General features: G+C 68.1%; 55 protein-coding genes (2 of these 55 running past the window's edge). 17 read left to right on the plus strand and 38 right to left on the minus strand.

Translation table 11 applies throughout. The features are described 5' to 3' along the window. The 5 genes from ACFQQD_RS02725 to ACFQQD_RS02745 all read right to left on the minus strand — a co-directional run. Positions 1 to 462 carry the 5' portion of a Ppx/GppA family phosphatase gene (locus ACFQQD_RS02725; protein ID WP_378085934.1) on the minus strand. The gene continues 567 nt to the left of window position 1, outside the view, so the window shows 462 of its 1,029 coding nt (coding positions 1-462); it begins with the start codon at positions 460 to 462; the stop codon falls past the left edge of the window. Positions 463 to 492: 30 nt separating this feature from the next. Further along, the gene (topA, locus tag ACFQQD_RS02730) at positions 493 to 3,324 is read right to left on the minus strand and encodes a type I DNA topoisomerase (protein ID WP_378085936.1); all 2,832 of its coding nucleotides are present in this window, start codon (positions 3,322 to 3,324) and stop codon (positions 493 to 495) included. Between the two features lie 167 nt (positions 3,325 to 3,491). Continuing rightward, complete coding sequence (locus tag ACFQQD_RS02735; protein ID WP_378085938.1) at positions 3,492 to 4,217, minus strand: ArsR/SmtB family transcription factor; 726 nt, start codon at positions 4,215 to 4,217, stop codon at positions 3,492 to 3,494. Positions 4,218 to 4,297: 80 nt separating this feature from the next. Next, positions 4,298 to 6,004 carry a methyltransferase gene (locus ACFQQD_RS02740; RefSeq protein ID WP_378085940.1) on the minus strand — a complete coding sequence of 569 codons (1,707 nt, stop codon included), beginning with the start codon at positions 6,002 to 6,004 and terminating at the stop codon, positions 4,298 to 4,300. After that, positions 6,001 to 6,954, minus strand: coding sequence for a rhodanese-related sulfurtransferase (locus ACFQQD_RS02745; protein ID WP_378085941.1), 954 nt, complete (start codon positions 6,952 to 6,954; stop codon positions 6,001 to 6,003). Before ACFQQD_RS02745 ends, ACFQQD_RS02740 begins: the two co-directional genes overlap by 4 nt. Positions 6,955 to 7,136: 182 nt before the next feature. On the opposite strand from ACFQQD_RS02745, the gene ACFQQD_RS02750 reads away from it, so the two are divergent. Then, positions 7,137 to 7,850 carry a GNAT family N-acetyltransferase gene (locus tag ACFQQD_RS02750; protein ID WP_378085943.1) on the plus strand — a complete coding sequence of 238 codons (714 nt, stop codon included), beginning with the start codon at positions 7,137 to 7,139 and terminating at the stop codon, positions 7,848 to 7,850. Positions 7,851 to 7,955: 105 nt separating this feature from the next. Further along, positions 7,956 to 10,298, plus strand: coding sequence for a DEAD/DEAH box helicase (locus ACFQQD_RS02755; protein ID WP_378086103.1), 2,343 nt, complete (start codon positions 7,956 to 7,958; stop codon positions 10,296 to 10,298). Here the strand turns inward: ACFQQD_RS02755 and ACFQQD_RS02760 are convergent. From ACFQQD_RS02760 to ACFQQD_RS02805, 10 genes are all read right to left on the minus strand, one after another. Next, a complete protein-coding gene (locus ACFQQD_RS02760; protein ID WP_378085945.1) occupies positions 10,223 to 10,591 on the minus strand; it encodes an Rv3654c family TadE-like protein in 369 nt (122 codons plus the stop codon). The genes ACFQQD_RS02755 and ACFQQD_RS02760 overlap by 76 nt on opposite strands. Then, complete coding sequence (locus ACFQQD_RS02765; protein ID WP_378085947.1) at positions 10,588 to 10,971, minus strand: TadE family type IV pilus minor pilin; 384 nt, start codon at positions 10,969 to 10,971, stop codon at positions 10,588 to 10,590. Before ACFQQD_RS02765 ends, ACFQQD_RS02760 begins: the two co-directional genes overlap by 4 nt. Before the next feature lie 112 nt (positions 10,972 to 11,083). Continuing rightward, complete coding sequence (locus ACFQQD_RS02770; protein ID WP_378085949.1) at positions 11,084 to 11,329, minus strand: DUF4244 domain-containing protein; 246 nt, start codon at positions 11,327 to 11,329, stop codon at positions 11,084 to 11,086. 150 nt (positions 11,330 to 11,479) lie between these two features. Then, on the minus strand, positions 11,480 to 11,950 hold the full coding sequence (locus tag ACFQQD_RS02775) for a type II secretion system F family protein (RefSeq protein WP_378085951.1): 471 nt from the start codon (positions 11,948 to 11,950) through the stop codon (positions 11,480 to 11,482). Then, a complete protein-coding gene (locus ACFQQD_RS02780) occupies positions 11,947 to 12,588 on the minus strand; it encodes a hypothetical protein (protein ID WP_378085953.1) in 642 nt (213 codons plus the stop codon). Before ACFQQD_RS02780 ends, ACFQQD_RS02775 begins: the two co-directional genes overlap by 4 nt. Beyond that, positions 12,572 to 13,864 carry a TadA family conjugal transfer-associated ATPase gene (locus ACFQQD_RS02785; RefSeq protein ID WP_378085955.1) on the minus strand — a complete coding sequence of 431 codons (1,293 nt, stop codon included), beginning with the start codon at positions 13,862 to 13,864 and terminating at the stop codon, positions 12,572 to 12,574. Before ACFQQD_RS02785 ends, ACFQQD_RS02780 begins: the two co-directional genes overlap by 17 nt. Next, positions 13,861 to 15,096 (minus strand): hypothetical protein, encoded by a 1,236-nt coding sequence (locus tag ACFQQD_RS02790; RefSeq protein ID WP_378085957.1) that lies wholly within the window; start codon positions 15,094 to 15,096, stop codon positions 13,861 to 13,863. Before ACFQQD_RS02790 ends, ACFQQD_RS02785 begins: the two co-directional genes overlap by 4 nt. Positions 15,097 to 15,196: 100 nt before the next feature. Continuing rightward, on the minus strand, positions 15,197 to 15,991 hold the full coding sequence (locus ACFQQD_RS02795; RefSeq protein WP_378085959.1) for an NUDIX hydrolase: 795 nt from the start codon (positions 15,989 to 15,991) through the stop codon (positions 15,197 to 15,199). Next, entirely contained in the window at positions 15,988 to 16,827 is an 840-nt protein-coding gene (gene nth / locus ACFQQD_RS02800) for an endonuclease III (protein WP_378085961.1), read from the minus strand. The genes ACFQQD_RS02795 and nth overlap by 4 nt, the downstream gene beginning before the upstream one ends. Then, the gene (locus ACFQQD_RS02805; RefSeq protein WP_378085963.1) at positions 16,824 to 18,275 is read right to left on the minus strand and encodes a hypothetical protein; all 1,452 of its coding nucleotides are present in this window, start codon (positions 18,273 to 18,275) and stop codon (positions 16,824 to 16,826) included. Before ACFQQD_RS02805 ends, nth begins: the two co-directional genes overlap by 4 nt. 336 nt (positions 18,276 to 18,611) lie before the next feature. On the opposite strand from ACFQQD_RS02805, the gene ACFQQD_RS02810 reads away from it, so the two are divergent. Continuing rightward, complete coding sequence (locus ACFQQD_RS02810; RefSeq protein ID WP_378086105.1) at positions 18,612 to 20,609, plus strand: acetate--CoA ligase; 1,998 nt, start codon at positions 18,612 to 18,614, stop codon at positions 20,607 to 20,609. 97 nt (positions 20,610 to 20,706) lie between these two features. On the opposite strand, the gene ACFQQD_RS02815 is transcribed toward ACFQQD_RS02810, so the two are convergent. The 3 genes from ACFQQD_RS02815 to ACFQQD_RS02825 form a co-directional block, all read right to left on the minus strand. Continuing rightward, positions 20,707 to 20,868 (minus strand): methionine/alanine import family NSS transporter small subunit, encoded by a 162-nt coding sequence (locus tag ACFQQD_RS02815; RefSeq protein WP_378085965.1) that lies wholly within the window; start codon positions 20,866 to 20,868, stop codon positions 20,707 to 20,709. 1 nt (position 20,869) lies between these two features. Next, complete coding sequence (locus tag ACFQQD_RS02820) at positions 20,870 to 22,495, minus strand: sodium-dependent transporter (protein ID WP_378085967.1); 1,626 nt, start codon at positions 22,493 to 22,495, stop codon at positions 20,870 to 20,872. Between the two features lie 122 nt (positions 22,496 to 22,617). Then, positions 22,618 to 23,856 carry a MarP family serine protease gene (locus ACFQQD_RS02825; RefSeq protein ID WP_378085969.1) on the minus strand — a complete coding sequence of 413 codons (1,239 nt, stop codon included), beginning with the start codon at positions 23,854 to 23,856 and terminating at the stop codon, positions 22,618 to 22,620. A 102-nt stretch (positions 23,857 to 23,958) separates the two neighbouring features. Between ACFQQD_RS02825 and ACFQQD_RS02830 the strand changes: the two genes are divergently transcribed. After that, on the plus strand, positions 23,959 to 24,636 hold the full coding sequence (locus ACFQQD_RS02830) for a Crp/Fnr family transcriptional regulator (RefSeq protein WP_378085971.1): 678 nt from the start codon (positions 23,959 to 23,961) through the stop codon (positions 24,634 to 24,636). Between the two features lie 27 nt (positions 24,637 to 24,663). Here the strand turns inward: ACFQQD_RS02830 and ACFQQD_RS02835 are convergent, their stop codons facing one another. The 3 genes from ACFQQD_RS02835 to ACFQQD_RS02845 are packed head-to-tail and all read right to left on the minus strand — an operon-like array spanning position 24,664 to position 26,386. Further along, a complete protein-coding gene (locus ACFQQD_RS02835) occupies positions 24,664 to 25,692 on the minus strand; it encodes an NUDIX hydrolase (protein ID WP_378085973.1) in 1,029 nt (342 codons plus the stop codon). 44 nt (positions 25,693 to 25,736) lie between these two features. Then, positions 25,737 to 26,237 (minus strand): RidA family protein, encoded by a 501-nt coding sequence (locus ACFQQD_RS02840; RefSeq protein WP_378085975.1) that lies wholly within the window; start codon positions 26,235 to 26,237, stop codon positions 25,737 to 25,739. Beyond that, positions 26,234 to 26,386: a hypothetical protein gene (locus ACFQQD_RS02845; protein ID WP_378085977.1), complete on the minus strand. Its 153-nt coding sequence runs from the start codon at positions 26,384 to 26,386 to the stop codon at positions 26,234 to 26,236. The genes ACFQQD_RS02840 and ACFQQD_RS02845 overlap by 4 nt, the downstream gene beginning before the upstream one ends. Positions 26,387 to 26,470: 84 nt before the next feature. Here ACFQQD_RS02845 and ACFQQD_RS02850 point away from each other — a divergent pair, with 84 nt between their 5' ends. The 4 genes from ACFQQD_RS02850 (at position 26,471) to ACFQQD_RS02865 (ending at position 33,508) form a co-directional block, all read left to right on the plus strand. After that, positions 26,471 to 28,687, plus strand: coding sequence for a transglycosylase domain-containing protein (locus tag ACFQQD_RS02850; protein WP_378085979.1), 2,217 nt, complete (start codon positions 26,471 to 26,473; stop codon positions 28,685 to 28,687). A gap of 19 nt (positions 28,688 to 28,706) precedes the next feature. Continuing rightward, positions 28,707 to 29,651 (plus strand): metallophosphoesterase, encoded by a 945-nt coding sequence (locus ACFQQD_RS02855; protein ID WP_378085981.1) that lies wholly within the window; start codon positions 28,707 to 28,709, stop codon positions 29,649 to 29,651. A 132-nt stretch (positions 29,652 to 29,783) separates the two neighbouring features. Then, a complete protein-coding gene (locus ACFQQD_RS02860) occupies positions 29,784 to 31,652 on the plus strand; it encodes an ABC transporter ATP-binding protein (RefSeq protein ID WP_378086107.1) in 1,869 nt (622 codons plus the stop codon). Beyond that, a complete protein-coding gene (locus tag ACFQQD_RS02865; RefSeq protein WP_378085983.1) occupies positions 31,649 to 33,508 on the plus strand; it encodes an ABC transporter ATP-binding protein in 1,860 nt (619 codons plus the stop codon). The genes ACFQQD_RS02860 and ACFQQD_RS02865 overlap by 4 nt, the downstream gene beginning before the upstream one ends. A gap of 115 nt (positions 33,509 to 33,623) precedes the next feature. Here ACFQQD_RS02865 and ACFQQD_RS02870 read toward each other — a convergent pair whose 3' ends face one another. Next, on the minus strand, positions 33,624 to 34,586 hold the full coding sequence (locus ACFQQD_RS02870) for a phosphoribosylaminoimidazolesuccinocarboxamide synthase (protein ID WP_378085985.1): 963 nt from the start codon (positions 34,584 to 34,586) through the stop codon (positions 33,624 to 33,626). Continuing rightward, entirely contained in the window at positions 34,586 to 35,878 is a 1,293-nt protein-coding gene (gene purD / locus ACFQQD_RS02875) for a phosphoribosylamine--glycine ligase (protein WP_378085987.1), read from the minus strand. Before purD ends, ACFQQD_RS02870 begins: the two co-directional genes overlap by 1 nt. A gap of 61 nt (positions 35,879 to 35,939) precedes the next feature. Here purD and ACFQQD_RS02880 point away from each other — a divergent pair, with 61 nt between their 5' ends. The 6 genes from ACFQQD_RS02880 to purM are packed head-to-tail and all read left to right on the plus strand — an operon-like array spanning position 35,940 to position 41,067. After that, on the plus strand, positions 35,940 to 36,245 hold the full coding sequence (locus ACFQQD_RS02880) for a hypothetical protein (protein ID WP_378085989.1): 306 nt from the start codon (positions 35,940 to 35,942) through the stop codon (positions 36,243 to 36,245). 30 nt (positions 36,246 to 36,275) lie between these two features. Further along, positions 36,276 to 37,334: an asparaginase gene (locus ACFQQD_RS02885; protein WP_378085991.1), complete on the plus strand. Its 1,059-nt coding sequence runs from the start codon at positions 36,276 to 36,278 to the stop codon at positions 37,332 to 37,334. Positions 37,335 to 37,351: 17 nt separating this feature from the next. Next, positions 37,352 to 37,726: a sterol carrier family protein gene (locus tag ACFQQD_RS02890; RefSeq protein WP_378085993.1), complete on the plus strand. Its 375-nt coding sequence runs from the start codon at positions 37,352 to 37,354 to the stop codon at positions 37,724 to 37,726. 29 nt (positions 37,727 to 37,755) lie between these two features. Then, a complete protein-coding gene (locus ACFQQD_RS02895) occupies positions 37,756 to 38,202 on the plus strand; it encodes a hypothetical protein (protein ID WP_378085995.1) in 447 nt (148 codons plus the stop codon). Then, positions 38,192 to 39,829: an amidophosphoribosyltransferase gene (gene purF, locus ACFQQD_RS02900; protein WP_378086109.1), complete on the plus strand. Its 1,638-nt coding sequence runs from the start codon at positions 38,192 to 38,194 to the stop codon at positions 39,827 to 39,829. The genes ACFQQD_RS02895 and purF overlap by 11 nt, the downstream gene beginning before the upstream one ends. 44 nt (positions 39,830 to 39,873) lie before the next feature. After that, complete coding sequence (gene purM / locus ACFQQD_RS02905; RefSeq protein ID WP_378086111.1) at positions 39,874 to 41,067, plus strand: phosphoribosylformylglycinamidine cyclo-ligase; 1,194 nt, start codon at positions 39,874 to 39,876, stop codon at positions 41,065 to 41,067. A 1-nt stretch (position 41,068) separates the two neighbouring features. On the opposite strand, the gene ACFQQD_RS02910 is transcribed toward purM, so the two are convergent. Further along, complete coding sequence (locus ACFQQD_RS02910) at positions 41,069 to 42,034, minus strand: Sir2 family NAD-dependent protein deacetylase (protein ID WP_378085997.1); 966 nt, start codon at positions 42,032 to 42,034, stop codon at positions 41,069 to 41,071. Positions 42,035 to 42,040: 6 nt separating this feature from the next. After that, the gene (locus ACFQQD_RS02915; RefSeq protein WP_378086000.1) at positions 42,041 to 42,250 is read right to left on the minus strand and encodes a DUF3073 domain-containing protein; all 210 of its coding nucleotides are present in this window, start codon (positions 42,248 to 42,250) and stop codon (positions 42,041 to 42,043) included. 252 nt (positions 42,251 to 42,502) lie between these two features. Here ACFQQD_RS02915 and ACFQQD_RS02920 point away from each other — a divergent pair, with 252 nt between their 5' ends. Then, entirely contained in the window at positions 42,503 to 43,183 is a 681-nt protein-coding gene (locus tag ACFQQD_RS02920) for a hypothetical protein (protein WP_378086002.1), read from the plus strand. A gap of 91 nt (positions 43,184 to 43,274) precedes the next feature. On the opposite strand, the gene clpB is transcribed toward ACFQQD_RS02920, so the two are convergent. The 13 genes from clpB to ACFQQD_RS02985 form a co-directional block, all read right to left on the minus strand. After that, complete coding sequence (gene clpB / locus ACFQQD_RS02925; RefSeq protein ID WP_378086004.1) at positions 43,275 to 45,914, minus strand: ATP-dependent chaperone ClpB; 2,640 nt, start codon at positions 45,912 to 45,914, stop codon at positions 43,275 to 43,277. A 101-nt stretch (positions 45,915 to 46,015) separates the two neighbouring features. After that, positions 46,016 to 46,846, minus strand: coding sequence for a GvpL/GvpF family gas vesicle protein (locus ACFQQD_RS02930; RefSeq protein WP_378086006.1), 831 nt, complete (start codon positions 46,844 to 46,846; stop codon positions 46,016 to 46,018). Then, a complete protein-coding gene (locus ACFQQD_RS02935) occupies positions 46,843 to 47,166 on the minus strand; it encodes a gas vesicle protein K (protein ID WP_378086007.1) in 324 nt (107 codons plus the stop codon). Before ACFQQD_RS02935 ends, ACFQQD_RS02930 begins: the two co-directional genes overlap by 4 nt. Before the next feature lie 15 nt (positions 47,167 to 47,181). Continuing rightward, complete coding sequence (gene gvpJ, locus ACFQQD_RS02940; protein WP_378086009.1) at positions 47,182 to 48,156, minus strand: gas vesicle protein GvpJ; 975 nt, start codon at positions 48,154 to 48,156, stop codon at positions 47,182 to 47,184. Beyond that, positions 48,153 to 48,617: a gas vesicle protein GvpJ gene (gene gvpJ, locus ACFQQD_RS02945; RefSeq protein WP_378086011.1), complete on the minus strand. Its 465-nt coding sequence runs from the start codon at positions 48,615 to 48,617 to the stop codon at positions 48,153 to 48,155. The genes gvpJ (ACFQQD_RS02940) and gvpJ (ACFQQD_RS02945) overlap by 4 nt, the downstream gene beginning before the upstream one ends. An 85-nt stretch (positions 48,618 to 48,702) precedes the next feature. Then, positions 48,703 to 49,236, minus strand: a complete 534-nt coding sequence (gvpO, locus tag ACFQQD_RS02950; RefSeq protein ID WP_378086014.1) for a gas vesicle protein GvpO — start codon at positions 49,234 to 49,236, stop codon at positions 48,703 to 48,705. Continuing rightward, positions 49,233 to 49,487, minus strand: a complete 255-nt coding sequence (locus tag ACFQQD_RS02955) for a gas vesicle protein GvpG (RefSeq protein ID WP_378086016.1) — start codon at positions 49,485 to 49,487, stop codon at positions 49,233 to 49,235. Before ACFQQD_RS02955 ends, gvpO begins: the two co-directional genes overlap by 4 nt. A 10-nt stretch (positions 49,488 to 49,497) precedes the next feature. Further along, entirely contained in the window at positions 49,498 to 50,253 is a 756-nt protein-coding gene (locus ACFQQD_RS02960) for a GvpL/GvpF family gas vesicle protein (protein WP_378086018.1), read from the minus strand. Next, complete coding sequence (gene gvpJ / locus ACFQQD_RS02965) at positions 50,253 to 50,678, minus strand: gas vesicle protein GvpJ (protein WP_378086113.1); 426 nt, start codon at positions 50,676 to 50,678, stop codon at positions 50,253 to 50,255. The genes ACFQQD_RS02960 and gvpJ (ACFQQD_RS02965) overlap by 1 nt, the downstream gene beginning before the upstream one ends. Before the next feature lie 54 nt (positions 50,679 to 50,732). Beyond that, a complete protein-coding gene (locus ACFQQD_RS02970) occupies positions 50,733 to 51,923 on the minus strand; it encodes an SRPBCC family protein (protein ID WP_378086020.1) in 1,191 nt (396 codons plus the stop codon). Continuing rightward, positions 51,916 to 52,392 (minus strand): hypothetical protein, encoded by a 477-nt coding sequence (locus ACFQQD_RS02975; protein ID WP_378086022.1) that lies wholly within the window; start codon positions 52,390 to 52,392, stop codon positions 51,916 to 51,918. Before ACFQQD_RS02975 ends, ACFQQD_RS02970 begins: the two co-directional genes overlap by 8 nt. Positions 52,393 to 52,555: 163 nt before the next feature. Further along, positions 52,556 to 53,158, minus strand: a complete 603-nt coding sequence (locus ACFQQD_RS02980; RefSeq protein ID WP_378086024.1) for a DNA-binding response regulator — start codon at positions 53,156 to 53,158, stop codon at positions 52,556 to 52,558. Continuing rightward, positions 53,155 to 54,570, minus strand: a complete 1,416-nt coding sequence (locus tag ACFQQD_RS02985; RefSeq protein ID WP_378086026.1) for a sensor histidine kinase — start codon at positions 54,568 to 54,570, stop codon at positions 53,155 to 53,157. Before ACFQQD_RS02985 ends, ACFQQD_RS02980 begins: the two co-directional genes overlap by 4 nt. Positions 54,571 to 54,746: 176 nt before the next feature. Between ACFQQD_RS02985 and ACFQQD_RS02990 the strand changes: the two genes are divergently transcribed. Together ACFQQD_RS02990 and ACFQQD_RS02995 are read left to right on the plus strand one after the other, a co-directional pair. After that, positions 54,747 to 55,262, plus strand: a complete 516-nt coding sequence (locus tag ACFQQD_RS02990; protein ID WP_378086028.1) for a hypothetical protein — start codon at positions 54,747 to 54,749, stop codon at positions 55,260 to 55,262. Between the two features lie 77 nt (positions 55,263 to 55,339). Continuing rightward, positions 55,340 to 55,787 carry the 5' portion of an ABC transporter substrate-binding protein gene (locus tag ACFQQD_RS02995; protein WP_378086030.1) on the plus strand. It continues 386 nt past the right edge of the window, so only the first 448 of its 834 coding nucleotides appear in the window; its start codon is at positions 55,340 to 55,342; the stop codon falls past the right edge of the window.

The following is a 55,787-nucleotide window of genomic DNA, read 5'->3' on the forward strand; positions in this document are numbered from 1 at the left end:
CGCATAGCTCGGCAGCTCGTCCGTGCCGTAGGCGATCTCGAAGGAGCCCCCGCCGATGTCGAAGTTCAGGATCGTGCCCACGTGCCAGCCCTGCCAGCGCCGCACGGCGAAGTAGGTCATCGCGGCCTCTTGGTCCCCGGACAACTCGGTCAGGTGCACCGAGGTCTCCCGAGTCACCCGGTCCAGCACGGCGGCCCCGTTGGCGGACTCCCGGATGGCCGAGGTGCAGAAGGCGATGAGGTCTTCGGCTCCATTGGACACGGCGAAGAAGACGGCCTCCCGGATGAAGGTGATCAGCGCGTCCTGACCGGACTCCTTGATGCGACCCTGCTCATCCAGGTGCTCCAGCAGGGACAGCGAGCGCTTGTGGTCGGCGAACGCGGACGGGCGTGCGCCGGCACGGGCATCCACCAAGAGCAAGTGAACCGTGTTCGAACCGATGTCCAGCACGCCAAGGCGCATCGTGGTTGTCCTGCTTCCCGATCCTCGCCGCTACTTCTTCGCCGTGCCGGCCGCGGCCCTCGACCGGGAGGATGAGGAGCGCGCCGGCTTCTTGGCCGGCCCCTTGGCCCTCTTGTCCGCCAGCAGTGCGTAGGCCTCATCCGCGGTGAGCCCCTCCGGGTCCATGCTGCGCGGCACGGTGACGTTGGTCTCGCCGTCGGTGACGTAGGGGCCGAAGCGGCCGTCCTTGACCACCACCTTCTTGCCCGACGCCGGATCCTCACCGAATTCCGCCAGCGGCGGTTTCGCGGCCCCGCGGCCACGCTGTTTGGGCTGGGCGTAGATGGCCAGGGCCTCGTCCAGGGTGATCGTGAAGAGCTGCTCCTCGGACTCGAGCGACCGGGAGTCGGTGCCCTTCTTCAGGTACGGACCGAAGCGACCGTTCTGCGCCGTGATCTCCACGCCCTCAGCGTCCTGGCCGAGCACCCGCGGCAGGCTCATCAGCTTCAGCGCGTCCTCGAGGGTGACCGTCTCCAGGGACATCGACTTCAACAGGGAGGCCGTGCGGGGCTTCTCCTTGACCGGCTTCTTCTTCGGCTTGGGCTTGCCGTTCTTGTAGTACTCGGTCGGCTGAGCGTCCATCCAGGCCTGGATCTCGTCCTCGGACATCTCCGGGATGACCTCGGTGACGTAGGGGCCGAAGCGACCGTCCTTCGCCACGATGGTGCGCCCGGTGTCCGGGTCGGTGCCGAGTTCGCGTTCGGAGGGTCCCGCCGTCGCGAAGATCTCCTCGGCCTTCTCGGCTGTCAGCTCGTCCGGCGCGAGGTCCTCGGGAAGGTTGGCGCGTTCCGGCTCGGTGCCCTCGGGAGCATCGGCGGGCACGTCCTTCTCCAGGTACGGACCGAACTTGCCCACACGCAGGGTGATGCCCTCGGCCACCGGGATGGAGTTCACGGCGCGGGCGTCGATGTCGCCGAGGTTGTCCACCACGGCCTTGAGGCCCTCCTGGCTGGACTCGGCACCGAAGTAGAACGTCTGCAGCCAGGCCTCGCGCTGCACCTCACCGGCGGCGATGCGGTCCAGGTCGTCCTCCATGCGGGCGGTGAAGTCGTAGTCCACGTAGCGCCCGAAGTGTTCCTCGAGCAGACGGATGACGCTGAACGCCGTCCAGGACGGGACCAGGGCGTTGCCCCGCTTGGTGACGTATCCGCGGTCCATGATCGTGGAGATCGTCGGAGCGAAGGTGGACGGGCGTCCGATCTCCCGCTTCTCGAGTTCGGCGACGATCGAGGCCTCCGTGTACCGCGGCGGCGGGGACGTCTCGTGACCCGAGGCGGTGACGTTCTCGCCCGTCAGCGACTCGCCCGTGGCGACCTCGGGCAGGCGCTTGTTCTTGCCTTCTTTCGCCTCTCCGGAACCGGTCGCCTCGCCGGAACCGGAAGTCTCCTCGGCGCCGACGTCGCGCCCTTCCTCATAAGCGGCGAGGAAGCCCGGGAAGGTGATCACGGTGCCCGAGGCGGTGAAACCGGCGGACTGGCCCTTCGCGGGGCCGGAATCGGCGGTGCCGGAGAGCTTGACGGTGGCGGTGTAGCCCTTGGCGTCGGCCATCTGGGAGGCGATGGTCCGCTTCCAGATGAGCTCGTACAGCCGGAACTCGTCCCCGCGCAGCGATCCGGAGACCTGGCCGGGGGTGCGGAAGTGGTCGCCGGCGGGACGGATGGCCTCGTGAGCCTCTTGCGCCGAGTCGTTCTTGGCCTTGTAGACCCGCTTGGCCTGCGGAATCGACTCGGGGCCGTAGAGCTCGGTGGCCTGATTCCGGGCCGCGTTGATGGCCTCGTCCGAGAGGTTGACCGAGTCCGTACGCATATAGGTGATGTAGCCGTTCTCGTACAGGCGCTGGGCGACCTGCATGGTCACTCGCGAGGAGAACCGCAGTTTGCGTGAGGCCTCCTGCTGGAGCGTCGAGGTGGTGAACGGGGCCGCCGGCCGGCGGGTGTACGGCTTGTCCTCGACCGAGTCGACGCTGAACGTGGCGCCCTGCAGACCATCGGCCAGCGCGGTGGCCGTGTCCTCAGTCAGGGTGGCCACCTTGCCGGCGGCGGACTTCTTGAGCTGACCGCGGTCATCGAAGTCGCGCCCGCTGGCGATGCGCTGGCCGTCCACGGTGTTCAGCCGTGCGGTGAACGACTCACCGGCACCCTTGCCCTCGTCGGCCGTGAAGGTGCCCTCCAGATCCCAGTACGACGCCGGCACGAACGCCATGCGTTCGCGCTCGCGTTCCACCACCAGGCGGGTGGCGACGGACTGCACGCGGCCCGCGGACAGCCCCTGGCGGACCTTGCGCCACAGCACCGGGGAGATCTCGTAGCCGAACAGCCGGTCCAGGATGCGCCGGGTCTCCTGAGCGTCCACGAGATCCGCGTCGATCTCTCGGACGTTCTCCAGGCCGCGGGCGACGCCTTCCCGGGTGATCTCGTTGAAGGTCATCCGGTACACGGGGACCTTGGGCTTGAGCTCCTGCAGCAGGTGCCAGGCGATCGCCTCACCCTCGCGGTCGGCGTCCGTGGCCAGGTAGAGCGCGGAGGCGTCCTTGAGCTCCCGCTTGAGCTCGGTCACCCGCTTCTTCTTCTCGGGGTAGACCACGTAGTACGGGTCGAAGCCGTTGGTGGTGTCCACGGCGAACTTGCCGTAGGGACCCTTCTTCAGGTCCGCCGGCAGGTCGGACGGCTGCGGAAGGTCCCGGATATGGCCTGCCGACGCGTCGACCACCCAGCCCTCACCGAGGTATTTGGCGATGGACGCGACCTTGGTGGGGGACTCCACGATGACCAGCTTCGTTCCGTCTTCGGAGAATGCGGTCTTCTTGGACGTCTTCTTGGACACTCAGGCTCCTTCTGGTCGCCGGGCGGGGACGTTCACTGAGCCGGGACGGCCCGATGAGGGGCCGCTGTCGACTTCACAGCAGAGCGCCCGGTGCCCTACCAATGTAACGGCACCAGCGGACTACTCCTTGACCGGCGGCGCGACCTGGAGCGATGGCGTCCGCTCGATCAGGGGTGTTCGCCGGTTTCCGGTGCCGAGTCTGCCAGAACGGAGACGAGGTAATAAACACGCTCGGCGTCCACCGAACGCTCCGAGGCCGGATTCAGCTCCTCGAACTCATCGATCAACGCCTTGAGCCGCTGCTGGAACTCGGCGCGCTGCTCGGCGTTGACGAACACCATGCCGGTGGAGAGCACCGGCGGGCGTCGACTGCCGGGCTCCGACACGTCCACGTCCACGGTCTGTCCGTCCAGGGGGACGTTCGAGTCCTGCGCCTCCTGCACCGCCTGCTCCGCGGCCTTCCTGAGCCTCTGGTCCTCGGCCTCGCGGCGGGCCACTTCCTTCATGATCCGGTCACGGAAGGTGTTCAGCTGGACGTCGATGAAGGCCTGTTTGGACGCCGGGGTGTGATTCAGCGAATCGACGAGCAGCGACGAGCCCGCGGCCTTCCAGCGCCGCTCCCGACCGTCGCCCTCCGACGGCGACCGTTCGACGAAACCGTACTTCTCCAGGGCCCGCAAGTGGTAGCTCATGGCCGACGGCGTGAGCCCGCAACGAGAGGCCAGTTCGGTGGCCGTACGAGTGGACTGAGAGGCGTAGAGCTCCTCGAGTGCCTCCAGTCGAGCCTCGTGGGCCAGCGCCCGGATCGCCTGGGGGTCGGAGATGACGACCGGCCGACGGGGGGCGGCCACCGGGCCACTGTCGGGCCGCGGAGCGTCGTCTAGATCAGTCATGAACAGATATTCTAGACAGACCTTTCACATCCCGGGTGGCCCAGTTCACATTTCTGGCTCTGAGAAACGCCGGATCGCCCTCAGGACGCGACGAGGAACCCGTCCGCGAACAGGTCGGCGACGGCGGCCATCAGGGCCTGCTCCCCCGCTTCGTCCAGGTCCAGCAATCCCGCGACGGCCCCGGTGAGCTGACCGACGGAGAACTCCCCGTCCGCGGCGGCCATGAACCCGGCGGTGGCCGTGTCCAGACGGGCCGTGCGCCGGAACGACCCGCCCTGCCGGGCAAGGATGACCTCGGGGTGCTCCGCGCCGAACCGCTGATGCCGTTCCTCGGTCACATCGGCAGCCACCCGGAGACGCAGATCCCTCAGCTCCGCCGAACCGTCCACGGATCCCGCCGCGATCGTGTCCCACCGATCGACGGCATCAGCCCACGCCGGGCCCAAGGGCTGCTGCAGTTCGCCCTCGAGGACCTCGGTACGGATTCGGCCGGCGCGTGGCTCGGCCGGCCGGCGCAACCACAGGTAACCGAAGCCGACGGCGGCCACCTCCCGGGCCGCGAACCCGTCCAGATAGTCTCGGTAGCCGGCCGCGTACCGAGCGGGATCGAGCTGTTCGGACGAGTCCTGCAGCCACGTCTCGGCATAGCCGGCCGGATCCAGCAGATCTCGCTGAATGATCCAGGCGTCGAGGCCCTCGGGAATCCAGCGGCGTGGACGCTCGTCCCATCCGGCCTGTTGCGGGCTCGTGGCCCCCGGCACCGAGTCAGACGGCACGGAGTCGGACGGCGCCGAAGCGCCCGTCGGGATCTCCCAGTTGCCGAGCATCTGTGCGATGCCGCCGGGTTCGAGATGGTCGGGCAGGGAGGCGATCAGTTCGGCGAGCAGATAGTCGCCGGTGCGGCCGCCGTCGCGGTAGGTATTGATGCCGTCAACCGGCTCACCGGTGAGCCGACCCGGGTCCGACGCCGTCCGTGGGGAGATGACGAACGGCGGATTGGACACGATCAGGTCGAACCGCTGACCCGCCACGGGCTCCAGCAGGTCTCCCGCAAGGAGGGTGACGCGCCCGCCGGGGCCGAACAGCGCCGTCCGGGCATCCAGGCCGAGGGCCCTGGCATTGAGGACCAGGTTGAAGGCGGTGAAGCTCAGGGCCCGAGTGGACAGATCGGTGGCCGTGACGTGCTCGGCGTGCGCCAGCAGATGCACGGTCTGAATGCCGCAGCCCGTGCCCAGGTCCAGGGCCCGGCGAACCGGACGCCGGATCACGTTGCCGGCCAGCGTCAGCGAGGCCCGGCCGATGCCCACCACGTGCCAGCCGGGCAGCGTGCGCTCCGTCTGCAGGGCGGTCTGGTCGCTGGTGATCCACAGGTCGCCGTGATCGTCGGTGGCATACGGGGAGAGATCCACCACGGGATAGAGAATGTTCTCGCGCAGCAGACCGAGGTTCAGGTCTGCCGCGCCGTGGGCTCCCAGCCGAGGCAGCGCGGCATCGACCAGTTCGGCTCGAACCGGATCGCCCAGCATCCACAACGAGACGACGACGACGAGCGCGCGCTGGGAGTCGGCGGCGCCGTCGTCGTGCATGATCTGTTGGACCCGGCGGCGCGCCGGCTCCGCCTGCTCCCGGTCCAGCGCGGCCAGGGCCGTCTCTCCCAGCAGTTCGCCGAGGGCCTCCGTGGTGTACGGCAGCACCCGCAGGTCCTCGGCGAGGTGCTCGACGGCAGGGGCGTCCCAAGCCGGGGGCTCGGTCATCGGCTCATTGAACGGCCGGCGAAGTTCGGTCATGCCTCCATTGTGGGGGCCGTGGCGCCGGTGTCGCTGGCACCGGCATGGTGAGCGCCGGCATGGTGGGCACAGTCCTCGCAGATCCGGTCTGGGGTGGCCGCGGCGCAGTCGTCACAGACGGTGTCCAGGGTCTGGCAGGACGGATCGGAGCAATTGCGCAGCTCATGGGTCGGAGTCCCGCAAGCGGTGCAGCGCCCGAGGATGGCGGCGTGGTCGGAGAACTCCAGGTGCATCCGGCGATCGAAGACGGCGAGCGAACCCTCCCAGAGACCGCTGTCCCCGTAGGCGTCCCCGTAGGTCGCGATGCCCCCGTCGAGTTGGTAGACCTCGCCGAAACCCCGGTGGCGCATCAGTGCGGTCAGGACCTCGCAGCGGATGCCGCCGGTGCAGTACGTGACGATGGGTTGGTCCTTGAGGTCGTCGTACTTGCCCGACTCGAGCTCGTCGATGAAGTCCCGGGTGGTGGTGGTCTCGGGCACCACGGCGCCCTTGAAGCGGCCGATCTTGGCCTCGACGGCATTGCGCCCGTCGAGAAAGACGACCGGGGTTCCCTCGGCCTCCTTGGCCGCCACCAGCTGATGCAGCTCCTCCGGCGTGACATGGGTGCCGGTGTCCTCCACGCCGTCCTCGGTGACGGTGATCTCCTCCGGGGCGTCAAAGGTCACCAGCTCGGGACGGACCTTGACCGAGAGCCGGGGGAAGTCCTCGGCTGACCCGTCCGACCATTTGACCTCCAGGCCGGCGAACGGCCCGTAGGAGCGGGTGGTCTTCACGTATTGCTTGACCGCGTCGATGGGGCCGCCGACGGTGCCGTTGATGCCGTGCGGCGAGACGATGATCCGGCCGGTCAGTCCCCAGTGGGAGGCCAGGGCCTGCTGCCACAGGCGCACCGCCTCCGGATCGGACAGCGGAACGAATCGGTAGTACAGGGCAATCTTGGACACGCTCACCGGTCAAGGTTAGTCCGGTCCGCTCCCCACTGCAGATCCTCACTGCAGAAGTGCCTGGTTATTGTTCCCCTTGATGTTTCCGGTGAGTTTTCCTGGTTTGTTCCTCGTGAGCGCAGATGACGATTTGATGTGAATCACTCTGTGGAGTGCGGGCAGTGGCCCCGTCCGACTAGTCTCGTGCCATGACTTCTGCCCTGAACGACGCTCTGGTCGGCACATGGGTGACCGGCTGGTCCCGCTGCCGCAATTACGATGTGCAACACGGCGGCAAGGTCCATGCTGCGTTGCGCCAAGGCCGCCGCTCTGAAGAGGGACAGGACTGGGAGTATGTTCTGACCCGCCCGGACGAGGACGCTCTGAGGACCGTGGCTGCCGAGGTTCAGGGCCACCCCGGTCGTCTGCTGACGGTGGTGGGCCCGCCGCCCACCATTCCGGAGGACGTACCGCTCACGGTGGTTTCCGGTGGTGAGAAATTCATGGTCCTGGACATGGACGGTCAGGACGTGGAAGCCCCGATCGTGCCGGAGGAGTTCGAGGCAACCGTCGAACGCCACGATCCGGACTGGTTCCTGCTGACCATCACCACCTCGGACGAGCACCCTCAGGGCGACGGCGTTGTGGCCGCTCGGGGTCGCGTCACTGCCGTGGACGGCTATGCCGTGTTCGACAGGATCTGGACCAACCCGGAGTTCCGCCGCCGGGGACTGGGCACCCTGGTGATGCGCTATCTGGCGTCCTTGGCGCTCGAGCACGACGTCGAGGAGGGCCTACTCGTGGCCAGCTCCGACGGCCAGGCGCTGTACGGTCACCTCGGCTGGACCGAGCTGGCCGAGGTCACCGTCTACGGCTCTCCTGAGGACCACACCGGCAATCCGTCCCATTCGGACGCCGGCTGAGTGCACCCGCACGGGGAGCAACAGCAGGGCGGAACGGACGGACTGCCCCGTACCGATGACCCTCGCGACGCCGAGGCCCTGAGTCGCATCCTGGCTCGGCCTGCGGTGCCACCACAGTTGCTGCACGTCCGACATCTCCCCGAACGCCGTGCCGTCACCGAGCCCTGGCCGCAGGACACCCCGGAGGCGCTCGTCCAGGCCCTGGGCGGCTCCGGAGCCAGAGAACCCTGGCGACATCAGGTGGAGGCGGCGGCGTTGGCCGCCGCCGGCCGCCACGTGGTGTTGGCGACGGGGACGGCGTCGGGAAAATCCCTCGGCTATCAGCTGGCCGCCGGCACCGCACTGCATCAGGACCCGGCCGGCACCGTGTTGTATCTGGCGCCGACCAAAGCCCTGGCCGCGGATCAGCTCACGGCGTGGCGAGCTCTGGCCCGGGACGGCGCCACGTGGCTGCGCCCTGCCCCCTACGACGGTGACACGGACATCTCGGACCGAACGTGGGCCCGGGAGCACGCGAATGTGCTGCTGACCAACCCGGACATGCTGCACATCGGCATTCTGCCCCACCACGAACGGTGGGCCCGGTTCTTCCGCCGGCTGCGCTACGTCATCGTGGACGAGGCGCACATCTACCGTGGGGTGTTCGGTTCGCACGTCGCCGTGTTGTTGCGACGCCTGGCCAGAGTCTGTGCCCAATACCGCGCGGGCCGGGACGAACCGGGCCCGGTGTTCATCGGGGCCTCGGCCACCAGCGCCGATCCCGCCGGCTCGTTCTCACGACTGATCGGGGCCGAGGCGACGGCAGTCACCGAGGACGCCTCGCCCCACGGCGCGGTGACCGTGGGATTCTGGGAGCCGGAACTGACGGACCGCCGAGGCGAGAACGGCGCGCCACTGCGGCGGTCCGCAACGGCGGAGTCGGCCGGCATGATGGCGGATCTGGCCGTCACCGGCACGCGGACCATCGCTTTCATCCGTTCTCGTCGTGGAGCGGAGACCATGGCCTCGGCTGCCAAGCGGGAGTTGGCCGAGATCGATCCGTCATTGCCCTCGCGAGTGGCCGCCTACCGTGCCGGCTATCTGCCCGAGGAGCGCCGCGAGGTCGAAGTCGCGTTGCGCAGTGGCCGGTTGCTGGGGGTGGCCTCGACGCCGGCCTTGGAACTGGGCATCGATATCGCCGGGCTCGATGCGGTGCTGGTCGCCGGCTGGCCGGGCACCCGCGCGTCGTTCTTCCAGCAGGTGGGCCGGGCCGGCCGGGCCGGCCAGGAGTCCGTGGCGCTCTACGTCGCCGGCGACGATCCCCTGGACACCTATGTGGTGCACCATCCCGAAGCGGTGTTCGAGTTGGCCGTGGAGGACTCCGTCACCGATCCGCAGAACCCGCACATTCTGGCCCCACACCTGTGCGCCGCGGCCGCCGAGTTCCCCTTGGTCCCCGACGGTCTTCATGTCTTCGGAGACCCGGAGCGGGTGCGCTCGCTCGTCGACGAGCTGGTCGAACAGGGTTACCTGCGACGCCGGCCCGCCGGCTGGTTCTGGACCCACCCGGAACATGCGGCCTCGTTGGTCTCACTGCGCGACGACGGCGGCGGGCCCGCGGACATCATCGACACCGAGACGGGGGCCCTGCTGGGCACCATGGGTTCTCCGCAGACCCACTATCAGGCGCATCCCGGCGCGGTGTACGTGCATCAGGACCAGACCTATCTGGTGGAGGACCTCGATGAGGACGCCCACGCCGTTCTGGTCAAGCGCGCGTGGCCGGACTACTTCACCCAGGCTCGGGACATCACCGAGATCGAGATCCTGGACACGGTCGAACGCGTGGACGCCGGTGACCTGCAGTGGTGTTCCGGGCGGGTGAAGGTCACCACCCAGGTGGTCTCCTACCAACGCAAGGCCCTGGTCTCGGCAGAGGTCCTCGGTGAGGAACCCCTGGAGCTGCCGGCCCGAGACCTGTTCACCACGGCGGTGTGGTTCCATTGCCCCTCCGAGGCGCTGGTGGCCGAAGGATTGACGATGGACCGGCTGCCCGGGTCACTGCACGCGGCGGAGCACGCGATGATCGGTCTGCTGCCGCTGGTGGCCTCCAACGACCGCTGGGACATCGGCGGGGTGTCCATGGCCCTGCACCCGGACACGGGCCAGCCCTCGGTCTTCGTCTACGACGGCCACCCCGGAGGGGCCGGCTTCGCCGACCGCGGTTATGCCCAGGCCCGGACCTGGCTGCAGGCCACCCTGGACACCGTGCGTTCGTGTTCCTGCAGTGACGGCTGCCCGTCCTGCGTCCAGTCCCCCAAGTGCGGCAACCGCAACAATCCCCTGGACAAGGACGGAGCGGCCACCCTGCTGGCCTTCGTGCTCGAACGGCTTCAGTCGGCCGGGGCCGACGCCGGCGGACCGGCTCGGGACGCCCCTTCCGAAGGCCACGGCAGAGGCGAGTCGTAACGCGCCCCCAGCGATACCGTTCCGTTCGCCTCGACGGCGCAGTCGGTGACCGTGGCCCCGTGCCGGCGCGCCGTCTGAGCAGCGAGGTCGCACGGATCTCCCGCCGTCAGTCCGCGTGCGGCATCGGCGGCGGCGAGTGCGGCGAGATCGGCCGCGCCGGCGGCCCGAGCGGCTGCGGTCGCAGAGGTGCCCAGAGCGGCCGTGGCTCCGAGGAGAACCAGCGTCAGGAACACGGTGGAGAGGACGGTGACGGTTCCCGAACCGCGTTCTGCGAAGGCTTTGACGTCGCTCATGGAGCGCCCTCGGGCGGAACCACCCACTGATCGGGTGCGTGAGCCGTGGCCTCTTGCTGCCAGCCGTCCCACCAGGCCAAGGGACCGGGTGGGGTGTGGGCCACGGTCGCGCTGACCCAGCCGGAGGTGCGAGCGCTGGAGAGTTCAGTGCCGTCTCCGGCCATGCGTTGGGCCGTCGACTGCGCAGTCTCGTCGGTCTCTCCACGGGCCAGTTGCCGGACCGTGGACGCCGCGGCCTCTTCGAGCCGCACCTGCTGGATGGTCGCCGCCCCGGCCAGCACTGCCGAAGCCAGGACCACCACCGCTGCGGGCAGGATGACGGCGTACTCGGCGGTGACTGAACCACGCTGGGGATCGGTGTGGCGTTGATGCTCCATCATGTCTTCACGTCCTTGTTACTCGGAACCTGTGGCCCGTCTACGCCGTGGGGCGTCCGGAGCCCACCCGACGCCGAGACCGACGTCGGGCGAGCTCCGGCGGCCGGATGGTGCTTCAGCCGAAGCTGAGGGCGTTCTTGACGATGCCCAGCAACAATCCCTGGACGTCGGAGCCGGCAAGCACGGCGGCCAGCACCCCGGCGAAGCCGACGGCTGCCAGCGTCACGATGCCGTATTCGGCGGTCTGTGCGCCCGTCTCCTCGTTCCAGTCGACGCTCCCGACGCGGCGGGCCGGCAAATGCTCCGGCCGGCCGAGAGCCACTGGGGCGTGATGGTGGTGGTCCTGCGCGATGGCGGTCATAGTGTCTCCTCTGGTGGGGGGTGGCGGCCGGAGTTGACCGCCTGCATCCAGCCTGGCCGCGGCGCGTGTTCCGTGGGGCTGGAGCCCGGCCGATTCTGGACAAGCCGGGCCATTCGGAGGGGTGTGCAGGACTCGACGGCTCTCGAGGGGTCACGGCAACAACGCGACCACGAGTGGCACGATGCCCAGACACAGGAATGACGGCAACTGGCACAGTCCCAGCGGCAGCATCAGCCTGGTGCCGAGTTCTGCGGCCCGCTGTTCGGCCCGGCGCTTGCGGTTGCGTCGCAAGGACGACGCCGTGGAGCGCAAGAGGGCGGCGGTGGGCGCACCGGTCACGTAGGCGAAGTACAGCTCCCGCCCCAGCTCCTGGAACTCTGGATCGCTGGCTTCGGGCTCGTGGCTGGTCCAGGCCTCCTCCCAACTCACACCGAGCTGCAGGAGAACGGCCACGCGCCGAGTCCCGGCGGCCCCGGGAACGTGAGCCCCGAGCAGGTCGAGGCTCGAGACCAGTCCCTGACCGGATTCCAACAGGCCCGCCAGCAAGTCCAGTGCCAGAGCGGCGTCCATGGTCTCGGCCTCGCGTGGGTCCGGGCCGGGTTTCTGCAGGTCACTGGTCATGACAGGTCCTCCGATTGGCGGATCAGCGCGCGAGTCCACAGCTGCCCGACGACGGCCAGACCACCACCGGTGCCGACCACCAACCACCCGAGCGTGTTGCTCAACAGCTCAGTCGGCGGGGCCCCGGCCAGCGCTGACAGGCCGAGGCCGGCCAGCGGGAGCAAACCCAACAGTCGTGCCGTCGATTGTGGCCCGGCGATCGCCGCGTCGCGAGCCTGCTGAGCGTCCTGGCCCTCCTCGAGAGCGTCGGCCAGACGGTCCAACAACCCGACCAAGCCAACGCCGGCGTCGCGGGAGACGGCCAGACACCCGGACAATTGCTGCCAGTGGCGCCGTTGGCCCGGACCGTTGGTATGGGCTAGCGGATCACCGCCCAGCACCACCTCGACGTCGGCGGCCACCAACTCGTGGTTCAGGCAGCACCCTCGGGGTGTGCCGGCCCGGGCGCAAGGCTCGTAGAGCGCAGACAGCTCCGACCAGATCTGATCGGGGCGACGGCCCGCCTGCAACAGAGCCGAAGCGCGGCGCAGCAGGACGATGAACTCCTCGGTGCGTCGCTCGCGCCGCCGGCGAGACTGTCCGGGAAGCCACCGTTTCCACGCCGGCTCGGCCGGTGGCCGCTCAGGACTCGACGGCATGCCGCCCTCCTCGACCATCCCGGTATCTGGTGGTCGTCGGCCCGGCGTTGCCGGAACGTCCATCGGCCAGCATTTCCAGGGCGTCCCAGCCCGGGCCCCAAGCGAGTTTCGCCCCCGAGAGCGACAACGCCGGAATGACTCCCAATTCCCCGCGCAACGCTCGATCAACGACGGCCAATTCCACTGGATGTCGCCCCGTCTCGGTGCGCTCGAGATGGAGAATCGCGTCAACGGCGCTGGAGGCTTGCAGTGTCAAGGCTTCGGTCCCCAGCCCCGCGAGCGCCCCCATCGCCTGCAACCGAGCCGGGACATCCGCTGCCGAATTGGCGTGCAGCGTTCCGGCCGCACCCCGATGCCCGGTGTTCATCGCGGCCAGAAAATCCACGACCTCGGCGCCCCGGCACTCCCCCACGACCAACCGATCCGGACGCATCCGCAAGGCCTGCCGGACGAGTTCGGCCAAGGTCACGGTTCCCGATCCCTCGGCATTCCCCGACCGCGCCTGCAACGAGACCACGTGCCCGTGACGGGGCCGCAACTCGCGGGTGTCCTCCACGGTGACGATCCGCTCATTGGCCGGCACCTCGGAGAGTAAGGCAGCCAACACGGTGGTCTTCCCCGAGCCCGTGGCGCCGCTGATCAGCACATTGGCCCTCACATGGAGCAAGTGCCGCAGAGCGATCAACCATCGCTCCCCGTGGGGCCACCGCTGGGCCAGCTGCTCCAACCCGGGTGGCTCGGGCGCCGCGAGACGAACGCTGATCTGAGGACCCCCGGCCGCGATCGGTGGGAGGATCGCGTGAACCCGGGCCCCGGTGACCTGTGCGTCCCCGAAGGGTTGTCCTTCATCGAGCCGGCGCCCGCCCTGGGCCAGCAATCGGACGGCGAGCCGGCGAGCGTCCACGGCTTCAAGCCGCTGACCCGTCTGGTTCAGTCCCTCGGGACCGTCCGTCCAGATCGTTCCGGAACCGTCCACGAGGACGTCCGTGACTCCGGGGCGCCGAGCGGCCGGCGCCAGAGGACCGAGTCCCGTCAACTCGTCGACAACGGTGGTCATCTGTGCGGCGGTCTCTTCCGGCGAGACCGCCGGCAGGTGACGCCGTACGGCCTCGGCCGCGAGTTCCGGCGGAACGGTTCCCGTCCGGGCTGCTTTGGAGGCACCGCCCCGCCGACCCGACTCGGCCAGTCGTCCGGCCAGCCAGCGCTGAGCTCGTCGTTGTCCGGCGCCCGCACGGACCGCCCCGGGCGGGGGCTGCGGAGACCAGCCACGACTCATCGGCGGCTCCGTCCGGCCATGAGTACGCGGGGCCGCACGGAGCGGTTCGGATGCCGTTTGATCTCGGCACCGCGGTCTGGACCTCGCGATGGCTCCAGTGCGAGGGCGATCTCGGCAGCCAGCAGCCGAGCGGACGTGCGCCGGCTGGAACGAACCCAGGCGGGCAGGGACCCACCCGACCAATCGTCCGGGTCGAAGACCACCTCGGTTTCACGGCCGTCCGCCGCGACGGCAGTGATGACGGCACGGCGTTTCTCGGGTCGCGATTCACCTGACGGCGATCCCGAGGTCGAATCGGCGCAGATCAGCGCAGGCGTTCCCTCGCCGACGAAGTCCTGCGCGCGTGCCAAATCCCGTCCGACGTCGATCACGGTCATGGCGAAGGTGTTCACCGCCGCATCCAGGCAATCCCCCAGCGCAGTCGGGCCTCGTCCGTCGGCTAATCCGTCGGCTAGGAGGCCTGCCGGTGACGATGATGCCCAGCCCCACCACCGCACGCCGGCGGCTCCGGGTAACCGGGCAGCGAGAGCAGGGCCGGCGACCGGCGGCGTCGACAGCGAGTCCCATCCCACGGTCGAACCGCGGCTCGAGGGAGCCAGCGTACGCAGTCGTTCGCTCAGGCCGCCCTGCGGACCCTGCAGGTCCATCAGGAGTCCACGGTCTGGACCGGCCCACAGCAGCGTCAGGGCCCAGGCCAGTCCGGGCCACCGGCGATCACCGGCAGGACCCGCACCGGTGTGCGCCAGCACCACCGATTGTCCCGGTAGGGCCGAGTCCCGGTCCACGTGACCCGCCAACGCCAGCAAGCGGCACAATCGCCGCGCGTGGCTGGGCAGCCGAATCGCGGACGGAACGCTATCGCCGCCGTCGAGCGCGACCGGAACGACTGCCGTCTGGCGCCGGGCGGTCTCGTACTCCGACCGGCCGGTCTCATCGGGACCGAGTCCCCACAGAACCAGCACCGGCGCGTCCCCCTGCGCGGTGGTCCAGTCGACCAGACGAGCGGCCCCGGACACCTCCTCGCGAGTGACCACGTGGACCCGATGACCCACGGCCGCGACGCAGGCGGCCACCTCGCTACGTAACAGCTCCACCGTCAGCGCTGGGCCGGGGATCAGTCGTTCAGTCGGCGACGACCTCGAATCAGGAGATGAGCCGGTCTGCAGAGGGCCGGGCCGATCAGGTGGCGCGACGAAGAGGACTGTTGAGGGGGAATGCGGTCGGTCGGCCATGGCTCCAGCCTGACCGTCGCGTCCGGCCGACGCCCCGCGTCACCGGCCTGCTGTGGACGCCCCACCGGACGGCTGCGGTTGTGGAGCAGTGCGGAGTCGGTCAGCGCCCCGGTTGCGGCAGCGGCAGAGTGGCATCCCAGCCGGTGATGTCGAGGATCAGTTCGCGGTCCCAGTCCTGGCTCCAGCCCAGCAGGTCCAGGATCCGGTCGAGGACGATCGCGGTGAAACCCCACACCAGGGTGCCCGACACGAGGAAACCCGGGCCTCTGAACCGGTGCACGCCGGTGGGGAACTCCCGCACCAGGGATGTGGTGACACGGTTCGCCGGATCCACGAGGTCGCCCACCGGAACGCGGAACACCCTCGAGGCCTCCCCTTCATCCACCACGAAGACCTCGGACGGCCGGTCCCACCAGCCGACCACGGGCGTCACCCGGAAATTGCTGATGGTCAGCGGCGCGGGGGGCAGATTGCCGAGCACCCGGACCCCCTCCGGATCCAGCCCCGTCTCCTCCTGCGCCTCCCGCAGCGCCGTGGCCACATGGTCGGCGTCACCGGGATCCACACGTCCCCCAGGGAAGGCCACTTGCCCGGGATGCTGGCGCAAGGTCAGCGACCGCTGCGTCAGCAACAGATCCAGGTCTTCGGGGACGGCGGTGGCGTGGAAGTGCGCCGGTTGGCCGTCGAGCGCGCCGAACAACACCAGCACCGCTGATTCAGCGGGGGTGCCGGGCGGCGTGTACAGGTCCCCGCCGAATTCCCAGCCGCGTCCGTCGTCGGGAAGCCGGTCCCGCACCGCGCTCGACGGCGGGCCGGACGCCAGCGCCGGATTCAGCCGGCCATAGCGGTGGACCAGGGACTGCAAGTCCGCGAGCGCGCCATCGGTCTGCATCATGCCTCCTGACTGTAGCCTTCCGCCCGCAGTTCGGCCCGGCTGGCACCGGCGCGCATTCGGGCCAGCAGGTCCTCCCGCCCCGGGGCCAATTCGTACTTGAGCAACGACGCCGAGACGTCCGGATCCGTCTCTCCGGTCCCGTAGGAGGGACACCAGTCGGCGACGACGCACGCCCCGCAGGCGGGGCGTTTGGAGTGGCAGACCCGACGGCCGTGGAAGATCAAACGGTGGGACAACTGGGTCCAATCGCGGCGTGGGAACAGGGCGGCGACGTCGTTCTCCACCTTCACCGGGTCTTGGTGCGTGGTGAATCCGAGGCGCCGGGCCAGCCGGCCGAAGTGGGTGTCCACGCTCAGACCAGGTCGCCCAAAAGCGTTGCCGAGCACCACCAGGGCCGTCTTGCGTCCCACGCCGGGCAACCGGATCAGCTCCTCGACGGTCCGGGGCACCTCACCGCCGTGGTCGTCGACCAGCGCGCGGGAAATCCCCTGGATGGACGCGGCCTTGTTCCGGTAGAAGCCCAGGGGACGGACGATCTCCTGGAGTTCGCGTTCATCGGCGTGGGCCATCGACTCGGGGTCGGGAAACCGCTCGAACAGGCGAGGCGTGGTTGCGTTGACCCTGACGTCCGTGGTCTGGGCGGACAGCACGGTGGCCACCAGGAGCTCGAAGGCATTGGTGAAATCCAGTTCCGCGACGGCGTAGGGATAGGCCTCGCCCAGCACCCGGTTGATCTTGCGAGCACGCCGGGTGAGGGCGAGTCGGGTCTCCCCGGTCGGGGTGGCGGTCGTCGATCCGGCAGAGTCAGGGCCGGCGGAGTCGGGGCTGGCGCTCACGCGCGTTCGATGTCGGTCAGGTCGCGCAGCACGCCCGTCCGTCCGTCCGTGTTCTGCACGAGGAACTCGTGACCGCGGTCCTCCAACGCCAGAATCCACCCGCCGGGCTCGAGAGTGAAGGCCGGGCTGCCGTCCTCCGGGTTGACCGCGGTCCGTCGCGTCCCGACCGCGAACCAGAAGGCCTCGTATTCCATCGGCGCTGCGCTGCCGGACGCCGCGCCGGCGGTGCCAGCAGAGCCGGCGTTGCCAACGGCGCTAGCAGAGCCAGCGTTGCCAGCGGGTTCGGCGTACCCGGCTGACCGGGCGTCGTTCAGCGGAATGGTCTGCGCCGGCACGGTCTGCTCCATGGCCTCGGTGTACTGCGCCGGTTCCGGAGACACGGACCGGTCGGTGTTCTGGGGGCTCTTCGTGCTCTGCGGATCCTCGGCGTTTTCGACCGGTTGCGTGCCAGGAGCGCCGAACGCCGCCGTCGCCGAGGCCGCAGCCTCATCCGTGGACCGCGGATGCAGTCTTGTCATGCCGAGGTCCTCGTCGATGTCCGCACCGGAGGTCTGACTCGCGGAGCGGTCGGACGAGCTTTCGGAAGAGCGGTCCGAACCGTGCTCCGAGACGTTCTGACCTTCCTGTTCCTCTCCCGAGGGACCGGCGCGGAACTCCTCGTGCTCGTCGTCCGTCGGCGCCGCCGAGAGGGTGGCCGGATCACCGAAAAGGGCGGCGTCCGGGGCTGCCGGCGCCGGGACGGGACCTTTCGCCGGGCCCTCCGCCGAGCCATCCGCGGGGGCCGCCGGCGCCGCCGTCGGGCCGGGGTAGGCACCGAAAGGGTGGCCGTCCGCAGCGGACGGGGCCTGTCCACGCTGTTCATGCTGCTGAGGCTGCTGAGACTGCCGAGATTGCTGACGGGATTCTCCGGAATTGACGGAGTCGAGCAAGGGAGCGACCACGCCGCGCAACGGCGAGGTGACCACCATGCCGAGGGCTCCGACCAACCCGATCAGCAACACCGGATCGAGGCCGGTCGCGAAGGTGACGAAGAAGTACGCCAGCGCGAGCCAGGACGCCACGTGGGCGAACTGGGCCGTGCTCAGCGACCCGAGGCGCGGCCCCTCCCCGGAGCTGCTCCCCGAACTGGCGGCACGGGCCACCACGAATCCGGCCGCCGCGAGCGGCATCAGCACGCCGATGCCCAGGAAGAAGACGTTGGCGGTGCCCCACAGGTTCATCCCCCATCGCGCCGTCGCCAACGGAATGATGGAGCCCACCAGGACCACCAGGACGGACACGAGGAAACCGATCTCCCAGCCGCTGAGGTGCAGTCCGCCGCCCGGTGATCCCGAGGTGCGGGGCGGCGTTGAACCAGCCCGATCCTGGGGACCGGTGCGCGGGCTCGAGTTCGGGCCGGTGTGCGCGCTCGAGCGCGGGCCGGCCGGTGACTCCGGTGAGTAGCTCATGGTGGTTCCTCCTGTGTCCTCCCGGAACGGGAAGGTGACGTGCGACGTGTCTTGTCCCGGCGGAGTTGCCGAACTCCGGTAGACATCGCTGGGACCATTCAAGACCATTCAATCAGGCGGAGAGGATGCTGTCCCGACCCCCTTCACACCAGCCACGGGAACGTTAGGCTAAGGACGCAGGCCAGCTGTGACGGCTGTTACATAAGCAAAGGCATCCTGGTGATGCCGACGTCCCGATTCCGCTCCCAAGGAGAACGCATGACGACGCCAGCGTCCCACCAACCGGCCCCCTCCGCCGACCAGGCCCAGTCCACCGACGCTAGCGGCGACGGCAGGATGGACAACCTGATGCATGAGCATCGGGCCTTCGAGCCCTCGGCCGATTTCGCGGCGCAAGCGGTGGCCGGCCCCGACCGCTACGAGGATGCCGCCGCAGACCGGCTGGCGTACTGGGGCGCCCGGGCCCGCGAGGTCCTGCACTGGGAACGGGACTTCAGCGAGGTGCTGGACTGGTCCGACGCGCCCTTCGCCCAGTGGTTCGTCGGCGGCACCACGAACGCCGCCTACAACGCCCTGGACCGCCACGTCGAAGCCGGTCTGGGCGATCGGGTGGCCATCCACTTCGAGGGCGAGCCCGGCGACAGCCGCTCCTGGACCTACGCCGAGTTAGCCGCTGAGGTCCGCCGGGCAGCCAACGCGTTCGAATCCCTCGGAGTCACCAAGGGCGACCGCGTCGCGGTGTATCTGCCGATGATTGCCGAGACCGTCATCACCATGCTCGCCTGCGCCCGCATCGGCGCCGTGCACTCCGTGGTCTTCGGCGGCTTCTCCGCTGACGCCCTGCGGTCCCGCATCGACGACGCCGACGCCAAACTCGTGGTCACCGCCGATGGTTCCTGGCGGCGCGGCAAGCCCTCCATGCTCAAGCCCGCTGTGGACGGGGCCCTGTCCGAACCCGGTCACTCCGTGAACAACGTCCTCGTGGTCAAGCGCAACGAGCAGGACATCGACTGGACCGAGGGCCGGGACCTGTGGTGGCACGAGGTCCTCAGCGACCAGTTGGACGAGCACGAGCTGGTCTGGCACGACGCCGAGCACCCGCTGTACATCCTCTACACCTCCGGGACCACGGGGAAGCCGAAGGGCATCCTGCACACCACCGGCGGGTACCTGGTGCAGTGCGCCGCGACCCACCGGGACACGTTCGACCTGCATCCCGAGTCCGATGTCTACTGGTGCACCGCCGACGTCGGCTGGGTCACCGGGCACTCCTACGTCACCTATGGCCCGCTGCTCAACGCCGCCACCCAGGTGATCTACGAGGGCACTCCGGACTTCCCGGACACCGGCCGCTGGTGGGACATCGTCCAGAAGTACGGCGTGAGCATCATGTACACGGCTCCGACCGCGATCCGCACCTGCATGAAGTGGGGCCGCTCGGTGCCGGACTCCTACGACCTGTCCTCGTTGCGCGTGCTGGGCTCCGTCGGTGAGGCCATCAACCCCGAGGCGTGGATGTGGTACCGGGAGGTCGTCGGCGGAAACGCCGGCGCCGGAACCACGAACGACGACGGCTCCGTCACCCCCGGCCCCCGCAAGGAGCACCCCGCCCCGATCGTGGACACCTGGTGGCAGACCGAGACCGGCGCCCACATGATCGCTCCCCTGCCCGGAGTCACCGCCACCAAGCCCGGCTCGGCTCAGGTGCCCGTGCCCGGCATCATCGTGGACGTGGTGGACGAGACCGGCACGCCCGTGGAGAACAACACCGGCGGTTTCCTGGTCGTCCGTGAACCGTGGCCCTCCATGCTGCGCGGCATCTGGGGCGACCCGGAGCGCTTCAAGGAGACCTACTGGTCCCGGTTCGAGGGGATGTACTTCGCCGGGGACGGCGCCCGCCGTGATGAGGACGGAGACATCTGGGTCACCGGCCGCGTGGATGATGTCATGAACATCTCGGGACACCGGTTGTCCACCTCGGAGATCGAGTCGGCGCTGGTGTCGCACCCGATCGTGGCCGAGTCCGCCGTCGTCGGCGCCACGGACGCCACCACGGGCCAGGCCGTCGTCGCGTTCGTGATTGTCACCGAGGCGGCCGGGGACGTCGATCCGGCTCAGACTGAGGCGGACCTGCGGGCCCACGTGGCCTCCGAGATCGGCGCGATCGCCAAGCCCAAGCACATCCTGGTGGTGCCCGAGCTGCCGAAGACCCGCTCCGGCAAGATCATGCGGCGGCTGCTCAAGGACGTGGCTGAGGGACGCGATCCAGGCGACGCCAGCACGCTGTCCGATCCCACTGTCATGCAGCAGATCGCCGAGACGCTGCGGAAGTAGCCACGACGACAGGCTGCTCAGGCAACCACCACGAAAAATCGCGCCAATCCTGACGGTTCGCAGTCATCATCACTGCGAACCGTCAGGATTGGCGCGTTTAACGGCCTTCTGACACCGTCGGGCGGGAGAGGTCGGCGTCCTCCGTCTCCGCACCGGAAAGGTGGTCCGGGTTCTTCAGCAGATGGATCAGGGCACCGGCCAGGCCACCCCACACCACCACGATGGCGATAATCAGGAAAACGATCGCGATCGGGTCCATGTCAGACTCCCTTCTCGGAGTGCTCGGGGCTGTTCGCGGCGTGCCGGCCGTGGGAAGCAGGCGCCGCCTCTGGCTCTAGGGTGTCATTGAGCTCGCTGTGCAGAGCCGACTTCTGGGACCACGGCAGCAAGGACAGCAGCACCGCCACGATGATCAGGGCGATGGACATTCCCCAGCCGAAGGTTCCCAGGAACCAGGACGGCATGTCGCCGTAACCCTCCGTGGCCTTGAGCACGATGTCCGAGATCCACATGTAGGCCAACACGATCGGCAGGATCACCGCCATCAGGACCTTGTAGATCCGGCCCACCCGGAACGAGGACACCGCGTTGAGGTGGGACACCAACCCGTCCAGCCGGCGGAGGATCCAGGACACCACCACGACGGCCACCAGGGCCGCACCGACGATGCCGAAGTTGTTGGCGAACGCGTCGGTGACGTCGAGGACGGCCAGGCCGGTCGTGGTGCTGAACAGCAGCAGGGAGATCACCCCGGAGACCCCGACGACGACGGACACGGTGGCCCACCGACTCCACCCGAGCTTGTCCTTCACGGCGGACACGACGACCTCGATGATCGAGATCAGCGACGTGAAGCCTGCCACCAGCAGGGAGCCGAAGAACAGCACGCCGATCACGGCACCGGCCGGAGCCTGCGAGATGATCGTCGGGAAGGCGATGAAGGCCAAGCCGATGCCGTTGGCGACCACGTCGGCGACCTCCACCCCATTGGCCTGAGCCATGAAGCCCAGGGCCGAGAACACGCCGATGCCGGCCAGGATCTCGAAGCTGGAGTTGGAGAACGCCACCGTCAGCCCCGAACCGGTGAGGTTGGTCCGGCGCTTGAGGTAGGAGGAGTAGGTGATCATGATCCCGAAGCCCACGGACAGGGAGAAGAAGATCTGACCGTACGCCGCGATCCAGACTTGGGGATCGGTCAGCACGGACCAGTTCGGAGTGAACAGGGCGTTCAGGCCCTCGGGGGCGCCCGGCAGGAACAGGGCCACGACCACCAGCACGATGAACATGAGCGCCAACACGGGAATGCCGATGAGCGAGGCCATCGCAATGCCCTTCTTCACTCCGGCGCCCAGGATGACCAGCAGGATCACCCAGACGGCGAGCATCGGCCAGAACACCGCCGGCACGAACTCCAGAGTCGGCGTGACCCCCTCGGACTGCTGGAGGTAGTCGGCGGAGAAGAAGGTCTCCGGGTCATCACCCCAGCGCTCACCGATGGAGAACCACGTGTACATGGCGGCGTAGGCGACGATGGCCGCGTAGTACACGCCGATGACGAAGCAGATCAGCACCTGCCACCATCCGATGGACTCTGCCCACCTGCTCAGCCGGCGGAAGGCCATCGGCGGCGAGCCCTTGAAGCGGTGCCCGATCGCGTAATCGAAGAACAACAGCGGGATCCCGGCGGTCAGCAGCGCCACCAGGTAGGGGACGATGAAGGCGCCTCCACCGTTGTCGTAGGCGATGTAGGGGAAACGCCAGATATTGCCCAGACCCACGGCAGAGCCCACGGCGGCGAAGATGAAGGCCCAGCGGCCCGCGAATTGCTCTCGGCGGGCTTTGCCTTCGCGAGGTATTGCAGTCTGTGTTGACACGGGAATCCTCATGGTCATGAATCAGGCGGTGAGTTCGGTGGCGAGTGAGACAAAAAACTTAGTGCGAACCACGGTAAACCAGAGATCGCCTTTTGGGCAGGTTCACGCGGCCGTCGCCGCACGTCAGGCCAGCTTCAGCCGCCCTGGATGCACTGGCCGGTGGAGACGGTGTCCTCCATCTGGTCAGCTTCGGTCAACGCCTGCTCTGCCTCGTCGCCACTGATGGCGTAACCCACCTCGAGGTCGCCGGAGGCCCGAGCGAACACGATGCCGGCCACCTCGCCGCGAGCGTTCAGCAGAGGTCCGCCGGAGTTGCCGTGCTGGACGTCTGCGTTGAGCTGATAGATGTCCAGCTGGCCCGGGTCCGCCCCATAGATGTTGTTGACCGCCACGGTGCCCCGGGCCTGGACCTCGGCCGGCCCCATCTGGAAGGGCCCACCGGCGGGATATCCGAGAATGTAGCCGGCCTCCTGGTCCGCCAGGTCCGCGCCGGTCTTCAGGGGCGGCAGCTCACCGTCGTCCACGGCGATGACGGCAAGGTCCCGCATGGCATCGAAGTGGACGACCCGGCCGGCGTACACGGTGCCGTCAGCGGCTTCCACCGAGGGCTCGGTCACTCCGGAGAGCACGTGGGCATTGGTCACGACCCGGTCCGAAGACACGGCGAAGCCGGAACCGGTCTGGTTCTGCCCGCACACCAACGCCGTGCCGGAGATGCGCACCACCGACTCCCGGGCCTGTTCCAGCGCATTCCCCGGTTCGGGAGCCGACGGAGAGGCCGTCGGCGTCTCGGAGATCACCGGCCGGGGCAGTTCCGGCACCACATCGGAACCGGCGACGTCGGCCCGGACCTTGGCCACGAAGGACTTGGCCGACTCCGGTGCGAGGTTGTTGATCGTCGTGATCACCCGCGACTGCGAGATCGCCGAGGTCACCGACGGCAGCCCCATCGAGGACGCGGAGAAGGCCACGAGCGAGATGAGCGCGGCGGCCACGACGGTGTTCACCACGGCCCCGGCGAGCCGATCGGCGGTGCGCAGGCCGGGCAACGCCATGCGCAGACGGATGGCCCGGCCGATGCCGGCGCCGATTCCCTGGCCCACCAGTACGAGGACAAGAGCGGCCGCGATGATGGCCAGAATGCGCCACGCCGGGTCGGCCACCCATTCGGAGACCAGCGGAATGGAGAAGAAGGCGGCAGCAGCACCGGCGGCCAGTCCGACGATGGTTCCGAGCGTCACCCAGAAGCCTCGTCGGAAGCCCGCCATGAGGAAAATGAACAGGACCATCAGCAAGACCCAGTCCAACCAGGTCAGTCCTACCAGCAAAGAGACTCCGTCCTGCGTCAGCCGCGAGTACGCGTAGCTCCCCACTTTACCGTTACCATTGCCGCAGATGGGGCAGAATGGAACAGACGATGGCCCCGCATGTCGTGAACGTCCGGCATGCCAGTCGACAGTGAGGACGAAGGACACATGGATCTCGAGGTACTGCGTAAGGCCCCGCTGTTCACCAACTTGGATGACGAGGTCTTCTCAGCGCTGACCTCCGAACTGACCGAGGTCGAGCTCTCACGCGGCGCCTCCGCCTTCCATGAGGGTGACCAGGGCGACCAGCTCTACGTCATCATGTCCGGCAAGATCAAGCTCGGCCGGACCTCCCCGGACGGCCGGGAGAACCTGTTGGCCGTCCTCGGTCCGGGCGAGGTGTTCGGCGAGATGGCCCTGTTCAACCCGGCCCCCCGCACCGCCACGGCCACCGCCGTGTCCACGGCCCGCCTGGCCGGCCTGCGCCATGAGAACCTGCGCAAGGTCATCCAGTCCACGCCGGAGGTCTCCATGCAGCTGCTGCGTGCTCTGGCCCAGCGCCTGTCGAAGACTAACGAGTCCCTCGCCGATCTCGTCTTCTCCGACGTCCCCGGCCGCGTCGCCAAGGCGCTGCTCGACCTGGCCGACCGCTTCGGACGCCCGGCCAATGACGGCCTGCTCGTGGCCCACGACCTCACCCAGGAGGAACTGGCCCAGTTGGTGGGAGCCTCCCGCGAAACCGTGAACAAAGCCCTCGCCGAGTTCGTGCAGCGCGGCTGGATCCGTTTGGAGAACCGCGCCGTCGTCGTTCTGGACCTGCAGCGGCTGCGTCAGCGCTCGCGCTGATCAGCGGCCCCGTCAGGGGCCTTGCCTTCAGGGTCGGGCGCCTTCGCAGGGACTCCCCCAGCGCCCGGCCGGCAGCTCCACGGTCAGCCGGAAGCCGCCGTCGGGACCGTCTTCTTCGGGGCTGCCCTGCAATTGAGCGGTGAACTCTGGAACCTGTCCGCGGATGGACAGATCCGTCAGGAACTCGACGGTGGAACCGGACGCGGCCATCCGTTCCAGGAGGAGCTCGACCGCCGGCACCGTCAGCCGGCCGAGCGTTCGGCCCACGGTCTCCTCCCGGCCGATCGCATCGCCGAGCACGGTCTTGTCCCGCCCGGCCAGAACCCAGGAGGCCGGCACCCATGCGGCCCACAGGCCTTTGCCCTCCATCAGGGAGGTGTCCTGGCCGTGCGGCACGGCGGCGGCGAAATACTGGGTATCGAATCGGCGGTGTGCGAAGTGCGGGCTGCGCCACCGGCCCACGGCGCGCAGCAGATCGGTGTGCAGTCCGAGGCCACGGCGGTTGAGCAGCTCCGGCAGCGTGATGTCCTGGCGGTCCAGGGCAATCCGGGCCTCCATCCATTCGCTGCCGCCGGGATTCTCGACCACCGACTGCCGATCCGCGCCGGCCAGCAGAATCCCGGTCTCCTCGAACAGCTCGCGGATCGCCCCGATCAGATGGCGGCGCACCATCCGGTGGTCGTCGAGTCCCAGAACCCTGGACCACTGAGCCGGAGTGGGACCGAACCAGGCGCACTCGTCCTCGTCGGCGTCGTCCACGGACCCGCCGGGGAAGGCGACCGAGCCGAGCGGGGTGGACCCGGCACGGTAGCGCAAGAGGGTCTCGACGCCGTTCAGTCCGTCTCGCACCACGGCGATCGAGGAGGCACGACGCGCGGCGCGCGGCCGGCGCTCACCGTGCACCCACCAGCTGCGGGCCGCCGGGTATTGATCCTCCGGCAGCTCGAAGGTCCGCGACTCGGGGGCGTACTCGGCCCGGTGCACCGGTCCGTGGCCGACCGACAACCCGGTGCGAAGATCGCGGGCCGCCGAGCGCTGGTCACGCGAGGACAGCATCCCCGGTACTGGCGGTCGCGGGGCGGCACCCTCGTCAGGCCTCGTCACCGGAACCGAACGGTGATCTCCACCTCGACCGGCGCGTCGAGCGGCAGTACGGCCACCCCGACGGCGGAGCGCGCGTGGGCGCCGGCGTCGCCGAAGACCCGGCCGAAGAGCTCGGACGCCCCGTTGACCACTTGCGGCTGTCCGGTGAAGGAGGGGTCGGAGGAGACGAAACCGACGACTTTGACGATCTGCTCGATGCGGTCGAGATCGCCGATGACGGATTTCACCGCGGCCAGGGCGTTGACGGCGCAGAGGCCGGCCAGTTCGGTGGCGTCCTCCAGGTCAACGGTGGCGCCGACCTTGCCGGTGGCCGGGAGCTGTCCACCCTGGAACGGCAGTTGACCGGAGGTGTGGACGAGGTTGCCGTCCACGACCGCCGGCACATAGGCCGCCACCGGTGCGGCGACGGGAGGCAGCGTCAGCCCGAGTTCGGCGAGCCGGGCCTCGACCTCGCCGGTCGTGTCAGCGTCGTCAGCAGTGTCCGGCGTATCGGTCATTCCTTCGCCCGCTTCATGTACGCCACGGAACCACCCTCCGGACCGGTCATGATGTTGACCAGTTCCCAACCTTCGGCGCCGTGCATGTCCAGCACCTGCTTGGGCGTGTGCAAGGGCAGCGGAGTGATGAGGTATTCCCACGTTGTCATGGAACCAGCCTAGCCGCACGACGAGCCCACGCGGAGAATCGATCATGGAGGGGAGACGGACCTCACGCGGCTAGAATAGTGAGCATGGCCAACCGCAAGTCTCCCTTCTTCGACACCGCCACCACGCTGGGCAAGATCGTCGCTTTCCTCGGCGTCAGTGCGCTGTGCGGTGTCCTCGCTGCGGGGCTCATGCTGCCGATGGCCGCCGTCGGCGGGGCGACGGCCACAGCGGGCGGTGACATGCTGGATCAATTGCCCGCCGAGCTCAAGGAAGAGCCGCTCTCCGTGCCGTCCCGCGTGCTGGACAAGGACGGCAATCTGCTGGCCACCTTCTACGCCGAGAATCGCGTGCCGGTCTCGCTGGACAAGATCTCTCAGAACATGCAGGACGCCATCATCTCCATCGAGGATGAGCGTTTCTATGAACACAGCGGTGTGGACCCCCGCGGCCTGACCCGCGCGGTGATCAACAACGTCACCTCGGACTCCACCCAGGGCGCTTCGACGCTGACCCAGCAGTACGTCAACAACGTGCTGGTCAACGCTCAGTACCTCAACAACGAGCGGACCACGATCTCCGGCACCAAGACGGTGGCGGACAAGCTGCGAGAGATGAAGCTCGCCGTGGCGGTCGAGAAGGAGATGTCCAAAGAGGAGATCCTCGAGGGCTACCTCAACATCGTGCTGTTCTCCGGCCGCGTCTACGGCGTCGAGGCAGCGGCGCGATACTTCTTCAACAAGAATGCGGCGGATCTCAACATCCAGGAGTCCGCCATGCTCGCCGGCATGGTGCAGTCCCCCAACGGCTACAACCCGGAGAACAATCCCGAGGGCGCCCTCAAACGCCGCAATATCGTCCTGGGCGCCATGCTGGACAACCAGGTCATCACCCAGGCCGAGTACGACGAGGCCGTCGACTCCGATCTGGGCCTCGACATCACGCCACTGCAGTCGGGCTGTATGTCCGCCGACTACGGCAACTACTTCTGCGACTACGTGAAGGGCACCATTCTGAACTCCGAGGCCTTCGGCCCGGACTACGAGTCGCGAGAGCGGTTGCTGGCCCGCGGCGGCCTGCAGATCACCACCACCCTGGACTCGACCCTGCAGAAGGAGGCGGAGCGGGCCGCCCGGGAGCACGCCCCGTACACCGAGATTGACAGTGGCGGCCACACCGACGCCGTCGGCGCCTCCCTGGTCACGGTGGAACCCGGCACGGGCAACGTGCGGGCCATGGCCCAGAACACCAACTTCGACCCGGCTGCCGAGGGCGACCAGAACACCACGCTGAACTTCAGCGTGGACAAGCCCCTGGGCGGTAGCAACGGATTCCAGGCCGGTTCGACCATGAAGCCGTTCACGTTCCTGTCCTGGATCGAGTCGGGGCATTCCATGACGGACACGCTCGACGCCCGGACCAATACGTACCCGAAGATGGCTCAGTTCCAGGGTTCGTGTGCCAAGGACGGAACCATTCCGCTGCGTATCGACCGACCCGCCTGGACCGTTCGCAACGCGATCGCCGGCATGAACAAGCCCATGCGCGCCGACTACGGACTGTACTGGTCCATCAACACGGCCACGGTCGCGGCGGCCTATGCTCAGGACCTCTGCGGGATCACGGATCTCGTCGGTCGGGTGGGCATCCACAACGCCGGCACCGGGGAGCCGATCAACCCGCTCAACCCGGCGTTCGTCCTGGGTGCCGAAGAGGTCTCCCCGCTGATGATGGCCTCCGCCTACGCGACCTTCGCCGACGACGGCAACTACTGCGAGCCCCGTGTGCTGGCCGAGGTCAAGGACACTCGCGGGAACTCGTATCAGATTCCGCCGGTCAACTGCGAGAAGGTCGCTGACACCCAGGATGTGGCCGAGCTGAACAACACGCTCAAGGCCATCGCCTCGGAGCGCATCGCCCAGGACATCACCTTCCCCATCGCCGGTAAGACCGGCACCAACAACACGTCCTCCTCCACGTGGTTCATCGGCTCCACCACCGGACTGACGACCGCCTCGTGGGTCGGCAACTTCCGGGACCTGCACACCCTGGAAGGCCACACCATCGGCGATGTCACCTACGACGACGTGTGGGGCTCTATCATCGCCGGGCCCATGTGGGCCGACTACATGGGCACCGTCGCCGAGAATTACGAGACCAACGAGTTCACCCCGTACGACGGTCCGGCGTCCGACCCGCGCACCATGGGTTCCCGCGAGGGCGGCGAGACCATCACGGTGGAGGGACGTGGCGGTCCGCAGCCGTACTACGATCCCAGCGCCGTCGTCTCGACCGAAGACTGAACAGGACTCACAACGCACCATGGGGACTCGGAACGTGAAGGCTCGCCAGCGCCGTGACTGGCTCGCGCCGGTGGCGGCGACCACGGGCGCTCTGGCGGCCACCGGCGCGGGGATGGTGGCCTGGGGGGCGCTGGTGGAGGCTCGCAACTTCGCCGTGCGCACCGAACGGTTGCCCATCCTGCCCTCAGGGGGCCGGCCGTTCCGGATCCTGCACCTCTCGGACATCCACTTGGCGCCGTCCCAACGGGACAAGCTCGAGTGGCTCTCCACGCTCTCCGCGCTGAAACCGGACCTGGTCGTCAACACCGGGGACAACATCGCCTCGGCGAAATCGCTGCAGCCGCTCGTGGACGCCCTCGGCCCGCTGCTCGATGTTCCCGGAGTGTTCGTGCCCGGCTCTAATGACTATTACGCCCCCAAGCCGGCCAATCCACTGCGCTACCTGGCGGGACCCTCCGAGCAGGACCCCCATCGGACCGAGCTGCCCTGGTCGGAGCTGTTCAACACCTTCGAGGCTCGGGGCTGGCTCAATCTGTCCAACCAGCGCATCTCCCGGGTGGTGAATCTGGTCCGGCTCGACTTCGCCGGCACGGACGACCCCCATCTCGGACGGGACGAGTGGCCCGGTTTTCCCGGAGTCACCTCCACGCCGTCGCGCTCGCTGCGGATCGGAGTCACCCATGCACCCTATCGCCGGGTACTGGATGCCATGGTCGACGACGGCGCAGACCTCATCCTGGCCGGCCACACCCACGGTGGCCAGATCTGCGTACCGTGGTACGGCGCACTCGTCACCAATTGCGACCTGCCGACCTGGCAGGCCTCCGGCCTGACCGACTGGACCCATGGCCGCCGCACGGCTCCGCTCGAGGTCTCGGCCGGCATCGGGACGTCCCCCAAGGCCCCAGTCCGGTTCGCCTGCCGGCCCGAAGCCGTGGTGCTCGACGTCGTGCCCCGCGCCTGACGCCGTAGGATAGTGGATTGCCGGTCTGCCACCGGCCGGTCCGCCGTCCAGGGAGGGGTTCCTGTGTCCACGCCAGCTCGCACCGGAGAACGGCGCGCGCTGGGGCATCGCCAGGACGAACCGGAACGCACCATGTTCGAGGCCATCGGGCGTCTCGGCCCCTATCTCGAGGGCATCCGCTGGCGTTGGGTCGGGGGGCTGCTCTCCGCCATGCTCGCGGGCGTGGTGGCCTTGTCCATCCCCCAGGTCATCCAGCACCTGGTGAACTCGGTGCTGCATCCCGGTGGCTCCGCGGCCGACGTCTGGGGCGCGGTGGCCATCATGACCGGCCTGGGCATCGCCGAGGGCCTGCTGATCTTCCTACGCCGCTTCTTCATCCTGCCGCCGGCCGCCGGCGTCGAGAACCGGGCCCGCGTTCATCTCTTCCGCCAGCTCCAACGCCTCCCCGTGTCCTTCCACGACTCCTGGCCTTCGGGGCAGTTGCTGTCCCGTTCGGTCGGTGACCTGTCCCTGCTGCGCCGCTGGATCGCCTTCGGCACGGTGATGTTCGTGGTCTCGCTCGTGACGATCGCCATCGGAATGGTGCTGCTGTTCAGCTCATCCTGGATCCTGGGACTGATCTACCTGGCCGGGGCCGTCCCGATCATGTGGCGGTCCTTCTACTTCCGCAACGACTTCCGCGCGGTCTCCCGGCTCTCGCAGGACCAGGCCGGAGACCTGGCGACCACCGTGGAGGAGTCGGTCCACGGCATCCGCGTCCTGAAAGCCTTCGGTCGTGGCGGCGAGGCCCTGGAGGGCTTCCGCGGCCAGGCCGACACCCTGCGCGGCACCGAGGTGCGCAAGGCCGCCGTGCTCTCGCAGTTCATCGCCCTGATCGTCGCCCTGCCGGAGACGGTGATCGGGCTGGCCCTGGCGACCGGGATCTATCTCGTCGCCACCGGCGATCTCACGGTCGGCGCCCTGGCCGCCTTCTTCGCCACGGCCGCTGTCCTGTCGGGACCGGTGGAATCCGTGGGCCAACTGATGGGGATGTCATTGTCCGCCAAGACGGCGATCGACCGCCATCTCGAGGTGTTGGACTCCCCCGTACTCATCGACGATCCAGTCTCCGCCGATCGGAAGCATCCCGTGGACGGTGCCCGTGGTGGCCTGACGTTCGAGGGCGTCAGCTTCCGGTACCCGGATGCCGACGCCGGCTCAGAGCCCCTGCTGCGCGACGTCACCCTGGAACTTCAGCCGGGCGAGACCCTGGCGCTGGTGGGCCTGACCGGTTCCGGCAAGTCCACCCTGGTCCAACTGGTCCCCCGCCTCTACGACGCCACCTCCGGACGCGTGCTCGTGGACGGCGTGGACGTCCGCGACTACAACCTGTCCGAGCTGAGGCGGAAGGTGTCCATCGCCTTCGAGGACGCGACGCTGTTCTCCGATTCCATCCGCAACAACGTGCTGCTGGGGGCACCGGCGGAGGTGGTCGGTGAGAATGCCGATCCGCAGGCCGCGCAGGAGCTGCTGGACGTGGCCCTGGAGACCTCGCAGGCCCAGTTCACCTACTCCATGCCCGAGGGCGTCGACACCCAGATCGGTGAGGAGGGGCTGAGCCTCTCCGGCGGTCAGCGTCAGCGCATCGCCCTGGCCCGGGCCATTGCCGCCAGCCCGGAGATCCTCGTGCTGGACGACCCGCTCTCGGCCCTGGACGTCCGGACCGAGGAGGATGTCACTCAGCGCCTGCGCACCGTGCTGTCCGGAACCACCACCCTGATCGTCGCGCACCGACCGTCCACCGTGGCGCTGGCGGATCGCGTGGCGGTGCTGCAGAGCGGGCGGATCATCGACGTCGGCACGCATGCCGAACTGTTGGCCCGGTCAGCGCCCTATCGCTTCATCATCTCCAGTTTCGAGGAGGACAAGTCGATCGAGTCGGTCATGGACTCCGGCGTGATCACCGGGACGATGCCTGTGGTCCCGCCCGGCGAGGAGCAGGAACGGGGAGACCAACCATGAGCCGGTCCCAGCCTCATCAGCGCCGAGACCCCACCCTGCTCGGCACGCAGGGCGAGGAGCGGCTGGACCTCAGCGTCGAGGAACGCCGCTACATTCGGGCCCGGTCGTGGAACCTGCTCAAGGACCTCGCCCGGCCGGTCAAGTGGAAGCTGATTCTCACCGCGGTCCTCGTGGTGGTCTCCAATGCCGCCCGCGCGTCGTTCCCGCTGATCATCGCGTGGGGCATCGACTGGGGACTGCCGCAGGTGATCTCCACGCTGGAAGCCGGGGGCTCCCCCGCGCCGATGCTGGCCGCCGTCGGGAGCACCTATGTGGGCGCCGCCCTGACCGCGGGACTGCTGCTGGGCACCTACACCTGGTTGACCGCGCGGGTGAGCCAGGCGATGCTGCTGGATCTGCGGGTGTGGGTGTTCCGGCACACGCAGCGTCTCAGCCTCGAGTTCCATGAGCGGTACACCTCGGGCCGGGTGATCTCCCGCCAGACCTCCGACCTGGACTCGCTGCGCGAACTGCTCGACCAAGGGGTCTCCTCGTTGGTCTCCGGGCTGATGTTCATGCTCTTCACCGGTATCTCCATCGTCATCCTGGACTGGCGCTCGGCGCTGATCCTGATGGTCGCGTTCATCCCCGTGGGCATCGCCGTGCGCTGGTACCAAGTGCGCTCGGAGGCCGTTTACCGGGAGTCTCGAGTCTCCTCGGCGCGGATGATCGTGCACTTCGTGGAGACGATGACCGGAATCCGGGCGGTGCAGGCGTTCCGCAAGGAGCGGTCCAACAACGAGACCTACGAGCGACTGGCCACCAAGTATCGCAATGACATGGTCCGGTCCCTCAACCTGTTCGGCATCCTGCAGCCGACCCTGATTATCACCGGCAACCTCACCGTGGTGGCCATGCTGCTCTTCGGCGGCTTCCGGGTGCTCGATGGGACGCTGGCTGTCGGCGTGCTGGTGGCCCTGTTGCTCGCCGGTAAGCGCGTGTTCCAGCCGATGGAGCAGGTGGCGATGTTCTATTCCTCCTTCCAGTCGGCCACGGCGGCCCTGGAGAAGGTCTCCGGACTGCTCGAGGAGGCCCCGACCGTGCGCGAGCCGGAGCAGCCCGTGGAACTGCGCGACCCGGCCGGTCGGATCGAGTTCCGTGACGCCGAGTTCGGCTACGGGGACGGGGCCACCATCCTGCCTCGGTTCGATCTCGAGATCCCGGCCGGACAGACGGTGGCGGTGGTCGGGCAGACCGGCGCCGGCAAGTCGACCCTGGTGAAGCTGATCGCGCGGTTCTATGACTTGTCCTCCGGATCGCTGACCCTGGACGGCGTGGAGCTGAGCCAGCTCTCCGCCAAGGACTTGCGGCGCCAGGTGGTCATGGTGACGCAGGAGGCGTTCCTGTTCTCCGGGTCCGTGGCCGAGAACATCGCCCTGGGCAAGCCCGAGGCCACCGACGAGGAGATCCAGGCCGCGGCGAAGGCCGTCGGCGCGCACGAGTTCATCCTGTCCCTGCCCGAGGGCTATGACACCGACGTGACCAAGCGCGGCGGACGCTTGTCTGCCGGCCAGCGGCAACTGGTCTCCTTCGCCCGGGCCTTCCTCGCCGATCCGGCCGTGCTCATTCTGGATGAGGCCACCTCGTCCCTGGACCTTCCCTCCGAACGGCTGGTCCAGCAGGGACTCTCGCAGCTGCTGGGTGACCGGACGGCCCTGATCATCGCCCACCGGTTGTCCACCGTGGAGATCGCCGACCGCGTGCTCGTGGTGCACGACGGGCGGATCGTGGAGGACGGATCGCCCGCAGAGCTGATCGAGGCCGGTGGTCGCTTCGCCGAGTTGCACGCGGCCTGGAAGGACTCGCTCGTCAGCTGACCGATGTCGCTCGTTTTGCGGGCAGAAGTGGTGGGTGTTCGGCGCGCTAGCGTGGCAACAACCCACCACTTCTGCCCGCAAACTGCGCTTGAGTGGGGGTTGGGTGAAAATGGCGCTAGAAGCTGCGGCCGGTCAACCGCTCGTAGGCCTCGATGTAGCGCTCGCGGGTCTTGGCCACCACGTCGGCCGGCAACGACGGCGGCGCCTCGCCCGAGTGGCGGTCCCACCCGGATTCCGGGCTGGTCAGCCAGTCGCGGACGAATTGCTTGTCGAAGGACGGCTGGGGCCGACCCGGCTCGTAGTCTGCGGCGTCCCAGAATCGGGACGAGTCCGGGGTGAGCACCTCGTCGCCCAGGACGATCTCGCCCGAGGAATCCCGGCCGAACTCCACCTTGGTGTCGGCCAGGATGATGCCCCGTTCGCGAGCCACTCGCTCCGCCCGGGTGTACAGGTCCAAGGTCAGCTCACGCAGCCGCTGGGCCGGGCCGGATCCGGTCAGCCGGGTCATCTGTTCGAAGGTGATGTTCTCGTCGTGCTCGCCCACCTCCGCCTTGGCGGACGGGGTGAAGATCGCCGGTTCCAGCTTCGAGCCGTCCACGAGTCCGCTGGGAAGCGCAAGGCCCGTGACGGTTCCCGACTCGCGGTATTCGGCCAGGCCGGACCCGGTCAAGTACCCGCGGGCGATGCACTCGACCTCGAACATGTCCAGGCGCCGGACCACCATGGCTCGGCCGGCCACCGCCTCCGGCACGTCCAGGGACACCACGTGATTCCTGATGGGCGCAAAGTGACCAGGAGGTGCCACTTCGGTGGGGGTGGGGTCACTTTGCGCGGAAGAAGGAGGGGTGGAGAGTTGTTCGAACCACCACAGGGACAGTTGCGTCAGGACCGCACCCTTGTCCGGGATCTCGGTTTCCAGCACGAAGTCATAGGCGCTGATCCGGTCCGACGCCACGACCAACAACACGTCCGACTCCCCCGGCGCGGCATCCGCGGGCTCGTACAGGTCTCGGACCTTGCCGGAATAGGTGTGCCGCCAGCCTGTCAGCTCAGGCGCCTGCGCGGGATGGCCGGCCATCAGCTCCGCTCCCCGACGCCGGCCAGGGAGATCTCCCCGCGCTCGGCCAGCAACCCGATGTCCGTCCGGTGCTGCGAGCCCGGCAGCGTGATCAGGTCCACGGCCTCGTAGGCGCGGGACCGCGCGCCGGCCAGGTCCTTCCCCCGCCCGACGACGGCCAGCACCCGGCCCCCGGTGGCGACCAGTCCGCCGTCGGGCCCGGTGCCGGTGCCCGCGTGCAGCACCGTGACGTTCTCCAGGGCCTCCGCCTCGGCCACACCAGCGATGACACCGCCCTTGCGGGGTGACTGCGGATAGCCCTCAGCGGCGACGACCACATCCACGGCGTAGTCGTCGGACCATTCCAGGGCCTTGACCCCGGCCAGGCACCCGGTGGCGGCGTCCATGAGCAGCCGGCCCAGAGGCGTGCGCAGCCGAGCCAGCACGGCTTGGGTCTCCGGATCGCCGAAGCGCACGTTGAACTCGATCACCCGGATGCCGCGCTCGGTGACGGCCAGCCCGCAGTACAGCACGCCGGCGAAGGGGGTGCCCCGGTCGGCCATGGTGGCGATGACGGGACGGGCCACCTGCTCCATCACCTCATCCGTGAAGTCCTCCGGCAGCCAGTCCAGCGGCGTGTAGGCGCCCATGCCACCGGTATTCGGGCCGGTGTCCTGGTCGCCGAGGCGTTTGAAGTCCTGAGCGGGGACAAGAGGAACGGCGTTGGTGCCGTCCGAGATGACGAAGAGGGACACCTCCGGACCCTCGAGGAACTCCTCGACCACCACGGTGCCACTGGCGGCGAAGCAGGCGTCGGCGTGGCCCAGGGCCTGATCGCGATCCTGGGTGACCACCACGCCCTTGCCCGCGGCCAGGCCGTCGTCCTTGACCACGTAGGGAGCACCGAAGGCGTCGAGGGCGGACTCTGCCTCGCGGCGGTTCGCACAGGTGCGGGCGTCAGCAGTGGGCACATCGGCCTGAGCCATCACGTCCTTGGCGAAGGACTTCGAGGCCTCCAGCTCGGCGGCGGCCTTCGTCGGGCCGAACACCGTCAGCCCGGCCCGGCGCAGCGCGTCGGAGACGCCCGCGGCCAGTGGAGCCTCGGGACCGATGATCACCAGGTCGACGCCGAGCTCGCCCGCCAGCACGGTGGTGCCCGTGGCGTCGGTGGCGTCGACGTCATGGACGGGCACGTCACGGGCGATCCCGGCGTTGCCGGGCGCCGCGTGGATCTCCTGGACGGAGGGGTCACGCTGCAGGGCGCGGATGATGGCGTGTTCACGGCCGCCGGAGCCGAGGACGAGGATCTTCACGGTGCCCAAGCCTAGACGGTCGTCACGCCTGGGATCACCCGTGCTTGCCTACGATGGAGACATGACACCGAACCCCGCGGACCCGGACCCCCGTTCAGAGGGTCCTGAGGACGCCCACGGCGCACCCGACCTGGCCTACGGGCGCCTCTACGGGCGCGCGCCGCGCATGGGCGGCACCAAGCGGGGCAGTGTTCTCTCCACCGTCTACACGTTCGTCCTGGTCTGGCTGGGCGCCGCCGTGTTCATGTTCTTCGGCTCCCGGCTGCTGGGGATCGAACGCGGCGACGTCGGCGCGGCCGTCGTCGCATTGATCGCCTCCCTGGCCGCCGCCATCGCCGTCACCGTCTGGATCCGCAAACGACGGTGAAACGCCGGAAGTAGTGACAAGCTAGTGACTATGCCCGCCTCACCGCAGCCTTCACCGCACCCGCAGCCGACCGCGACCTTCACTCTCGGCGAGGCCGTGGAACTCGTCCATGTGGTCCGCAACGGCTTCATCGAGTCGCGCACCGCAGGCTCCGCCGTGGTCACCGCACCGGACGGCACCGTGCTCGCCTCGCTCGGCAGCCCCGACGCCCTCATCTACCCCCGCTCCACGCTCAAGCCACTGCAGGCCATCGCCTCCTTGCGGCACGGTGCCCGGCTCGTGGACGAACAGATCGCCCTCGCCTGCGGATCCCACCGCGGCACCGCCCGTCATCGGCAGACGGCGGCCACCGTGCTGTCCTATGCCGGGATGGACGAGTCCTTCCTGCAGTGCCCTCCGGCGTGGCCCGCCGATCCCTCCGGCATCCTCGAACTGGCGGAGGAGGCCGGACCCGGCGGCCCGCTGCAGACTCCCCTGGCGTACAACTGCTCCGGCAAACACGCCGGTTTCCTGTCCGCGGCCAAGCACGGTGGCCATGACGTGCACACCTATCTGGATCTGGACCACCCGGTTCAGCGTGAGGTCGCCGCCGTGCTGGAAGAGTACTGCGGCGAACCGGTGGCCCGTTGGGGCGTCGATGGCTGCGGTGCCCCCGCCCCCGTCCTGTCCCTGACCGGGCTGGCGCGCGGTTTCGGTCGCGTCGCCAGCGCCCCCGGCCGCCGGGACGCCGAGATCCACGCCGTCTCCGTGGCCACGGCCATGCACGAGAACCCCTGGGCGGTCCATGGCGAGTCCAGCTCCAACACCGTGGTGATCCGCCGGCTCGGCATCCTGGCCAAACTCGGCGCGGACGGCGTCATGGTGATGGCCGCCCCGGACGGGACCTCGGTGGCCGTCAAGGCGCTCGACGGCGGCCCTCGCGCGGGCAACCTCGTCGCCCTGGTCCTGCTGGCCCAGTTCGCCCCCGAGCACATCGACCTCGAGGCGCTGCCCGGCGTGCTGGAGACGGTTGCCCCGAAGATCCTCGGTCGGGGCCAACCGGTGGGGCAGGTGCAGCTGGCCCGGCCCGTCCTCGACCTGCTCGACTGATCGGAGCAACGGCACTCATGGCGATCAAGCGCCGCATCTCCCACGACGACGGCCGCGCCGCCTTGGCGACCTGGTCCCGGGCCAACACGGCAGCCGATCTGCCACGCGCCACTCGGGCCACGGCGGTGCGCTACGCCCTGGAGGAACTGGCCACCCGCGCTCCGGGTAACTCGGTGGAGGTGAGGGTTCCGCCGTTCGGCGTCTGCCAATGCGTGGAGGGTCCCCGCCACACGCGGGGCACGCCGCCGAATGTCATCGAGATGGACGCGGCGACGTGGCTGGATCTGGCCACGGGACGGCTCGGGTGGGACGCCGCCGTCGCGCAGGGCTCTGTGCTGGCCTCCGGCGCCCGGGCCGATCTGTCCCCGTGGCTTCCGTTGGACGGCGCATGAGCCCGCGGTACCCACGTACCATGGACATCATGACTTTTTCCCCCGACGGTCCGGCTGAATCAGTCGATCCCGTGGAGTCGGCTTCGCCGGATCAGCCTGTGGCGCCGGCTCCGGACGTGTTGGACCACCGTGAGTTGGTGGTCCGGCAGGCCCCGAAGGCACCCCCGTTCCTCGTGGGTGGAGCGGTCTTGGGCGTCCTCGCCGCGCTGATCGTAACGTCCCTCGGCGTGGACAATCCCGAGTTCACCTTCGGCTCCACGTTCGGGTACTTCGTGGTGTTGTTCGGCATCCTGGGCACCGGTGTCGGCGCGCTGATCTGGCTGGTGCTGGACCGCCGCTCGAAGAGACACACCCGGACCGTCACCGCGGAGGCCGTGGAGGACTACGGGAACGCGGACTACGCGGTGCAGGAACACGAACTGCAGCAGTGGTCGGACAAGTGGGAGAATGGAGACCGTGACCAAGATGCGCGGTGACGGCCAGCTGAACCATGACCTCGACCTGAACGAGAAGGGACCGCAGGACGAATGCGGTGTCTTCGGCGTCTGGGCCCCGGGCGAGGAGGTCTCCAAGCTCGCCTACTACGGCCTGTACGCCCTGCAGCACCGCGGGCAGGAATCCGCGGGCATCGCCACCTCGAACGGCAAGCGGATCTCCGTCTACAAGGATCTCGGCTTGGTCTCCCAGGTGTTCGACGAGTCGACGCTGAACACGCTGACCGGGCACATCGCCGTCGGGCACTGCCGGTATTCGACCACCGGGGGAAACAACTGGGAGAACGCGCAGCCGACCCTCGGGGCCACCGCCGGCGGCACCGTGGCGCTGGGCCACAACGGCAACCTGGTGAACTCGGCCGAGCTGTACCGGTTGGTGCAGCGGCGCTACGGCAAGCAGACCCGGGGCGAGCTGGCCCAGGGCAACACCACGGACACCGCCCTGGTCACCGCCCTGCTCCAGGGTGAGGAGGGCTCCACGCTGGAGCAGACGGCCACCGAGCTGCTACCGGAGATCCGCGGAGCCTTCTCCTTCGTGTTCATGAACGAGCACACCCTCTACGCCGCCCGCGACCCCCACGGTGTGCGTCCCCTCGTGCTCGGCCGGCTGGAGCGCGGCTGGGTGGTGGCTTCGGAACAGTCCGCATTGGCCACGGTCGGCGCCTCCTTCATCCGTGAGGTCGCCCCGGGGGAGCTGATCGCCATTGACGAGGACGGCATCCGCTCCACCCGCTTCGCCGAGCCCACCCCGGCGCACTGCGTCTTCGAGTACGTCTACCTCGCCCGGCCGGACGCCGCCATCAACGGCCGCTCCGTGTACGAGTCCCGCGGGGCCATGGGCCGCGCACTGGCGCGGGAGAATCCCGTGGAGGCCGACGTCGTCATTCCCGTCCCGGAGTCCGGGACCCCCGCCGCGGTCGGCTACGCCGAGGAGTCCGGCATCCCGTTCGGCCAGGGCTTCGTCAAGAACTCCTACGTGGGACGAACGTTCATCCAGCCCTCGCAGACCCTGCGCCAACTGGGCATTCGATTGAAGCTCAATGTCCAGCCGGCGGTGGTGGCGGGCAAGCGCGTGGTGGTCGTGGATGATTCGATCGTGCGGGGCAACACCCAGCGCGCCATCGTGCGCATGCTCAAGGAGGCCGGCGCTGCCGAGGTCCACGTGCGGATCTCCTCTCCGCCGATCAAGTGGCCCTGCTTCTACGGGATCGACTTCGCCTCTCGCGCCGAACTCATCGCCAACGGCGCCGGGATCACGGAGATGGCCGCGTCCATCGGCGCCGACTCCCTGGAGTACATCTCCGCTGATGGCATGATCGAGGCCACCGAACAGCCCCGCACCTCGCTGTGCACCGCCTGCTTCACCGGCGACTACCCCATTCCGCTCCCCCGCGAGGACGAGCGCGGCAAGCACCTGCTGGAACGGCCGGTCGCGGAGGCGACCGCGACCGCCGAATCAACCGAATCGACCGAGGCAACCGGCGATCCTGTCGCTGATCCGGACTCCCCGATCGACCCGGAGGAGCGCCCCGGCGCCGTGGGCGGGGACCCCGGCCCCGACTCCTCCCTCGAACCCCTGCTGACCGCGAACGACAGGACCCCGCTGTGACCGTTCCGGAGACTCCGAACGAATCCGCCGGCACGAGCCCCGGAGTGGCCCCTGCTACCACGTATGCCTCCGCCGGCGTGGACGTCGAGGCCGGCGACCTGGCCATCGAGCTGATGAGGGATGCCGTCAAGGCCACCCACAACGACTCCGTGATCGGCGGCTTCGGTGGCTTCGCCGGGCTCTACGACGTCTCTCGGCTGTTGACCTACTCGCAGCCGATGCTGGCCACGTCCACGGACGGGGTCGGCACCAAGGTCGCGATCGCCCAGGCCCTGGATAAGCACGACACCATCGGCTTCGACCTCGTCGGCATGGTCGTCGACGACATCGTGGTGGTCGGCGCGGAGCCACTGTTCATGACCGACTACATCGCGTGCGGCAAGGTCGTCCCCGAGCGCATCGCCGACATCGTCCGGGGCATCGCCGGTGGCTGCGAGGCCGCCGGGACAGCTTTGGTCGGCGGCGAGACCGCCGAGCACCCCGGGCTGCTGGGCGTGGACGAATACGACGTCGCCGGCGCCGCCACCGGCGTGGTGGAGGCCTCCGCACTGCTGGGCCCCGAACGGGTTCGTGAGGGTGACGTGGTCATCGCCATGGCCTCCTCCGGGATCCACTCGAACGGATACTCCCTGGTGCGGCGCGTCATCAACGACGCCGGCTGGTCCCTGGACCGTGAGGTCACCGACCTGGGTCGCACCCTCGGCGAGGAACTGCTCGAGCCGACCCGGATCTACACGGCGGACTGCCTGGACCTGATGCGCCACCTCAACGGGGTAAAGTCCACTGGCTCATCCGGCAGTACCGGCACCTCCGGCAACGCATCCGGCATCGCCACCGCGTCCGGCGAGCCGGCGCTGCACGGCTTCTCCCACGTCACCGGCGGTGGACTGGCCGCCAACCTGGCCCGAGTCCTCCCGGAGGGCCTGATGGCCACCGTGGATCGTGGCACCTGGTCGCTGCCGGCCGTCTTCGAGCTGATCGGCCAACTGGGACGCGTGCCGCTGGAGGACCTGGAGCGCACACTGAACCTCGGCGTGGGCATGGTGGCCGTGGTCGACGCGGCCGCCGCCGACGAGGCCGTCGCCCGACTCACCTCTCGCGGGCTCACGTCCTGGGTGGCGGGCACCGTGGGACGCATCACGGAGGAGGCCGCTGCGGCGGGCAGCGACTTCATGCAGGGGGCCAAGGGCGTCGACGGCGGCGCGGTGCTGCTGACCGCCGCATACGCCTCCGCCTGAGCTAGCCGGTATCGGCCGACTCAGCGGACAGCTGCGTCTGGAGCCACTGCAGTGCCGGGACCACGCGGGTCCGCCAGCGAAAATCTGCTCGGGTGTCGGCCCGGGTGGGCCCGTCGTTGATCGTCGCGACGGGTTTTCCGGTCTTGACGGCATTCAGCGCGAACGTGAAGCCGCTCATTACCGCCAGCGAGGTGCCGATCGCCAGGACGGACCCGGCGCGGGCGAAGATCTCTTGAGCTGCTGCCTTGCGTTCCGCGGGGACGTTCTCCCCGAAATAGACCACGTCGGGCTTGAGCTCCATGGATCCGCACACGAGGCAGCCGACTAGCTGGAAGCGGTCCACCCAGTGCTGATCCAGGGTGACGTCTCCGTCTGGATTCACCAGCCGCGGGTCCACTGTCACCGCCTCAAGATAGCCGGGGTTCGCCGCCTCCAGCCGGGCGTCGAAGGACCGCCGGTCCTCCATCGCGCCGCAGTGCAGACAGATCACCCGGTCCAGATCCCCGTGCAGGGCCACGAGCCCGTCCGTGCACGCCGCGGCGTGCAGTCCGTCCACGTTCTGGGTCACGACGCCGGCCAGGATCCCCTCGCGCTGCCAGCGCGCCAGCAGGAGGTGGGCCGGGTTCGGTTCGGCCCGGTTCATCTGTCGCCAGCCGACGAAGGACCGAGCCCAATAGCGGTGCCGGGCGCCGGCGTCGTACCGGAACTCCTGATACGTCATGGGCCGGTCCCGCCGCAGTGATCCGGACGGCCCGCGATAATCGGGGATGCCGGAATCGGTGGAGACACCCGCACCGGTCAGTACCATCGGGCGATGCCGTCTCAGCAGGTCCAGGATGCCCTCACGAGCGATCGTCGGATCCTGTAGCGGAGCCGCGTCTTCCACGACCCGCGCGATGGAACGCAGAGCAGCGCGGTGGCCGTTCGCGCCGGGAGAGGGCGACGGCGGCACAGGGTGACTGGGCATCGTCACTCAGCCCAGGCGGGGATCGTCGTCCTCCTGGGCGTCTGCCGTATAGTCCGCGTACGTGTCCGCGTCGTCGATGTACTGGTCATCGTCATGGCTCGAACCGCGGTTGCCGGCCAGCTCACGTTCGAGCGCCGACAAGTCAGTGGCCGGGGAGTAGTACTTCATGTCCCGGGCCTGCTTGGTTGCTTTCGCCTTTTGACGGCCGCGCCCCATGAGCGTGACCCCCTTTGTTCTCCGTCCCCGGGTCTTCAGCTCTTGGGCAAGCTGGACCGGAGTATGCGCTGATCATGATGGTTCGTGGACACTAGGTTAACATGATTCAGCACCCCTTGGCGTCGCCGATGCCGACCTCGGCACCGGCCGGATGACCGATGAACTCCGAAGCCGCGCCTGCTAGCCGCCCTGGTTGACCACCGGCAGAGCTCGAGGCTGTGAAAGTTGTCACGGAAGGACCCACACCAGAGCATGGATCATCAGCAGGAGCGCCCTGGGCGCCCCGAGGACGACGGCCCCTTCGTGCCGTACCTGCCGCCTCGCCAGCCCGAGGACGACGACGGTCCGGGTCCGAGACGGCACCGCGGCTGGTGGATCGCGGCCAGCGCCGTCGTCGTTATCGCTGTGGCGGTGTTCGTGGTGTGGCCGCTGCTCAGCACACCCTCGGGCGAGCGGACGGACGTGGCCAGCCCCGGGCCCTCGATCTCGCGGAATGCCGAACCGGGACTGGACGGCATCATTGCCACTGAGGTGCCGCCCGCCCAAGTGCAACCGGGCGACTGTCTGACCGACTTCAGCTCCGTCGACGAGCCGGCCACCGTGGTCGAGTGCGATCGAGAGCACGAGGCCCAATTGGTCGGCCGGAAGCTGTGGCCGACCGGGCGGGCCTTCCCGCAGGACATGCGCGGGGCCGCCGAGGAGTTCTGCGGCAGCATCGAGCTGACCAGCGTCGAGAACGCCTCCGTGGTGGTCGAGATCTCTCACCCGGCCGAGGGCACCTGGGCCGACGGTGACCGCCGCGTGGACTGCACCGCCGTGGCCCAGGACGGCGTCCTCTCCTCCGCACTGGTGGACGAACCGGTCATGCAGGACTGGACCAACTACGACGACGCCCAGTCCCCTTCCCCCGCCGCCTCCAGCTCCAGCTCTTAACCCCTCTCCAGATGCACTTTGCGGGCAGAACGAACCGGTTCGTTCTGCCCGCAAAGTGAAGGGGTGGGGTGAGTGTGAACGGGCGTGAGTGTCAGCCGGCCTTGCGGGTGACCGAGAGGCGGTCTTGCTCCGTGGGCTCAGTCCCCTCCTGGCGGGCACGGTCGACCAGGACCGTGTCGCCGTCGTTGATCTCGCCGGACAACAAGGCCCGGGCCAGTTGATCGCCGATCTCCCGCTGCACCAGCCGCCGCAGTGGACGGGCGCCGTAGGCCGGGTCATAGCCGGTCAGGGCCAGCCATTCGCGGGCCGCGTCGGTCACCTCGAGGGACAGCCGGCGTGAGGTCAGCCGCTGGGCCAGCGAGTCGACCTGCAGATCCACAATCCTCGTCAGGTCCTCGATGGACAGCGGATCGAACATGATGATGTCGTCCAACCGGTTGAGGAACTCCGGCTTGAAGGAGGAGTTGACCACCTTCATCACGGCGTCCTTCTTTGCGGCCTCGTCCAGGGACGGATCCACCAGGAATTGAGAGCCCAGGTTCGAGGTGAGGATCAGGATGACGTTGCGGAAGTCCACGGTGCGGCCCTGACCGTCGGTGAGGCGGCCGTCGTCGAGCACCTGCAACAGGATGTCGAAGACCTCGGGATGGGCCTTCTCCACCTCGTCCAGCAGGATCACCGAGTACGGACGCCGGCGAACGGCCTCGGTCAGCTGGCCGCCCTCGTCATGGCCCACGTAGCCGGGAGGCGCGCCGACGAGCCGCGAGACGGAGTGCTTCTCCGAGTATTCGGACATGTCGATGCGGATCATGGCGTGGTCGTCGTCGAACAGGAACCCGGCGAGCGACTTGGCCAGTTCCGTCTTGCCGACGCCGGTCGGACCGAGGAACAGGAAGGAACCGGTCGGCCGGCTGGGGTCGGCGATGCCGGCGCGGGACCGCCGCACCGCATCAGAGACAGAGGCGACCGCCGTGGTCTGCCCGATGAGCCGCTCGCCCAGGTGCTCTTCCATGGCCAGCAGCTTGTCCTGCTCGGACTGCAGCATGCGTCCGGCCGGGATGCCCGTCCACGCGGAGATCACCTCGGCAATGTCGTCGGCGGTGACCTCCTCGGAGACCATGGTCGGCTGATCGCCGCCATGATCGTCACTGTCGCCGCTGTGGCCACCGGCCTCCGCCTCCACAGCCGCCTGCAGCTGCTGTTCCACGGCCGGGATCTCGCCGTAGAGGATCCGGGACGCCTCGGCCAGATCGCCATCGCGCTGAGCCTTGTCCGCGGCCGAGCGCAGCTCATCCAACTTCACGCGAAGGTCACCGGCCTGGTTGAGGGACGCCTTCTCGGATTCCCACCGAGCGGTGAGTTCGGCCAGCTCCTCGCGTTGATTGGCCAGGTCCTCCCGGAGAGCCGCCAAGCGCTCGAGCGACGACGGATCCGTCTCGTCCTGCAGGGCGAGCTCCTCCATCGTCAGCCGGTCCACCGAACGCCGCAACTGATCGATCTCCTCGGGAGCGGAATCGATCTCCATGCGCAACCGAGACGCGGACTCATCCACGAGGTCAATGGCCTTGTCCGGCAGCTGACGACCGGAGATGTAGCGGTCCGAGAGGTGAGCGGCGGCAACCAGCGCGGAGTCGGCGATGGCCACCTTGTGGTGCGCCTCGTAGCGCTCCTTGAGCCCGCGCAGAATCGCGATCGTGTCATCCACCGTGGGTTCCCCGACGTAGACCTGCTGGAATCGGCGCTCCAGGGCGGGATCCTTCTCGATGTTCTCGCGGTATTCGTCCAGGGTGGTGGCGCCGATCAGCCGCAGTTCACCGCGGGCCAGCATCGGCTTGAGCATGTTGCCGGCATCCATGGCACCCTCGGACGCCCCAGCACCCACCACGGTGTGGATCTCGTCGATGAACGTGACGATCTGGGCGTCCGACTGCTTGATCTCCTCGAGCACCGACTTCAGGCGCTCCTCGAACTCGCCGCGATACTTGGCCCCGGCCACCATGGAGCTCAGGTCCAGCGAGATCAGCGTCTTCCCCCGCAAGGACTCGGGCACGTCACCGGCCACCATGCGCTGGGCCAGACCCTCGACGACGGCCGTCTTGCCGACGCCCGGCTCGCCGATGAGCACGGGATTGTTCTTCGTCCGGCGAGACAGCACCTGAACGAGCCGGCGGATCTCGCTGTCCCGGCCGATCACCGGATCCAGCTTGCCCGAGCGGGCGATCTCGGTCAGGTCCGTGCCGTACTTCTCCAAGGCCTGGAAGGTGTTCTCCGGGTCTGGGGTGGTCACCCGCGAGTCCCCACGCACCTCTTTGACCGCGGCGGACAACGACTCGACACTCGCTCCGGCATCGCGCAGGGCGGCACCGGCCTTGCCGGCGTCGGCTGCCAAACCCAGCAGAAGGTGCTCGGTGGAGAGGTAGTCATCGCCGAGCGCCTCGGCCTGTTGCTGTGCCGCTTGCACCACGAGGAGCCCCTGGCGGGACAACTGGGCCTGGGCCACTGAGGTGCCCGAGCTGGCCGGCAGTTCACTGATGGCGCTCGACGCGGCGGTGGAGACCACATCCGGGTCCGCTCCAGCGGCCTTCAGCACCGCGACCGCCACGGAGCCGCGCTGATCCATGAGGGCCTTGAGCAGATGAGCCGGTTCGATCTGAGGGTTGCCCAGAGTCGAGGCGTGCATGGCGGCGGCCGACATCACCTCTTGGCTCTTGGTGGTGAACTTCGTGTCCATGGCGTGCTCCTCTCCTGCCGGTGCGCCGGCAGGTCACTGGCGTCGATACGGGACGGATCTCAAAGTTGAGTCTAAGGCACTCAACCTACGGTGAGGAGCTCTTATTCCCCGGCTGTCGCCTCCTGCGAAGCACCATCCCCGACTCCTGCGGAGCCCAGTTCCGGCACGTCCGCGAACGAGTACGGCGGCCACGGACCCAGGTAACGGATCTCGCTGCCGGGCCTCTCGTCGCGGATGGCCGCCAGCTCCAGACCGACCTGCTGGACGCCGTCGTCGGGAACCAAGAGAGAGACGCTGAGCACGGAGACGAGACCCGGCGTCCGCGCCGGGCTGCGCGTCTCGGCGAGGTCGGTGGACAGCGCCGCCAGGCGACGCCGGAAGTCCGGGTAGAGGCGATCGGCCAGGCGTTCGGTCACCTCCTGCTCCAGCGTGGCCAGCCGTTTGCGATACAGGCGCTGAACTCCCGGCGGGCGGTGGTCGAGGTCCTCGCGCAGGGCACGGACCTCCTCGCTGGTCTCGCCGACGGCCTCCTGGTTCAGCGAAATCTCCACGCGCAGTTCCACCATGCCGCGCAGCCGGTCCAGGTGTGTGCTCAGCGCTGAGGCATTCGTCGTCAACCACTGCACCAAGCGCTCATCGGCAGAGGTGTCCGAGCCCTCGTCCGGGCTGACGATCACGTTGAAACTGACCGGCAAGATGGTGCCGGCACTCTCCCACGCCCGGTCGACGACGTCGCTGTGCTCCAGGACCCAGCGCTCCACCTCCGAGTCCGGGCCCTGATAGGGAGGATCGTCGTGCTCGTGCACCACGGCCGCCAACCCCCCGGCCGCCACCACGGTCCGCACGGCAGAGTTGTTGATGCCGGTACCCAGCTCCGTGGCCGTGTCAGCGGCGGGAACGATGGCGTAGACGTACAGACCCGGTGCACTCACGTGACGGACTTCCCTTCCTCTTCTGCCCAGCGGGCAGGATTGATCAGCTTGTCGACGACCTCGTCCACGACGTCGTCCAGTCCGCGATGAAGATCGGCCACGGAGGCGGTAATGCCGTGTTCGGCCTTGATCTCGCCCATCGCCTCGTCCAGTTCCATGAGGGCTTCGCCGAGGCGGTCCTGTTCCTCCTCCGTGAGATCCCCGCCCTCCAGACGCCGAACGGCTTGGGTCTCCAGCGCCTCCTGAATCACCTCCACCAGGGTGACGACCAGGGTCAGGACGCCGTGTTTGAGGCTCTTCTCGTCGATCTCGAGTGCCATGAGGGTCTGCCTCTCCTATCGATCGTCCGGCGTGGACGGCTCGTGCCCGGTGATCTCCGCGAAGGCTCTGGTCCACGCGTCGAGGTTCTGGCCGGCGAGGTCCACCGAACCGTGTTCTGTGGCGAGTCGCAGCACTGCGGCGTGACCGCCGGGAGTCCGTCCGCGCGCCAACTGGATCCCGTGGATGTCCTGCGGCTGCAGACTGACCGCCGGGCGCGTGTCCAGGGCGCCCTGCCACGTGAAGGGGCCATAGCGTTCCATGCGTGCCGTCCCACCGCGCCAGATCGGACCCCCGGCACGCTGCTCGAGGTACCAGAGCTCCCCTTCCAGCAGAGGGCCTTCAGCCTCCTGCGGCGGCGTGCGCCCCTCGCCGGACGGCAGCCCGCGTTGCCGCGAGACAAGGTCACGAACGGTTTCGGGCGAGGACGCCGACAGCAGCGTGGAGGTGCCATCAGAGGTCTGCACCACCACCCGCGTGCGGTCTTCCCCGCCGATGGTTCGTTCGTTCTGCAGACCGATCTCGGCGATGTCGTCCAGCTCGGCCTCCCACAGCACCTCATGGGGGTCCCGGCGGAAGGCGAACAGGCGCTGGTCCGTCACGTACAGGGCGCCCGGTCGCCAGATGCGGGAGAAGCCCTCCTGAAAATGGCCACCGGCCATCTTGGCGATGATCTCTTCGCCGGAGCGCAGGGGAACATGTCGGGACACGGATTGCTGCACCCACGCCCGGGTCCGCTCGTCCCAGTCCCGCATCATGCCGTACTCGAGCATGGTTTCCATCCCGGCGATGGTCGCCCGGAGGTTGATGCCGATCAGCGGGATATCGGCCACGGCGATGATGAGATCGAGATTGAGGTAGGTGCCCTTGTTGAGCAGCACCCCGATCAGGTCGGGCAGGGTGACCTGCGGGTTACGCGTCGGCTCCATCGCGGACGGTTCGGTGCCAGACCTGCCCTGCCCGGTGCCGGCACCGTCCGTGGTCTCGCTCAAGACTCCCCGGTCACAGAAGAGGGGGCCTCCACGATCCTGGGTGAAGACGCCGTGTGGGACTCCTTCTCACCGTCATGGGTCTCCTTCTCACCGTCGTGAGACACCTCGGCGGGGCCGTGAGACTCTTTGGCGCGGAGTGCCAGCGCACTCTCCCAACCACACCACGGGCAGAACTCGTTCAGCAGCTGCTGTGCCGACGCCTTCTTTCCGCACTGCGGACAGGTGTCCTTGGCCTCGATGGCATCTTGCCAGGCGACCGTTTCCGTGTTGGTTCCGGCCGGGAATTCCAAGCCGTATCGGGCGGCCGTTTCGAAGGAGGCCAGCGCAGCGCGGATGCGGATGCCGAGCAGTTCGACACCGGCGACCGACACCATGATGTCGGCATTGAGGACCAGGCCCTTGTCCAGGAGCGTCTCCACCACGTGGACCAGGGTTCCCTCCCGGCTCCGTTGTGGCTCCATTGCTCCATTCGGCCCGAAATTCGCCACCGTCATCGCTCAGTCTCCTTCGTCGTGGACCTGCATGGCACCAAGCTCCCGGACGGGCCTACTCTTCCCGCGAGCGTCCGCGCGAGTACCGGGCGCCGCGAGCGTATGCCGTCATCTCACCCGTACTGTCCAGGGTCACTTCGTACTCTGCCATGATGTCCGCGGTGCTCGGGATGCGCGAGGACTCGACCACCTCGATGGTCACCTTCCAGCCGTCGTCCTGGGACTCCACCCCGACGACGGACTCCGGCGTGCGCGTCGTGAGTTCCTGCAGCTGGGACACCGCTTCGGAAGCCGCCTTCCGGGCACTCAGTTTCCTGCCTCCAGACCGGCGTTCTTCCGACGGGGATTCCTCGGACCGGTTTTTTTCCTCGGACTGCGATTCTCCGGACCGGTGCTCTTCCGGCTGAGTCTCCGCGGACCGTTCGTCGTCCGGCTGCTGGTGCTCATCTGACCGCTGCGGCTCCTGCGACTCTTGGGGCGCGCGGTCCTCCTCCGGCTGCTGATGCTCGTTCGAGTCCTGGCCCTCCTGGTGGGATTCGTGCTGCTGTTCAGTCGCGTCCTGGTCTTCGGGTGCGTCATGGTCGCTCACGGGCGGTTCTCCTCCTTCGGGCGCCGATTGGCTTCGATCAATCGCGCGACCAGTTCTTTTTCGAGTTGCTTGGCCTCTTCGTCACTGATCGTCCCGGCGTCGCGGGCGTCGGCCACGTCTTCGAGCTTTCGGCGGATGGCGCCCGGATCGTAATACTGCCGCTCGGCCTCTTCTTGCACCCGCTCGGCCACCCACACCGTTCCCTTGAGCGGCGCGAGGGGGAGGCTGAACAGTCCAGAGATCAAGCCCACGGTGTACTCCCTACTCTCCGTTGACGAAATCATAGGGTGCCTGCGGTCCCACCAGGCGGAACTCGATTCGGGTATGCAGTTCGGCGGCCACGTTCTCCACGGCCTCCTCGAACTGCGCCTGACCGTTGCGCGGAACCAGCATCGCCATCTCGACGATGTCCTCGGCCTGCCCGATCTCCCGATGCACGATGTCCCGTGCCGATGACGAGAGCGCACCGACGATCTGCCGGGAGTCGGCGGGGCGCATCCGGTCGAAGGCACCCACGATCAACTCCCCGAGCTGAATCCTCTCGCTGCGTGTCTCGTCCTCGGTGGTACCGGCGATGGCCTCACGCAAACGCGCGACCTCGGGGATCTCTGAGACCATCTGAGCCAAGGCCTCCTCGCGGCGATACCGCGCCCGCAGGGTGAACTGAACAGCATCGTCCACTCGGGCGAGAGCGGCGGTGAACTCGTCGTGGCGCGGGGCCAACACCTCGTCGATGAGTTCGGCCTCGCCCGGAACGACCGTGCCGAATGCCATGGGAAGCACGGCGTGCTCCCGGGCGACGGCGTCGAGCACCGTGGAGTGGGCGAGCAGCCCATCGGGGGTGCCGAAGTCGTCGGACGGTTCCAGGGGCGTCACCAGTCCGGCGACCGATCCCTCGCCCACCGTGGTGACCTCACGTTGTTCAATGCCGACGAAGTCCTCTGGCAGGACGGTGCCGGCAGCGACGATCCCGTACAGGTACAGCTGTCCGGAATCATCCACGAAGGACCCGGTCATCACGACTTCTGGTCAGCGCTCTGCTCTCGCTGACCTTCGTTCTGTTCTGTGGACTGTTGTTGGTCTTTCTGATCGCCGTCGTCCTTGCCGAACGCGTTCTTGACACCCTGGAGGGCTCCACCCACTTTGCCCTTGGCTCCGCTTTCGGTCATGCCCTCCATCATCTCTGGCAGGTCCCGTCCGCCCTGCTGCGTCAGATCAAGGCGGTTGGTGGCTTCAGCGAAACGGAGATAGGTGTCGACGCTGGCGATCACGACGCGGAGGTCGACGGTCAGAATCTCGATGCCGACGAGGGAGACCCGCACATAGGCATCGATCACCAGCCCCTTGTCGAGAATCATTTCGACCACGTCGGCCAACGAACTGGACGAGGGACGATCGACGTAACCGCCTTGCGACCTGCGAGTTGCGGTGGTGGTACTCATCATTGATTCCTTTCCGGGAGGATACCCAGCGGAACGGCGAATGGACGCCGCTCTTCAACGCTGGCTGTTCTGTTCCTGCTCGTCTTGGTCCTGGCCTGAGGGTTCGGCTTGTTCCTGGGTGGTCTCGTCGTTCACGTCTGGCTCTGCGTCCGGTCCGTCCGAACCAACGTCATCCTGTGCATCTCCGTCTTCTGTCGGCTGTTCACCGCCTTCCTCTGGGGGTTCGTCCGAGGCGGCTTCCTCGGACGAGGTTTCCCCCTCTGCAGAGACATCTTCCTTGGGCGGCGCTTCATCCGCGTCCTGAGGCTGACCTCCGTCAGGATCAGTGTGCTGCCCGCCCTGTTCCTGCTCACCCTGTTCTTTGTCTTCGCCCTCTCGGGCACGCTCCGACTCGAGCGCTTCCTCGTGGGTGCGGACCACCTCGCGGTCCCGGATCTCTCCCCGCCAACCCTCCACGCTCGCTTCATCGAGGATGGTCTCGGTCATCACGTGCCGCACGTAGCGCTTGAGCTCGACGCGAATGCGGCGACCGACCGCACGCCAGATGTTCCCAGTCTTCTCCACGAAGCCCTGGGGGTAGTACTCGACCACCACGAGAATCCGGGTCAGCCGTGGGCCGAGTTCGTGGAACGTCACGGCGCCGTCGAGGTGCCCCTTCTCGCCGGTCGACTTCCAGACGATCTGCTCGTCCGGGACCTGCTGGGTGATCGTCGACTCCCACCTGCGGTGAGAGAGGAAGACCTGGCCTTTGAATCCGACCTTCTCATCGGACTTCTGCTCGACGTTTTCGACCTTCTTCATGAAGCCGGTCCAGTCCTCGAACTGTGTCCACTGGTTGTAGGCGACGCGGAGAGGAACGCCCACCTCGATCGTCTCGACGATGTTGGAGAACCTACGGCCTCCACTCCCACCACTTCCGCCGCCAAGGGACTGCTTGGCTTTCTCCTGGGCGCCGGCCATGGCGCCGCCCAGGCCGGCCTTGACCGGGGATTCTCCTTCGGCGAGCGCCTCTGCACCCTTCTTCGTGGCCTCCTGAAGCGCTCCACCACCGTCTCCAGAAGCACCGGCGCCAAGCTTGTCGATCATGCCACCGACCTTGTCGGAGAGGTCACCGATGGCCTTCTCCCCCAGCGCGGTCACGTAGTCGCCCAAGTGAGTGACGAGTTTGTCCAGGGGCAACTGATCAGCAATCGAAGACGTCCCTGCGTTGCCGGCCTGCGGATCCTCGCGTGTCTGCTCACTCATCTCGTCCGCCTCCGTCCTGCTTCTGACCGCCGTCGGCGTCCTCGCCGGAATCGGCGTTCTGGCCGGAATCGGCATGCTCGCCGGCATCGCCGGTCGCGTCGGGGGACTGCTCGCCGTCGGCCGGCTGGTCGGCCTCGGTCTCACCGGACGGCGCGTTCGACCGCCTGAGACGTTCGGTGCGTTCCTGCAGGTTATTGCTCAAAGCCTCGATTCCCTTGGTCGCCGGGGCGAGCGCCGCGCCCTTGGCGGCATCGGTGAGTCCGCTCGTCAACTTCTCCGTGGCCTGCTTGAACTCCGGCGAGTCCTGCAATTGCTTCAGGACTGGCCCCAGCGTTTTGTTGGAGCTGGACCTGAACTGCTGGAACACCATCCCACTTCCGACCGCGAGAACCAGCTTCATCCTCTTGGTCCGTCCGAGCAGGTACCCGGCTGCCAAGGCTGCAGCCCACTTCGCGTTGTTGCCCATCATCCGCCTCCAAATCTGTGGGGCTTCGATTTCGGTTCGAGTAGGTCCGCCCGAAACCGGACGCTCCAGACAACCCTTACCCTCCAGTCCCGTTCCGATCGATGTCAAGGTGCCTCCGCCGCCGAATCCGGGCGCAGGGTCGGCACCACGCCGACGCCAATGGCGCCTAGATCCAGCCCTGTTCCCAGGCCATCTGTGAGGCCTCCCGACGGGTCCCCACGCCGAGCTTTCCCATCGCCGAGGACAGGTAATTCCGTACCGTCCCGGGAGCCAGATGCAATCGATCGGCGATCTCCTGTACCGAAGCGGCATCACGCCCGGCCCGCAGCACATCGAGCTCACGGTCGGTCAGCGGACTGCGTTCCGCGCTCAGGGCAGTGGCGGCGATATCCGGGTCGACGTACCGTTTTCCGGCGGCCACGTCCCGGATCACCGCGGCGAGTTCCTCAGCGGGGGTGGACTTCGGCACGAACCCGGACACGCGCTCGTTCAGGGCCCGACGCAAGACTCCCGGCCGGGCGTGGCGGGTCACGATGATCGCCTTGGTGGGCACTTTCCGCAGGATCTGCCCTGCTGCCTCGACGCCGTCCATCCCCGGCATCTCCAGGTCGAGCAAGCACACGTCCGGTCGATGCTGCATCGCCGCCGCGATGGCCTGGACGCCGTCATCCACCCCGGCCACCACCTCGAAGTCGTCCTCGAGACCCAGCAGGGTCTCCAGCGCCCCCCGGATCAGGACTTCGTCGTCGGCGATGAGCAACCGGATCATAGGCTGTTCCCTCTCGTGGTGGTCTTCGTGGCTGTCTCACTCGTGGTCATCGGGTCGGTCGGCAACGTGGCCTCGAGGACGAAATCGCCGTCGTCGTACCGGCCGGTCACCGAGCCTCCCGAGGAGGCGAACCGGCGGTCCAGTCCGGCCAGTCCCGTTCCGGAGGTCGGTGCCGCGCCCGCGCCCGACGGCGGCGGGAGACTTCCGGACTCCGTGCCGGGCTCCGAGTCCGCCGGCTCCTCCACACCGTTGTTGCGCACCACGAGCCGTTGACACCCTGCCTGCTCCGTCAACGTGATCGACACCGTCGTGGCGGAGGCATGGCGCAGAATGTTCGTCGCCGCCTCCCGCACGGCCAGACCGAACAGCGTGCGCGCCGCCGGGTCCTCGATGAGCGCCACGCGGACGGTGGTCGCGGCACCGGAGGCCTCGAGGACGTCCTTGGCGTTGGCGATCTCCTCTTCAAACGAGACATCCCGCAGATCGCGGACGATCGACCGGGTCTCCTCGAGAGCGGTGCGGGCCAGAGTGCGGACTTCATGGATGTTCGCCTTGGCCCCGCTGAGTTCAGGGACCTCATGCGCGGCGGCTCCCTTGTCCAGGAGTCGTTCGGCCAGCTCAGCCTTGAGCGCGATGACCTGCAGATGGTGTCCCTGGATGTCGTGCAGATCGGAGGCGAACCTCAACCGCTCTCGAGCCACCGCCAGCTGGGCAGCGTCTCGGCGGGCGGCGTCGAGCTCCACGACGATGTTCCACCACCATGCGGAGAACAGGAAGATGAGGGGGCAGAGCGCGGCCAAGAACAGTACGGAGAACAGCAGCGACCCGGAATCGGGATCGACGAAATCGACGCCCGTGATCTGCTGGCCGACCCACCAGTGAGCGACGAAGAGCCCGGCCCCCAGCACCAAGATCAGCCGGCGCTCGGGAATCGGCAGCAAGGGAGCCAACACGTTCGTGGCGAGCCAGACCGCGAAACCGCCCGTCACGGCCGCACCGGGTACCCATAGCGTCAGGTTCCAAACCGCTACCGGCGGAACCGTGATCAGCAGGGTGGCCAGCGGAGACGGCCAGCCGCGGCCCAGGCCTCGTCGGAGGAGGTAACAGCCGTAGAGGGCGGTGAGGGCGCTGACCCCAAGCAGGATGTCAGCGGTAGCGAGCAGGCCAGCGCGCTGACCCCCTGTTTCCAGGACGGACAGATACTGCATCCCCATGAACACCAGCGGGGTCGCCAGGGCGTAGAACGCCATCGAGGAGAAGGTGTACCACCATGTGACCTTCACACCGCGGCCCGCACCGGCCGGTGCCGTTCGTCCGGCCGGCGCTGTGCGGCCGGCCGCTGCCGCCCGTCCGGAGGCCGTCGTCGGGAACTGCCCGGAGGAACGAGGAGCGGGCGTCTCATGCTGACTCACGGGTGCCAGCCTAGGCCGATGACAACTGTCACGGACGGCCGGTGCTCAGCACCCGTGAAGGGGTGACCCCGGGGCACTGCCGCGAAGCGTCCCGGGTGACGAGGCTGGAAGCCCAACCTCACGCATCGGGGCGGGGCCATCACCTCGGCACCGACCTCCGTCCTGAAAGGCACCCCATGGACATACTCGCCAACCTTCAGTCCTTCACCCAGTCCCTGCCGACCGCCCTGCAATTCGTCGGAGTCATGCTCGCCGCGTTCATCCCCTACATCGAAGGGGAGGGTGGCGCCGTCCTCGGAGCCATCGCCGGCATGGAACCGTGGCTCGCCATCCCGGTGGCCATCCTGGCCAACCTGGCGATCGTCGTGCTGATCGTCCTGTCCTTCGACCAGATCCGCACCATGATCATCAATCGCCGGATCGCCGCGGGCAAGACCCCGCAGCCGGCCTCGGAGCGGCAGCGGAAGGTTCGCCGTGCCCTGGACAAGTACGGGGGTCCCCGGCGCCTACCTGCTGGGACCCTTCCTGCTGCCAACCCACTTCACCGCAGCCGCGCTGACGTCCCTGGGTATCGCCAAGGGCCGCGTCATCGTCTGGCAGGCCCTGGCCATCACCCTGTACTCCACCGTGTTCGGACTCGCGGCCTATGGCCTGATCACTGTGGTGGCCTGAGTCCCCGACTGAGCCGCTGATACTACTTCCCGGTACACTGTCCGTCTTGACGCCGTCTGCATTTCGCAGTGCCGGCCCCCGTACCGGAAGACCCTCCATGAAATCGTCCAGAATCCGACTCGCGGCAGTGGCTGCCCTGAGTGTCGGTTCGCTAGCCCTGAGCGGCTGTGCCGTCATCGGTCCCCAGATCGGTGACACCGAGGCTGTCGACACCTCCGAGCTCACCGAGAGCCTGGACCTCGTCACCCCTGGCCAGCTGACCGTCTGTTCCGATATCCCGTATCCGCCCTTCGAGTTCATGCAGGGCAACGACCTGGTCGGCTACGACATGGACATCGTCCAGCGCATCGCTGACGATCTCGGCGTCCGGCTGTCTGTGGTGGACTCCTCCTTCGAGGCGATCGAGTCCGGTTCCTCCTTCACCGGCTGCGATCTCAACGCCTCGTCCATCTCCATCACGGAAGCCCGGAAGCAGGTCATGGCCTTCTCGCTGCCCTACCTCGACGATGACCTCGTCCTGGTGGCCGAGGAGGGTTCCGGCATCA

The organism is Citricoccus sp. GCM10030269 (assembly GCF_042665635.1).
Lineage (GTDB): Bacteria > Actinomycetota > Actinomycetes > Actinomycetales > Micrococcaceae > Citricoccus.

Excerpts from the sequence above, each read along its gene's own strand:
- ACFQQD_RS02735 (WP_378085938.1), bottom strand. The coding sequence starts at position 4,217 with ATGACTGATCTAGACGACGCTCCGCGGCCCGACAGTGGCCCGGTGGCC.
- ACFQQD_RS02740 (WP_378085940.1), bottom strand. The coding sequence starts at position 6,004 with ATGACCGAACTTCGCCGGCCGTTCAATGAGCCGATGACCGAGCCCCCG.
- ACFQQD_RS02750 (WP_378085943.1), top strand. The coding sequence starts at position 7,137 with ATGACTTCTGCCCTGAACGACGCTCTGGTCGGCACATGGGTGACCGGC.
- ACFQQD_RS02760 (WP_378085945.1), bottom strand. The coding sequence starts at position 10,591 with ATGAGCGACGTCAAAGCCTTCGCAGAACGCGGTTCGGGAACCGTCACC.
- ACFQQD_RS02765 (WP_378085947.1), bottom strand. The coding sequence starts at position 10,971 with ATGATGGAGCATCAACGCCACACCGATCCCCAGCGTGGTTCAGTCACC.
- ACFQQD_RS02770 (WP_378085949.1), bottom strand. The coding sequence starts at position 11,329 with ATGACCGCCATCGCGCAGGACCACCACCATCACGCCCCAGTGGCTCTC.
- ACFQQD_RS02775 (WP_378085951.1), bottom strand. The coding sequence starts at position 11,950 with ATGACCAGTGACCTGCAGAAACCCGGCCCGGACCCACGCGAGGCCGAG.
- ACFQQD_RS02780 (WP_378085953.1), bottom strand. The coding sequence starts at position 12,588 with ATGCCGTCGAGTCCTGAGCGGCCACCGGCCGAGCCGGCGTGGAAACGG.
- ACFQQD_RS02785 (WP_378085955.1), bottom strand. The coding sequence starts at position 13,864 with ATGAGTCGTGGCTGGTCTCCGCAGCCCCCGCCCGGGGCGGTCCGTGCG.
- ACFQQD_RS02790 (WP_378085957.1), bottom strand. The coding sequence starts at position 15,096 with ATGGCCGACCGACCGCATTCCCCCTCAACAGTCCTCTTCGTCGCGCCA.
- ACFQQD_RS02795 (WP_378085959.1), bottom strand. The coding sequence starts at position 15,991 with ATGATGCAGACCGATGGCGCGCTCGCGGACTTGCAGTCCCTGGTCCAC.
- ACFQQD_RS02805 (WP_378085963.1), bottom strand. The coding sequence starts at position 18,275 with ATGAGCTACTCACCGGAGTCACCGGCCGGCCCGCGCTCGAGCGCGCAC.
- ACFQQD_RS02810 (WP_378086105.1), top strand. The coding sequence starts at position 18,612 with ATGGACAACCTGATGCATGAGCATCGGGCCTTCGAGCCCTCGGCCGAT.
- ACFQQD_RS02815 (WP_378085965.1), bottom strand. The coding sequence starts at position 20,868 with ATGGACCCGATCGCGATCGTTTTCCTGATTATCGCCATCGTGGTGGTG.
- ACFQQD_RS02820 (WP_378085967.1), bottom strand. The coding sequence starts at position 22,495 with ATGAGGATTCCCGTGTCAACACAGACTGCAATACCTCGCGAAGGCAAA.
- ACFQQD_RS02830 (WP_378085971.1), top strand. The coding sequence starts at position 23,959 with ATGGATCTCGAGGTACTGCGTAAGGCCCCGCTGTTCACCAACTTGGAT.
- ACFQQD_RS02835 (WP_378085973.1), bottom strand. The coding sequence starts at position 25,692 with ATGCTGTCCTCGCGTGACCAGCGCTCGGCGGCCCGCGATCTTCGCACC.
- ACFQQD_RS02840 (WP_378085975.1), bottom strand. The coding sequence starts at position 26,237 with ATGACCGATACGCCGGACACTGCTGACGACGCTGACACGACCGGCGAG.
- ACFQQD_RS02845 (WP_378085977.1), bottom strand. The coding sequence starts at position 26,386 with ATGACAACGTGGGAATACCTCATCACTCCGCTGCCCTTGCACACGCCC.
- ACFQQD_RS02850 (WP_378085979.1), top strand. The coding sequence starts at position 26,471 with ATGGCCAACCGCAAGTCTCCCTTCTTCGACACCGCCACCACGCTGGGC.
- ACFQQD_RS02855 (WP_378085981.1), top strand. The coding sequence starts at position 28,707 with ATGGGGACTCGGAACGTGAAGGCTCGCCAGCGCCGTGACTGGCTCGCG.
- ACFQQD_RS02860 (WP_378086107.1), top strand. The coding sequence starts at position 29,784 with ATGTTCGAGGCCATCGGGCGTCTCGGCCCCTATCTCGAGGGCATCCGC.
- ACFQQD_RS02865 (WP_378085983.1), top strand. The coding sequence starts at position 31,649 with ATGAGCCGGTCCCAGCCTCATCAGCGCCGAGACCCCACCCTGCTCGGC.
- ACFQQD_RS02870 (WP_378085985.1), bottom strand. The coding sequence starts at position 34,586 with ATGGCCGGCCATCCCGCGCAGGCGCCTGAGCTGACAGGCTGGCGGCAC.
- ACFQQD_RS02880 (WP_378085989.1), top strand. The coding sequence starts at position 35,940 with ATGACACCGAACCCCGCGGACCCGGACCCCCGTTCAGAGGGTCCTGAG.
- ACFQQD_RS02885 (WP_378085991.1), top strand. The coding sequence starts at position 36,276 with ATGCCCGCCTCACCGCAGCCTTCACCGCACCCGCAGCCGACCGCGACC.
- ACFQQD_RS02890 (WP_378085993.1), top strand. The coding sequence starts at position 37,352 with ATGGCGATCAAGCGCCGCATCTCCCACGACGACGGCCGCGCCGCCTTG.
- ACFQQD_RS02895 (WP_378085995.1), top strand. The coding sequence starts at position 37,756 with ATGACTTTTTCCCCCGACGGTCCGGCTGAATCAGTCGATCCCGTGGAG.
- purF (WP_378086109.1), top strand. The coding sequence starts at position 38,192 with ATGCGCGGTGACGGCCAGCTGAACCATGACCTCGACCTGAACGAGAAG.
- ACFQQD_RS02910 (WP_378085997.1), bottom strand. The coding sequence starts at position 42,034 with ATGCCCAGTCACCCTGTGCCGCCGTCGCCCTCTCCCGGCGCGAACGGC.
- ACFQQD_RS02915 (WP_378086000.1), bottom strand. The coding sequence starts at position 42,250 with ATGGGGCGCGGCCGTCAAAAGGCGAAAGCAACCAAGCAGGCCCGGGAC.
- ACFQQD_RS02920 (WP_378086002.1), top strand. The coding sequence starts at position 42,503 with ATGGATCATCAGCAGGAGCGCCCTGGGCGCCCCGAGGACGACGGCCCC.
- clpB (WP_378086004.1), bottom strand. The coding sequence starts at position 45,914 with ATGGACACGAAGTTCACCACCAAGAGCCAAGAGGTGATGTCGGCCGCC.
- ACFQQD_RS02935 (WP_378086007.1), bottom strand. The coding sequence starts at position 47,166 with ATGGCACTCGAGATCGACGAGAAGAGCCTCAAACACGGCGTCCTGACC.
- gvpJ (WP_378086011.1), bottom strand. The coding sequence starts at position 48,617 with ATGGAGCCACAACGGAGCCGGGAGGGAACCCTGGTCCACGTGGTGGAG.
- ACFQQD_RS02960 (WP_378086018.1), bottom strand. The coding sequence starts at position 50,253 with ATGACCGGGTCCTTCGTGGATGATTCCGGACAGCTGTACCTGTACGGG.
- gvpJ (WP_378086113.1), bottom strand. The coding sequence starts at position 50,678 with ATGAGTACCACCACCGCAACTCGCAGGTCGCAAGGCGGTTACGTCGAT.
- ACFQQD_RS02970 (WP_378086020.1), bottom strand. The coding sequence starts at position 51,923 with ATGAGTGAGCAGACACGCGAGGATCCGCAGGCCGGCAACGCAGGGACG.
- ACFQQD_RS02975 (WP_378086022.1), bottom strand. The coding sequence starts at position 52,392 with ATGATGGGCAACAACGCGAAGTGGGCTGCAGCCTTGGCAGCCGGGTAC.
- ACFQQD_RS02980 (WP_378086024.1), bottom strand. The coding sequence starts at position 53,158 with ATGATCCGGTTGCTCATCGCCGACGACGAAGTCCTGATCCGGGGGGCG.
- ACFQQD_RS02990 (WP_378086028.1), top strand. The coding sequence starts at position 54,747 with ATGGACATACTCGCCAACCTTCAGTCCTTCACCCAGTCCCTGCCGACC.